At 73.5% G+C, this 57,198-nt stretch carries 46 protein-coding genes and 2 pseudogenes (2 of these 48 running past the window's edge); 24 read left to right on the top strand and 24 right to left on the bottom strand.

Going from position 1 to position 57,198, the window contains the following annotated elements; genetic code table 11:
- From ACFPZJ_RS25355 to rfaE2, 4 genes are all read left to right on the top strand, one after another.
- Positions 1-669, top strand: the 3' portion of a protein-coding gene (locus ACFPZJ_RS25355) for a glycosyltransferase (RefSeq protein WP_381025922.1). The gene continues 297 nt to the left of window position 1, outside the view; only the last 669 of its 966 coding nucleotides appear in the window; its start codon lies off the left edge, out of view; it ends in the stop codon at positions 667-669.
- Entirely contained in the window at positions 666-1,943 is a 1,278-nt protein-coding gene (locus tag ACFPZJ_RS25360) for a glycosyltransferase (RefSeq protein ID WP_381025924.1), read from the top strand. The genes ACFPZJ_RS25355 and ACFPZJ_RS25360 overlap by 4 nt, the downstream gene beginning before the upstream one ends.
- Positions 1,944-2,073: 130 nt before the next feature.
- Positions 2,074-2,709 (top strand): D-sedoheptulose-7-phosphate isomerase, encoded by a 636-nt coding sequence (locus ACFPZJ_RS25365; protein WP_381025927.1) that lies wholly within the window; start codon positions 2,074-2,076, stop codon positions 2,707-2,709.
- On the top strand, positions 2,706-4,112 hold the full coding sequence (gene rfaE2 / locus ACFPZJ_RS25370; protein WP_381025930.1) for a D-glycero-beta-D-manno-heptose 1-phosphate adenylyltransferase: 1,407 nt from the start codon (positions 2,706-2,708) through the stop codon (positions 4,110-4,112). The genes ACFPZJ_RS25365 and rfaE2 overlap by 4 nt, the downstream gene beginning before the upstream one ends.
- A gap of 112 nt (positions 4,113-4,224) precedes the next feature.
- Here rfaE2 and ACFPZJ_RS25375 read toward each other — a convergent pair whose 3' ends face one another.
- Positions 4,225-5,583 carry an MFS transporter gene (locus ACFPZJ_RS25375; RefSeq protein WP_381025932.1) on the bottom strand — a complete coding sequence of 453 codons (1,359 nt, stop codon included), beginning with the start codon at positions 5,581-5,583 and terminating at the stop codon, positions 4,225-4,227.
- Positions 5,584-6,003: 420 nt separating this feature from the next.
- Between ACFPZJ_RS25375 and ACFPZJ_RS25380 the strand changes: the two genes are divergently transcribed.
- Positions 6,004-7,083 (top strand): NAD-dependent epimerase/dehydratase family protein, encoded by a 1,080-nt coding sequence (locus ACFPZJ_RS25380; RefSeq protein ID WP_381025935.1) that lies wholly within the window; start codon positions 6,004-6,006, stop codon positions 7,081-7,083.
- Positions 7,080-8,091: pseudogene (locus ACFPZJ_RS25385) on the top strand (glycosyltransferase family 9 protein). The gene ACFPZJ_RS25380 and the pseudogene ACFPZJ_RS25385 overlap by 4 nt, the downstream one beginning before the upstream one ends.
- Positions 8,092-8,198: 107 nt before the next feature.
- Here ACFPZJ_RS25385 and ACFPZJ_RS25390 read toward each other — a convergent pair.
- The 4 genes from ACFPZJ_RS25390 to ACFPZJ_RS25405 form a co-directional block, all read right to left on the bottom strand.
- Positions 8,199-8,762, bottom strand: a complete 564-nt coding sequence (locus ACFPZJ_RS25390) for a hemerythrin domain-containing protein (protein WP_381025938.1) — start codon at positions 8,760-8,762, stop codon at positions 8,199-8,201.
- A gap of 101 nt (positions 8,763-8,863) precedes the next feature.
- Entirely contained in the window at positions 8,864-9,397 is a 534-nt protein-coding gene (locus tag ACFPZJ_RS25395) for a DoxX family protein (RefSeq protein WP_381025941.1), read from the bottom strand.
- A gap of 95 nt (positions 9,398-9,492) precedes the next feature.
- The gene (locus tag ACFPZJ_RS25400; protein ID WP_381025944.1) at positions 9,493-9,969 is read right to left on the bottom strand and encodes an AAA family ATPase; all 477 of its coding nucleotides are present in this window, start codon (positions 9,967-9,969) and stop codon (positions 9,493-9,495) included.
- 5 nt (positions 9,970-9,974) lie between these two features.
- Complete coding sequence (locus ACFPZJ_RS25405) at positions 9,975-10,475, bottom strand: DUF1360 domain-containing protein (protein WP_381025947.1); 501 nt, start codon at positions 10,473-10,475, stop codon at positions 9,975-9,977.
- Positions 10,476-10,520: 45 nt separating this feature from the next.
- Here ACFPZJ_RS25405 and ACFPZJ_RS25410 point away from each other — a divergent pair, with 45 nt between their 5' ends.
- On the top strand, positions 10,521-11,885 hold the full coding sequence (locus ACFPZJ_RS25410) for an aminotransferase class I/II-fold pyridoxal phosphate-dependent enzyme (protein WP_461096655.1): 1,365 nt from the start codon (positions 10,521-10,523) through the stop codon (positions 11,883-11,885).
- 15 nt (positions 11,886-11,900) lie between these two features.
- Here the strand turns inward: ACFPZJ_RS25410 and ACFPZJ_RS25420 are convergent, their stop codons facing one another.
- From ACFPZJ_RS25420 to ACFPZJ_RS25445, 6 genes are all read right to left on the bottom strand, one after another.
- The gene (locus tag ACFPZJ_RS25420; RefSeq protein ID WP_381025949.1) at positions 11,901-12,065 is read right to left on the bottom strand and encodes a DUF2267 domain-containing protein; all 165 of its coding nucleotides are present in this window, start codon (positions 12,063-12,065) and stop codon (positions 11,901-11,903) included.
- 55 nt (positions 12,066-12,120) lie between these two features.
- Positions 12,121-12,423 carry a DUF2267 domain-containing protein gene (locus tag ACFPZJ_RS25425; protein WP_381025951.1) on the bottom strand — a complete coding sequence of 101 codons (303 nt, stop codon included), beginning with the start codon at positions 12,421-12,423 and terminating at the stop codon, positions 12,121-12,123.
- Positions 12,408-13,787: an alpha-lytic protease prodomain-containing protein gene (locus ACFPZJ_RS25430; RefSeq protein ID WP_381025954.1), complete on the bottom strand. Its 1,380-nt coding sequence runs from the start codon at positions 13,785-13,787 to the stop codon at positions 12,408-12,410. Before ACFPZJ_RS25430 ends, ACFPZJ_RS25425 begins: the two co-directional genes overlap by 16 nt.
- A gap of 257 nt (positions 13,788-14,044) precedes the next feature.
- Positions 14,045-14,812 (bottom strand): metallophosphoesterase family protein, encoded by a 768-nt coding sequence (locus ACFPZJ_RS25435; protein ID WP_381025957.1) that lies wholly within the window; start codon positions 14,810-14,812, stop codon positions 14,045-14,047.
- Positions 14,809-15,096 (bottom strand): BON domain-containing protein, encoded by a 288-nt coding sequence (locus tag ACFPZJ_RS25440; protein WP_381025959.1) that lies wholly within the window; start codon positions 15,094-15,096, stop codon positions 14,809-14,811. The genes ACFPZJ_RS25435 and ACFPZJ_RS25440 overlap by 4 nt, the downstream gene beginning before the upstream one ends.
- Positions 15,093-15,791, bottom strand: a complete 699-nt coding sequence (locus ACFPZJ_RS25445; RefSeq protein ID WP_381025961.1) for a nucleotidyltransferase family protein — start codon at positions 15,789-15,791, stop codon at positions 15,093-15,095. The genes ACFPZJ_RS25440 and ACFPZJ_RS25445 overlap by 4 nt, the downstream gene beginning before the upstream one ends.
- A gap of 246 nt (positions 15,792-16,037) precedes the next feature.
- Here ACFPZJ_RS25445 and ACFPZJ_RS25450 point away from each other — a divergent pair, with 246 nt between their 5' ends.
- The 3 genes from ACFPZJ_RS25450 to ACFPZJ_RS25460 all read left to right on the top strand — a co-directional run bounded on the left by ACFPZJ_RS25450 (position 16,038) and on the right by ACFPZJ_RS25460 (position 22,520).
- A complete protein-coding gene (locus ACFPZJ_RS25450; protein WP_381025964.1) occupies positions 16,038-17,006 on the top strand; it encodes an alpha/beta hydrolase in 969 nt (322 codons plus the stop codon).
- A 536-nt stretch (positions 17,007-17,542) separates the two neighbouring features.
- Positions 17,543-18,151, top strand: a complete 609-nt coding sequence (locus ACFPZJ_RS25455) for a hypothetical protein (protein ID WP_381025967.1) — start codon at positions 17,543-17,545, stop codon at positions 18,149-18,151.
- 25 nt (positions 18,152-18,176) lie between these two features.
- Positions 18,177-22,520 carry a cation-translocating P-type ATPase gene (locus tag ACFPZJ_RS25460; RefSeq protein ID WP_381025970.1) on the top strand — a complete coding sequence of 1,448 codons (4,344 nt, stop codon included), beginning with the start codon at positions 18,177-18,179 and terminating at the stop codon, positions 22,518-22,520.
- A gap of 90 nt (positions 22,521-22,610) precedes the next feature.
- Here ACFPZJ_RS25460 and ACFPZJ_RS25465 read toward each other — a convergent pair whose 3' ends face one another.
- A complete protein-coding gene (locus ACFPZJ_RS25465; protein ID WP_381025973.1) occupies positions 22,611-23,279 on the bottom strand; it encodes a class I SAM-dependent methyltransferase in 669 nt (222 codons plus the stop codon).
- Between the two features lie 114 nt (positions 23,280-23,393).
- Here ACFPZJ_RS25465 and ACFPZJ_RS25470 point away from each other — a divergent pair, with 114 nt between their 5' ends.
- On the top strand, positions 23,394-23,846 hold the full coding sequence (locus ACFPZJ_RS25470) for a flavodoxin family protein (RefSeq protein ID WP_381025976.1): 453 nt from the start codon (positions 23,394-23,396) through the stop codon (positions 23,844-23,846).
- 47 nt (positions 23,847-23,893) lie between these two features.
- Here ACFPZJ_RS25470 and ACFPZJ_RS25475 read toward each other — a convergent pair whose 3' ends face one another.
- A complete protein-coding gene (locus ACFPZJ_RS25475; protein ID WP_381025979.1) occupies positions 23,894-24,940 on the bottom strand; it encodes a YihY/virulence factor BrkB family protein in 1,047 nt (348 codons plus the stop codon).
- A gap of 349 nt (positions 24,941-25,289) precedes the next feature.
- On the opposite strand from ACFPZJ_RS25475, the gene ACFPZJ_RS25480 reads away from it, so the two are divergent.
- From ACFPZJ_RS25480 to ACFPZJ_RS25490, 3 genes are all read left to right on the top strand, one after another.
- Positions 25,290-25,982 (top strand): lytic polysaccharide monooxygenase auxiliary activity family 9 protein, encoded by a 693-nt coding sequence (locus tag ACFPZJ_RS25480; RefSeq protein ID WP_381025981.1) that lies wholly within the window; start codon positions 25,290-25,292, stop codon positions 25,980-25,982.
- Positions 25,983-26,159: 177 nt separating this feature from the next.
- Positions 26,160-28,244 (top strand): DUF1996 domain-containing protein, encoded by a 2,085-nt coding sequence (locus ACFPZJ_RS25485; protein ID WP_381025984.1) that lies wholly within the window; start codon positions 26,160-26,162, stop codon positions 28,242-28,244.
- A 175-nt stretch (positions 28,245-28,419) separates the two neighbouring features.
- On the top strand, positions 28,420-29,187 hold the full coding sequence (locus ACFPZJ_RS25490; protein WP_381026657.1) for a sulfite exporter TauE/SafE family protein: 768 nt from the start codon (positions 28,420-28,422) through the stop codon (positions 29,185-29,187).
- Here ACFPZJ_RS25490 and ACFPZJ_RS25495 read toward each other — a convergent pair.
- The 3 genes from ACFPZJ_RS25495 to ACFPZJ_RS25505 form a co-directional block, all read right to left on the bottom strand.
- On the bottom strand, positions 29,128-31,467 hold the full coding sequence (locus tag ACFPZJ_RS25495; protein WP_381025986.1) for an MMPL family transporter: 2,340 nt from the start codon (positions 31,465-31,467) through the stop codon (positions 29,128-29,130). The genes ACFPZJ_RS25490 and ACFPZJ_RS25495 overlap by 60 nt on opposite strands.
- A gap of 202 nt (positions 31,468-31,669) precedes the next feature.
- Positions 31,670-32,686: a DMT family transporter gene (locus ACFPZJ_RS25500; RefSeq protein ID WP_381025989.1), complete on the bottom strand. Its 1,017-nt coding sequence runs from the start codon at positions 32,684-32,686 to the stop codon at positions 31,670-31,672.
- A gap of 111 nt (positions 32,687-32,797) precedes the next feature.
- Positions 32,798-33,640, bottom strand: coding sequence for a chitosanase (locus tag ACFPZJ_RS25505; RefSeq protein WP_381025992.1), 843 nt, complete (start codon positions 33,638-33,640; stop codon positions 32,798-32,800).
- Positions 33,641-33,803: 163 nt separating this feature from the next.
- Between ACFPZJ_RS25505 and ACFPZJ_RS25510 the strand changes: the two genes are divergently transcribed.
- A complete protein-coding gene (locus ACFPZJ_RS25510; protein ID WP_381025995.1) occupies positions 33,804-33,980 on the top strand; it encodes a hypothetical protein in 177 nt (58 codons plus the stop codon).
- A 55-nt stretch (positions 33,981-34,035) separates the two neighbouring features.
- On the opposite strand, the gene ACFPZJ_RS25515 is transcribed toward ACFPZJ_RS25510, so the two are convergent.
- The 3 genes from ACFPZJ_RS25515 to ACFPZJ_RS25525 all read right to left on the bottom strand — a co-directional run bounded on the left by ACFPZJ_RS25515 (position 34,036) and on the right by ACFPZJ_RS25525 (position 39,365).
- Positions 34,036-35,064, bottom strand: coding sequence for a cytochrome d ubiquinol oxidase subunit II (locus tag ACFPZJ_RS25515; protein WP_381025998.1), 1,029 nt, complete (start codon positions 35,062-35,064; stop codon positions 34,036-34,038).
- Between the two features lie 27 nt (positions 35,065-35,091).
- Positions 35,092-36,489, bottom strand: a complete 1,398-nt coding sequence (locus tag ACFPZJ_RS25520) for a cytochrome ubiquinol oxidase subunit I (RefSeq protein WP_381026001.1) — start codon at positions 36,487-36,489, stop codon at positions 35,092-35,094.
- 290 nt (positions 36,490-36,779) lie between these two features.
- Positions 36,780-39,365, bottom strand: coding sequence for a SpoIIE family protein phosphatase (locus tag ACFPZJ_RS25525; RefSeq protein WP_381026004.1), 2,586 nt, complete (start codon positions 39,363-39,365; stop codon positions 36,780-36,782).
- 319 nt (positions 39,366-39,684) lie between these two features.
- Here ACFPZJ_RS25525 and ACFPZJ_RS25530 point away from each other — a divergent pair, with 319 nt between their 5' ends.
- Entirely contained in the window at positions 39,685-40,278 is a 594-nt protein-coding gene (locus ACFPZJ_RS25530) for an AMIN-like domain-containing (lipo)protein (RefSeq protein WP_381026007.1), read from the top strand.
- A gap of 202 nt (positions 40,279-40,480) precedes the next feature.
- On the opposite strand, the gene ACFPZJ_RS25535 is transcribed toward ACFPZJ_RS25530, so the two are convergent.
- The gene (locus tag ACFPZJ_RS25535; RefSeq protein WP_381026010.1) at positions 40,481-41,224 is read right to left on the bottom strand and encodes a class I SAM-dependent DNA methyltransferase; all 744 of its coding nucleotides are present in this window, start codon (positions 41,222-41,224) and stop codon (positions 40,481-40,483) included.
- A 205-nt stretch (positions 41,225-41,429) separates the two neighbouring features.
- Here ACFPZJ_RS25535 and ACFPZJ_RS25540 point away from each other — a divergent pair, with 205 nt between their 5' ends.
- Complete coding sequence (locus tag ACFPZJ_RS25540) at positions 41,430-41,906, top strand: SRPBCC family protein (protein WP_381026012.1); 477 nt, start codon at positions 41,430-41,432, stop codon at positions 41,904-41,906.
- A 353-nt stretch (positions 41,907-42,259) separates the two neighbouring features.
- Here ACFPZJ_RS25540 and ACFPZJ_RS25545 read toward each other — a convergent pair.
- A pseudogene (locus ACFPZJ_RS25545) lies at positions 42,260-43,183 on the bottom strand (hypothetical protein); the annotation flags it as partial.
- Between the two features lie 56 nt (positions 43,184-43,239).
- Here ACFPZJ_RS25545 and ACFPZJ_RS25550 point away from each other — a divergent pair.
- Complete coding sequence (locus ACFPZJ_RS25550) at positions 43,240-46,041, top strand: hypothetical protein (protein ID WP_381026015.1); 2,802 nt, start codon at positions 43,240-43,242, stop codon at positions 46,039-46,041.
- A gap of 245 nt (positions 46,042-46,286) precedes the next feature.
- Complete coding sequence (locus ACFPZJ_RS25555; protein WP_381026018.1) at positions 46,287-48,344, top strand: galactose-binding domain-containing protein; 2,058 nt, start codon at positions 46,287-46,289, stop codon at positions 48,342-48,344.
- A gap of 17 nt (positions 48,345-48,361) precedes the next feature.
- Here the strand turns inward: ACFPZJ_RS25555 and ACFPZJ_RS25560 are convergent, their stop codons facing one another.
- Positions 48,362-48,757 carry a hypothetical protein gene (locus ACFPZJ_RS25560; RefSeq protein WP_381026020.1) on the bottom strand — a complete coding sequence of 132 codons (396 nt, stop codon included), beginning with the start codon at positions 48,755-48,757 and terminating at the stop codon, positions 48,362-48,364.
- A gap of 146 nt (positions 48,758-48,903) precedes the next feature.
- On the opposite strand from ACFPZJ_RS25560, the gene ACFPZJ_RS25565 reads away from it, so the two are divergent.
- Complete coding sequence (locus tag ACFPZJ_RS25565; protein ID WP_381026023.1) at positions 48,904-49,485, top strand: Rv1733c family protein; 582 nt, start codon at positions 48,904-48,906, stop codon at positions 49,483-49,485.
- A 19-nt stretch (positions 49,486-49,504) separates the two neighbouring features.
- On the opposite strand, the gene ACFPZJ_RS25570 is transcribed toward ACFPZJ_RS25565, so the two are convergent.
- On the bottom strand, positions 49,505-50,038 hold the full coding sequence (locus ACFPZJ_RS25570; protein ID WP_381026025.1) for an aspartyl protease family protein: 534 nt from the start codon (positions 50,036-50,038) through the stop codon (positions 49,505-49,507).
- 230 nt (positions 50,039-50,268) lie between these two features.
- Between ACFPZJ_RS25570 and ACFPZJ_RS25575 the strand changes: the two genes are divergently transcribed.
- Positions 50,269-51,390: an amidinotransferase gene (locus ACFPZJ_RS25575; RefSeq protein ID WP_381026027.1), complete on the top strand. Its 1,122-nt coding sequence runs from the start codon at positions 50,269-50,271 to the stop codon at positions 51,388-51,390.
- 39 nt (positions 51,391-51,429) lie between these two features.
- On the opposite strand, the gene ACFPZJ_RS25580 is transcribed toward ACFPZJ_RS25575, so the two are convergent.
- Positions 51,430-51,840 carry a MerR family transcriptional regulator gene (locus ACFPZJ_RS25580; protein ID WP_381026030.1) on the bottom strand — a complete coding sequence of 137 codons (411 nt, stop codon included), beginning with the start codon at positions 51,838-51,840 and terminating at the stop codon, positions 51,430-51,432.
- Positions 51,841-52,232: 392 nt separating this feature from the next.
- On the opposite strand from ACFPZJ_RS25580, the gene ACFPZJ_RS25585 reads away from it, so the two are divergent.
- The 3 genes from ACFPZJ_RS25585 to ACFPZJ_RS25595 form a co-directional block, all read left to right on the top strand.
- Entirely contained in the window at positions 52,233-53,750 is a 1,518-nt protein-coding gene (locus ACFPZJ_RS25585) for a SulP family inorganic anion transporter (protein WP_381026032.1), read from the top strand.
- A 200-nt stretch (positions 53,751-53,950) separates the two neighbouring features.
- Positions 53,951-55,222 (top strand): MFS transporter, encoded by a 1,272-nt coding sequence (locus ACFPZJ_RS25590; RefSeq protein ID WP_381026034.1) that lies wholly within the window; start codon positions 53,951-53,953, stop codon positions 55,220-55,222.
- Between the two features lie 144 nt (positions 55,223-55,366).
- Positions 55,367-57,198 carry the 5' portion of a SpoIIE family protein phosphatase gene (locus ACFPZJ_RS25595; protein ID WP_381026035.1) on the top strand. The gene runs 631 nt beyond the window's last position, so the window shows 1,832 of its 2,463 coding nt (coding positions 1-1,832); its start codon is at positions 55,367-55,369; its stop codon lies off the right edge, out of view.

Here is a 57,198-nt window from a genome sequence, read left to right on the forward strand (position 1 = left end):
GGCGACGTGCCCCGCACCCGGCATCCGATGGCCGACCGCGACGACCTGACGATCGTCCACGTCACCCACTTCAACCGGCTGTTCTGGGACTGCGGCACCACCCGCACCGAGGTGATCGAGCACGGCGTCGTCGACCCCGGGCACCGCTACACGGGCCGGCTGGCCCGCGCCGCCGTCGTCGTCAACGAACCCGTCCGCCGCGGCCGGTACACCGGCACGGACCTGCTGCCCGCGCTGGCCGAGGCGGTACCGCTGGACGTGTTCGGCATGTGTACCGAGGGCCTGGCCGGGCACCTCGGGCTGCCCGAGGACCGGTGCCGCACCGCCGACCTGCCGCAGACCGACCTGCACGCCGCCCTCGCCGAGCGCCGGATGTACCTGCATCCGGTGCGCTGGACCTCCCTCGGCCTGTCCCTGCTGGAGGCCATGCACCTGGGCCTGCCCGTGCTGGCGCTCGCCACCACCGAGGCGGTGGAGGCGGTGCCGCCCGGCGCCGGCGTGCTCTCCACCCGCCCCGACGTCCTGGCCCGCGCCGCCCGCCGCTACCTCCACGAACCCGAGGCGGCGGCCGAGGCCGGGGCGCGCGCCCGGCAGGCGGCCCTCGAACGGTACGGGCTCAAGCGCTTCCTGACCGACTGGGAGCGTCTGATCACGGAGGTGTGCTCATGACCCCCACCCTCAGCCCCCTCCCCACCGGCCCGCTCGGCGGCGACCCCCTCGACCCGGGCGTGCTCTCGATCGCGCTGGTCTCGGAGCACGCCAGCCCGCTCGCCGTGCTCGGCGGGGTGGACGCCGGCGGGCAGAACGTGCACGTCGCCTGCCTCGCGGGCGCCCTCGCCGACCGGGGCCACCGCGTCACCGTCTACACCCGCCGGGACTCGCCCGACCCGCCCGGCCGGGTGCCGCTGCGCGACGGCGTCGAGGTGCACCTGGTGCCCGCCGGCCCACCCGAGCCGCTGCCCAAGGACGAACTGCTGCCGTACATGGACGAGTTCGGGCACTACCTCGCCGGCGTCTGGCGCAGACGAGCCCCCGACCTGGTGCACTCCCACTTCTGGATGTCGGGCCTGGCCGCACTGCGCGCCGCCCGCGAGCGGGGCCTGCCCCTGCTGCACACCTACCACGCGCTCGGCACGGTCAAGCGGCGGCACCAGCGGCTCGCCGACACCAGCCCGCCGGAGCGGATCCCCTGCGAGATCGAGGTGGGCCTCGGCTGCGACCGGATCGTCGCCACCTGCCGGGACGAGGTCGTCGAACTGGCCCGCATGGGCATCCCCGCCCACAAGGCCGCCATCGTGCCCTGCGGTGTCGACACCGACCTGTTCACCCCGAAGGGGCAGGCCGCGCCGCCGGGACCGTACCGGCACCGCATCCTCCAGCTCGGCCGGCTCGTGCCCCGCAAGGGCGCCGCCGTGGCCGTCGCCGCGCTCGCCCGGCTGCCCGACACCGAACTGCTCGTGGTCGGCGGCCCGCCCAAGGACCGGCTCGACGACGACCCGGAGGTGCGCCGGCTGCGCGGCATCGCCCGCGACGCGGGGGTCGCCGACCGGGTCCGCTTCACCGGCGGCGTGCCCAGCGACCAGGTGCCGCCGTTGCTGCGCTCCGCCGACGTGGTGGTCTGCCCCGCGGACTACGAACCGTTCGGCATCGTGCCGCTGGAGGCCATGGCCTGCGGTGTGCCCGTGGTGGCCAGCGCCGTCGGCGGACAGCTCGACACCGTCGCCGACCCGGGCACCGGGCGGCTGGTGCCGCCCCGCGACCCCGAGGCGCTGGCCCGGGCCGTCGCCGGGCTGCTCGCCGACCCGGCCGCCCGCGAGGCGTGCGGCGTCGCCGGCCGCCGCCGGGTCCTCAGCCGCTACGGCTGGGGCCAGGTCGCCGCGGCCACCGAGACGGCGTACTGCGAGGTGCTCGACGCCGAACCCGCCGCGACGGGAGCCGGCTGACCACCGGCCCCGGCGCCCGCCCGCCACCGATCCGCCGACGCCCCGCGTCCGAAGGGGCGGCCGACGACCGAAGTCCGAAGGGAGGTGCGGGTCCCGCCGCCGTCCCCGCGAGGCGGTACGCCCGATCAGCATGACCGAACACCCCGCTCACCTCGCGCTCGAAGCCGCGCGCCTGCACTGCCGGTCGCTGGAAGAGGCACTCGGCCGGTTCCGCCGGCATGGGCTGGACCGGATCGCGGACTGGGGCGGACGGCTCGCCGCCGTCCTCACCGACGGCGGCCGGCTGCTCGCCGCGGGCAACGGCGGCAGCGCCGCCCAGGCCCAGCACCTGACCGCCGAACTCGTCGGCCGCTACCGCCAGGAGCGGCGCGCCTACTCGGCGATCTCCCTGCACGCCGAGACGTCCAGCGTGACCGCCATCGGCAACGACTACGGCTTCGACCACGTCTACGCCCGCCAGGTCACCGCCCACGGCCGGCCCGGCGACGTCCTGATGCTGCTGTCCACCTCCGGCCGCAGCGCCAACCTCATCGCCGCCGCCGTCACCGCCCGGCAGGCGGGCCTGAGCGTGTGGGCCCTCACCGGACGCGGACCCAACCCCCTCGCCGAGGCCGCCCACGAGGCCCTGTGCATCGACGCCGACAGCACCGCGACCGTCCAGGAGACCCACCTCGTCGCCGTCCACCTGCTGTGCGAGGCCTTCGACACGGTCGTCTCCACGCCCCTGGCGCGGCGCACGATCACCACCCACGGGAAGGTGTCATGACCGGACCGAAACCGCTCGCCGTCGTCGGGGACGTCCTGCTCGACGAGGACATCGAAGGCGTCGCCACCCGCCTGACCCCCGACGCACCCGCCCCCGTCGTCGACGTCACCGGCGACCGGTGCCATCCCGGCGGCGCCGGACTGGCCGCCGCCCTCGCGGCCCGCGGCGGCCGGGAGGTGGTCCTGGTGACCGCCCTCGGCGACGACGACGCCAGTGAGGCCGTACGTCACGACCTGCACGGCGTGGTCCGGCTGCTGGAGATCCCGCTGAAGGGCACCCTGCCGGTGAAGACGCGCATCCTGGCGGGCGGCCGGCCCGTGATGCGCATCGACCGGGGCGGCGGCGAACCCGGGGAGCCCGACGACGCGGTGCGCGAGGCACTGGCCGGTGCCCACGCCGTGCTGGTCGCCGACTACGGCCGCCACACGGCCGGGGCACTGCGACCGCACCTGGAGGCGGTGGCCCGCCGCACCCCCCTCGTCTGGGACCCCCACCCCAAGGGCGACGCCCCGGTGCCCGGCGCCCGGCTCGTCACCCCCAACGCGGCCGAGGCGCTCGCCCTGTGGCCGGGGGACGGCGGTACGTCGCTGGGCGCCTACGCCGAGCGCGGGGCGAGGCTGGCGGAGCTGTGGCGGGCGGCGGGCGTCGCCGTGACGCTCGGCGACCGCGGGGTGCTGCTGACCAGACCCGGATCCGGCACGCCGATGCTCGTCCCGGCGCCCTACCGGGCCGGCGGGGACCCGTGCGGCGCGGGCGACTGCTTCGCCGCCACCACCGCCGCGGCACTGGCCGACGGGCTGCTTCCGGAGGAGGCGCTGCAACGGGCCGTCGCCGAGGCCGCCGCGTTCGTCGCGGCGGGCGGCGCGGGCAACCCGGAGCTGTGGCGCAACGAGTCCGCCGACGCTCCGGCGGACGAGCCCACGATCGACGCGTTCGCGCTGGCGGAGCGGGTCCGGGCCCGTGGCGGCACCGTGGTCGCCACCGGCGGCTGCTTCGACCTCGTGCACGCCGGGCACGTCGGCCTGCTGGAGAGCGCCCGCCGCATCGGCGACTGCCTCATCGTGTGCCTGAACTCCGACGCGTCCGTCACCCGCCGGAAAGGGCCGGGCCGCCCGCTCAACCCGGCGGCGGACCGTGCCCGCGTGCTGGCCGCGCTCGGCAGTGTCGACGCCGTCGTGGTCTTCGAGGAGGACACCCCGGAGGCGATCCTCACCCGGTTGCGGCCCGACGTCTGGGTCAAGGGCGGCGACTATTCCGTGCAGGACCTGCCGGAGGCGGAGGTGCTGCGCGGCTGGGGCGGGCAGGCGGTGGTCCTGCCCTACCTCGACGGGCGCTCCACGACGCTGCTGGCGCGACGGGCGGCGAAGGCGGCGGCGGTGGCGCTGCGGGCGTCCGGCGGGTGACGGGGCGGTGGGGCCGAGGCTGGGCCGGTCCCCATCTGACTGCGGGCAGTCGGCCTCCCCCCACGACTGCCCGACTGCCCGCAGCTGAGCAGCTGAGCAAGCGTCCGGCTGGTCAGGCAGCCGTGCCCAACGCCGCCTTGTCCGTCAGATCGCCCTCCTCCGTGCGCAGGACCACCGGCGCGGGGGTGCGGCGTTCGCGCAGCAGGTAGCCCGCGCCGATGGAGCCGGCGATGATCAGCCCCCCGGTGACGAGCGCGCCGCGCGCACCGGCCAGTTCCATCAGCAGGCCCAGCGCGGGCGGGCCGCCCAGGCCCCACACCGTGCCGACGCTGCCCCACACCCCGAGCACCCGGCCCCGCAGATGCGCGGGCGGGTCGGTCTGCAGGACGGCCGTCCCGGCGGTGTCGGAGACGGACTCCACCACCGCCATCGGCAGCACCAGCACCAGCAGCACGGCCAGCGACGGCGACAGCCCGGCCACCACCTGGAGCAACGCCCCGATGGCCGCCAGCGCGCCCACCAGTCTCACGGACGGCCGGCGCAGCCGGGCGCCGAGCACCGCGCCGAGGATGCCGCCGACCGCGAGCACGGTGGACACCGTGCCGAACGCCCCGGCACCGCCCGCGAGCGGCCCGGTGACGAGCACGGCGAGCGTGAGCCCGTAGTTGCGGCCGAAGACCGCGCTGACCCCGGTGACACCGGCGAGCGCGAGCAGACGGGGCCGGCGCACGAAGAAGGCCAGGCCCTGGCGGACCGTCATGGCGGGGGCGTCACGCCGCTGCGCGCTCCTGGTGCCCGTCGCCTGCCGGACCGCTCCGAACGCCGGGCGCAGGAAGGGGATCACCGAGGCCACGAAGAGGAACGACAGACCGTTGGCGAAGTACGCGGCGGACGTGCCGAGGAACCCGACGGTCACACCGGCCAGGGCGGCTCCCACGAGCCGCCCCGCCTGGTGCACCAGCGCCCCCACGCCGATCGCCGACGGGACGTCCTCGGCGGGCACGAGGTCGTTGCCGAGCAGAGCGCACGCAGGCCCGTCGACCGTGGCGACGACGCCCGTGACGGCGGCCAGCACCATCAGGGACGTCATGTCCAGCCGGTCCAGGGCCACCAGGACGGCGGTCGTGAACGCGACCGCGCCGAGGAGGGCCTGGCTGACGGCGGCCGTGAGCTTGCGCGGCCACCGGTCGACGGCCGCGCCGCCCAGCACGCTGATCAGCAGGGCCGGAGCGGCCTGCACGGACATGGACAGCCCCGTCGCGGCGGCGGACCCGGTGATCTGCAGAACCAGCAGGTTCTGCACCGTGAGCTGCATCCACGTACCGGCGTTGGACACGAAGTTCGCCACGGACCACCAGCGCATGCTGCGGTACCTCAGCGACCGCCAGGGCGAACGCGAGACGGTCCGGGCGGGCGGGGAGGCGGGCTCCGGGGCAGGGGAGGGCAGGGCAGGGGCAGGCGAGGCAGACACAGTGCGGTACTCGAAGACGAGTCGGACGACTCAGCAGGGGGAGCGACGAGTGCGAGAACACCGGCTGCGCTGCGCGGTGGCCCCCGTCGCCGGGACAGGCGCCGACCATCGTGGCAGAACAGATCGCCGAGTCGATGACGCCGCGGTCCGCGCAGGCGCCCCCGCCCCCAGCAAATCCCGTCCGTTCCTGGGGACTTGCTGCCCCGAGTGTGGTTGATCACAGGCGCCCGACGTCGCTCGGGACGGCCCGCCGGAGTGACGGTGACCACAGCTCGCCTGCTTCACGGAGCCCGCGAGTCACTCGGGTGGAAGGGGGGCGCCAGGTGTCAGAGCATGAAAGCGACTCGGGTGGGGCACTCGTGAGGCCGCCGTCACACAGCGCCGACGGGCGAAGTACGACGGGGGAGGAAGGACGTCCTCATGAGGCCGACGACGACGTTCACCGGCGTTCCGGCGGTGCCCGCCCCCTGGAGGCGGGCCCTGGTGACCGGCGGAGCGGGCTTCCTCGGCTCGCACCTGTGCGAGCGTCTGCTGGATTCAGAAGTCGAAGTCGACTGTCTCGACAACCTCTGCACCGGCCACGCCGACAACGTCGGGCACCTCACCGGCCGCGCCGGCTTCCGGTTCCTGGAGTGCGACATCGCCGACCCGCGCTGTCCGGACACGCTGCCCGGACCGTACGACCTCGTCCTGCACCTGGCGGGTCCCGCCTCACCGCAGGACGGGATACGACGGCCCCTGGAGACCCTCGACACCGCCGGCCTCGGCACCCGCAACGCCCTGGCCGTCGCCGACCGTGACGACGCCCGGTTCCTGCTCGCCTCCGCGCCCCGGCACGACGACGAGCCCCGCCCCGCTGCCACGAGTCCCGGCCACTCAGGCCGCGACACGGACTCCACGGACTGCGCCGGTGACATCGACGACACCGACCCTCTGGCGCCGCGCTGCCCGTACGCCGAGTGGCGGCGCTTCTCGGAGGCCCTGGTGGCCGCCCACGCCGGCGTCCACGCCAGCAACGCGGGGATCGTGCGCCTGTTCGCCCCGTACGGCCCGCGCATGCGCACCGACGACGGCCGGATGATCCCCACCTTCGTCCGGCAGGCCCTGGCCGGAGAGCCCGTCACCGTCGCCGGGGACGGCACAGCGCCGTGCTCCCTGTGCTACGTCGACGACGCGGTCGACGGCGTGCTGCTGGTCGCCGCGGGCCGGTCCGTGCGGCCGGTCGACATCGGGGCGGACGAGGAGGTCACCGTCGCCCAGGTCGCCCGCCGGGTGATCGACCTGACCGGCTCCGACGCCCCGCTCCGCTGCGTCGAGGCGTCGGCCGGCGACCCTCGGCCGCACCGGCCCGAGACAGGGTTCGCCCGGGAACTCTTCGGCTGGGTGCCGAAGGTGTCCTGGCAGGAAGGTCTCGAACGCACCGTGGTGGCGCTCACGGGCGGCTCCGACCACGTCCCGGCGGCCGTCGCCGGGCCGGGACGGGGGGAGTGGCTTTTGTGAAGGCACTGGTCGTTCCCCTGGAGGGGTTCGGCGGCACCCTCCTCGCGGGCCCCGCCGTCCGGGCCGTGGCCACGCGGGCCACAAGGGTGACGTTGCTGTGCGACCCCCACGGCGCGCCCGCCCGCGAGCCTCCTGCCCCATGTCGACGACGTCGTGGTCCGGGACGACGTCGACACACTCGGCACCGAGGCGCTCACCCCGGCCGGAATCTGCACAGACGAAGACGGTGCGGACGGAACCGGCCCCACGGGCGACCTGGTGGGGCGCCTGCGGGAAGGGGCGCACGACGTGGCCCTCATCCTCACGCCGTACGAACAGAGCCCGCTGCCGACCGCCCGGCTGCTGCGCAGGGCCGGGGTGCGCCGCATCGCCGCGACCGGCGCCGACCACCTCGGCGGGCTTCCCGACGGACTGCTCGACGCGCACCACAGGCGGTCGCCGGACCGGCACGAGGCCCAAGCCGCCCTCGACGCGGCCGCCGCCCTGGGGTGCTGCCCGAGGACCGGGGACGACGGTCGGCTGCGCGTGCTGCCCTCGCCCGACACCGCCACCCTCACCGGCAACGGCCCGTACGTCGTCGTGCACCCGGGAGCGGGCACGCCCTCCCGCACCTGGGACGCAGCACGGTGCGCGCAGACCGTCGCCCTGCTCGCCGACGCCGGTCATCGTGTCGTCGTCACCGGCGGGCCGCACGAGCGGGACCTGACCCGGCGCGTCAGCGGGGACACCGCCGTCGACCTCGGCGGCCGTACGAGCGCGCGGACCCTGGCCGGGGTGCTGCGCTGCGCCGACGTGCTCGTCGCCGGCGCCACCGGTCCGGCCCACCTGGCGGCGGCCGTCGGCACGCCGGTTGTCTCGCTCGCCCCGGTGGCCCCGGCCGAGCGCCGGGCCCCGTACGGGGTGCCCACCGTCCTCCTCGGCGACCAGGGCGCCGGCCTGGACGAGGCCGACGCGGCGGTGACGGCCACGGCGCAGGACGTGGTGCGTGCTGTGCACAAGCTGACGTAGGGCACGAAACAGGGGGCGAGAGGGCGGGCACGGAGAGGGCACGAGAAGGGGCCCGTCGCCTCGGCGACGGGCCCCTTCCGCGTTCTCGTGTGCCGCTCCAGGCGGCGTCAGCCGGACTTGCCGCGGCCGGTCAGCGCGTCCCGCATCCGGTCGACCATCCCGGCCCCGGGCGCCAGCAGCTTGTTCATCGGCGGCTTGTCCGGGGCGGACGGGTGCGGGCGGGTCGGGGCCGTCTTCTTCGCCTGCCGGACCTTGTCGCCCAGCTCGTTGAGAGTGTCCATGGAGCAGGCCTGGCGCAGGCTGGGGAAGAGGTTCTCCTCCTCGTCGGCCACATGCGAGCGGATCTCGTTCATCAGCATGCCGATGAGCCGGTCGAACTCGGCGTCACCCGCATCGCAGCCCTCCAGATCCTTCATGATCTGCTCGGCCTTGGCGTGGTCCTCGAGCTCCCGGTCGGCGATGCTGTCCCCGTTCGGCACATGCTCCCGCACCGCCGGGTAGAGGTACTCCTCCTCGGCCACCGAGTGCCGGACGAGCTCGATCGTGGCCTGGTCGGCGTACAGCTTGCGGTCCTGGTGACCGGGCGGCAGCCCCTCGATCTTGGCGAAGAGTTCCTCGACCTCCCGGTGATCCGTCACCAGTTCGTCGATGACGTTTCCTCCGTGTCCCATGTTCTTTACCTCCAGCCAGGTCGTGGCGGTTCCGGGCCGGACCCACCACGCCCCCCGGGTCCCCCGGTCCCCAAGGGGCTAACGCGGCTCCGGCGGCACCGTCAGACGGGGAGCTTCGCCCGGATCCGGCCGGCGGTCGCCGCCGGGCCTGTCGTGGCGCGGACCGAGTGGCGCAGCAGACGGGCCTCGCGGCGCAGATCCTGCGTGGTGTGCCGGCCGCGCCACAGCAGGGAGGGAGCGGCACCCGTGTCGTCGGCGGCGATCAGCAGGCCACCGAGCATCGAGAGGTTCTTGAAGAAGTGGATGCGCTGCTCAGTGCGCTCGGCGGAATCCTCCGCCTCCCAGAAGCGGTGGCCCGCCAAAGTGGTGGGGACGAGCGTGCCCGCGATGGCGAGCGCCGCCAGCCGGGGCATGCGGCCGGTGGCCAGCATCAGCCCCGCCGCGACCTGGACGGCGCCGCTGAGCCGGACGACCTGTTCGGTCCGGTCCGGCAGGACCGGGACGCGTTCCGTGACCGGTTCCACGACGGGCTCGGCGACCGGGGCGACCGCCTTGGGGTTGCGGACCGATTCCATGCCGCCCGCGATGAACATCGAGGCCAGCATGGGACGGCCGAGCACGCGCAACAGACTCATGGCCCTCTCCAGGATGTCGGTGGCAACAGCGGTCGCCGGGTTCCCCACCCGCGCCGGGGACAATCGGCACCGGTCCGGCAAGGCGCCCCTCACCGTCACCGCGGCCGGGCGTCCTCCTCCACGGGCCGTACGTCGAAACCGCCCCGCCCGTCGAAGCGGACGCTGAACACGGCGTCGAAGCCGTCGGCGGGGGAGGGCCGGCGCAGGCGGCTGTACGTGGCGTGGAGACCGACGTCGGGCACCCGGGCGCGGCCCGTGCGCGCGGCGTTGCGCAGCAGCGAGCCCGACAGGTCCGGGGGGAACCAGTACGCGGTGACGGTGGCGCCGTGGGCGTGCCCGGCGGCCACCAGCGGGCGCCACTCCTCCGGGGAGGGGTTGGAGTTGTCGACCGCCACCGGCTCCCCGGCGGCCAGGGCCTGGTCGATCAGCCGCATCTGCCGCTCCTGCCTGCGTCGGGCACCGCGCGGGAAGGCGTCCTTGCTGACCAGCGCGTAGCGGTCGCTCAGACGCTGGGCGTAGAACGCGGACTTGCCCGACGCCTGGAGCCCGACGAGGACGGCCAGGTCGAGCACGGTGCTCAGTCCTCGGCGGACTGCTGTGTGCGGGTCCAGGCGTACTGCAGCCAGTCGGCCATCGTGATCGCGCTCAGCCCGGCACACAGCAGCCGGGCGGCCCGCGGCGCGCAGGCGTAGGTGACGGTCAGGGCACCCGCCACCCAGGCGGACGTGCAGAAGGGGCAGGTCACCAGGTCGCCGACGGCGTGTCGCACCTCGCCGCCGCGCGGTGCGTCACTGACCTCGCTGCCCTCGCCCTGTTCCGTACGGCGCGTGAACGGCGCCCGCAGGAAGCTGGTCACCTTGTCCCTGGCCAGCAGCCGGGAGCCTTTGAAGGTGGCCGTCCCCAGCAGCGCGAGGTCCCACGGCGGCACCTGGTCGGGCAGCCGCAGCCCGCGCCGCCGCGCCGTCACGGCGAACAGCGCGATGCCCGCCGCGAACGTGCCCGAGAGCGCGGCATAGCCCTTCAGCGGCACCTCGCCCTGCTCGTCGTAACCGGAGTCTCCGGAAGCCGGCTCCGTCATGGCACCTCCCTTGGGGATCACCCTTGTCACCTGGGCGGACCCCGAGTGCCCCGGGACACCGCCACCACACACGTCAGCGGCCCGGGCCTGCCGCCGCGCGGTGCCGGGTCCAGGCCCCCTCGCACAGGCCCGGGCCGAGCAGCACGTCCGCCGCGGTGCACGCCAGGGCCTCGGTCGCCGCGAGCAGGACCTCGCGGGCCCGGTCGGAGGCGGCGGCCGGCCGCCGCCGGGCCCGGCGAGAAGCTGCTGCTGTCGGGCAACGCCCACAAGTCCGTCATCGCGGCCGTCGTCGTCAACGGCGTCGAACCGATCTGGGTGCACCCCAAGTTCGACGCCGAACGCCACCTGGCCCACCCGCCCGAGCCCGACGACGTACGACGCCGGCTGAAGGAGCACCCCGACGCCAAGGGCATGCTGCTCATCACGCCCACTGACTGGGGATCATGCGCGGACATCCGGGGAGTGGCCCGGGTGTGCCACGAGTTCGACGTCCCCGTCATCGTCGACGAGGCGTGGGGAACTCATCTGCCGTTCCACCCCGCCCTGCCGGCGTGGGACACCGACGCCGACCTGGTGGTCACCAGCGTCCACAAGATGGGCGGCGCCATCGAGCAGAGCTCGGTCTTCCACCTTCAGCACGACCGGGTGTCGCCCGAGGCCCTCAAACAGCGGGAGGATCTGCTCGGCACCACCAGCGCGTCCTCCTTGGTGTTCGCCACGCTCGACGGCTGGCGCCGCCAGATGGTCGAGCATGGGCACGAACTCCTGGAGGAGGCGCTGCGCCGCGCCGAACGGATCCGGGCCGCTGCGGCGGAGCTGCCCGGCCTGTGGCCGATGGGCCGGGAGATCGTCGACGAGGGCCTCGCCGCCGACCTCGACCCCCTCAAGCTGGTGATCGACGTACGGGAGCTCGGCATCAGCGGCATGCAGGCGGCCGAGTGGCTGCGCACCCACCGACACGTGGATGTCGGCGGCTCGGACACCTGCCGCATCAGCGCCTCGATCACCCACGCCGACGACGACACCACCGAACGGGTCCTGCTGGACGCGCTGCGCGCCCTGGTGGAGCACGCCGACTCCATCGAACGGCGCCCGCCGGTCCGCCTGCCGGAGCCCTCGGCGCTCGAACTGGAACAGGCCACTGCCCAGCGAGGCGTTCTTCGCACCGGTCGAGCACGCACCGGTCGAGCACGTGCCCGCCGAGCGCGCGGCGGGACGCATCTGCGCGGAGATGATCAGCCCGTATCCGCCGGGCGTGCCCGTCGTGGCGCCGGCGAGGTGATCACCGACGAGGTGCTCGACTACCTGCGCAGCGGCGTCGACCACGGAGTGCTGATCCCGGACGCGGCCGACTCCCCGGTGCGCACGCTGCGGGTCGTGGCACGGCACCGAGGAGCCGGGGCGGGATGAAGGGGGGCCCGCGCCTCAGTCGGCGAGGTCGGTCCTGCCGAACAGCACCGCGTAACCCGTGGGCAGCTGACTGATGAGCTGGTTCAGCTCACCGGGGGAGACCATGTCGGCCAGCGTCGTCAGCACCGCGCCGGCGTCCCCCTGCGCCGTGCTCTCGCTGGCCCCCGTCCGCTCGGCCACGCGCCGACAGAACTCCTCCACCCGTAGGACTCCGGCTGTTCGCTCGCCGCGGCCGTCACTTCGCGTCCAGCGGGGCGGGGAGCTGGGCGGCCAGATCCTTGGTCTCCGCGGAGGTGATGCGTCCGGCGAGGGCCTCCAGCACCGCTTCGGTGACCTTCGCGGCCTCGTCCTGGTCCGCGTACTCACCTCGGTCCCTGACCTGCGCGAGGAACTCGTCGTATCGCGTGAGACGGGTCCGTCCTGTCGAACCGGCCATGTCCTGCCGCCCGGGTGCCCGTGCCGCACGCCCCGACACCACGTCAGCCCGCTCGTACGGCGCCGCGCCGGGGCGGTGGCGGGCTGTCAGACGCGCTGCCACAGTGCCGGGGTGCCGGCCGGCCTCCACGCGTCCTGTGCCTGGTGGGTCTGCAGGCACTGGTACCGCACGCCGTCGTGGGTGACCGTGGCGCCCGCCTCGAAGACCCGGCCCGCTGCCCATGCGTCCGTGGCCCCGTCGTCCTGCGGGGCGGGCGTACCGGCCGGGGAGGACGCGGTCCTCAGGGTGAGGCCGAAGTGGTCGAGCAGCGCGTTGACCGGCTGGTAGAACGTCGTGCCCCCGCTCGTGCAGTCCCCGGTGCCACCCGAGGTCACGCCCTGCGCCTGCGCGCCCGCCAGGAAGGGACCGCCGGAGTCGCCCGGTTCGGCGCACACCGTCGTCTGGGTCAGTCCGTCGACCGTGCCCTCGGCGTAGCTGACGCTGGCGTCGTGCTGCTGGATCGTGCCGCAGTGCCACCCGGTGGTCGAGCCGGATCGGCACACGGACGCCCCGACGAGCGCCTGGACCGAACCGGCCACCCGCACCTTCTCCCCGCCCTGCCCCTTGACGTCGGCCGTGGCCGTCCACTGCTCGTTGACGCCCACCCACGCCATGTCCTTCCCGGGGAAGGCGGAGGCTTTGAACTCGCCCTGCTCGGTCTCGTCGAAGCCCGTCGTCCGGGCGCCCGGTGTGCCGCAGTGCCCCGCCGTCGCGAAGCCCTGCTCCTGGCCCTTGGTGACGGAGAAGCCGACGGAACAGCGGGCGGTGCCGTCGATGTAGTAGGCGTCGCCGCCGGTGATGTCGGAGAAGAGACGCGGCCGTTGCGCCATCACCCGGACACGTACGCCCTGCGTTTCCACGCCGGCTGCCTTGAGGAACGCGGCCGCGGCGGGGCCGCTGGTGGCCTGCACCGTGACCCGGTTCGCCGGTACGTCGACGTACCACAGCGGCGTCTCGCCGGTGTCGCGGCGCGCGGCGGCCGCGTCCAGCTTCTCCTTGACGGCCTCGAGGCCGGCCAGGGACCTCTTGACGACCGCGGCCTTCGCGCCCTGCGCCTCGATGGCGGCCACGTCGGCGGAGTCGGTGGTCGCGACCGTGAGCTCCTCGGCGGTGGTGCCGCGCACCCAGGCCCCGGCGAAACGGTCGCCCAGGGCGATACGCAGGCGGCCCGCACGGGTCCCGGCCTCCGCCTCGTTGACCAGCCGTTCCGTCACCTGCGCCGGTGTCAGCCGCAGATCGCGCTCCAGCGCGTGCAGCACCTGCGCCGACGGCTTGCCCGTGCCCGGTGTCCGGGCGGCGGCCGGGGCGGGCCCCGAGGCGGGCACCGGTTCGGCCGCCGCGACGGCGGAGGGGGGCTGGGTGAGCAGGAGCGTGCCGAGCGCGGCCAGCGCGGCGCCGCGACCGGCCACGGCATGTCTGTGGACCATGCGTTGTCTCCTTCGAGGGCGGAAGTAGCTGACGCAAGGCCTTAGGTCTTGCCCGGACCGACCGTGGCGATGTCCGAGGCGTCCGTCGTTCGCGCTTTTGGTGCCGGGAAGGGGCGCCATGTGCAGTACGGGGGCGTGGCGGGCGGCGCCCGGGGGAGGGCGTCGGTGAGGGGAGGGAGTGGGTGAGGCGGCGGGCCCAGAACAGGAAAAGCCGCCGGCGAGTGCCGGCGGCGGACGGGTGGGAGCGGTACGGGGGTTCAGCCGGTGACCGCCCCGGGGGGCGCGCCGGTCGTCACGCGTGCGCGTACCGGCAGGTGGTAGACGTGGAAGGCCCGGCCGATGACCGGCTGGGCGACGTTGCGGACCTTCACGCCGCCGCTTGTCATGCCGTGTTCGGAGCCCGCGTGGGCGTGCCCGTGCACGGCGAGGTCGGCGCCGGCCGTGTCGATCGCCTCCGCCAACAGGTAACTGCCCAGGAACGGATAGATCTCCAGCGGCTCCCCGGCCAGCGTCTCGGGGACGGGGGAGTAGTGGGTGAGGGCGATGCGCGCGTCGCAGCCCTGCGCGTCCAGGTCCTCCAGGGCCGCCCGCAGACGGTCGGCGCTGTGCCGCGAGTGCCGGACGAACTCCTTCATCACCGGCTCGCCGAACTCCCCGGCGCAGCGGCCGACGAACCCGCCGCCGAAGCCCTTGGTGCCGGCCACGCCGATACGTGCGTCCCCGCTCTCCACCACCGTGCCCCGTCCCTCCAGGACCCGGGCTCCGGCGTCCTGGAGGATGGCCGTGACCTCGTCGGGCCGGTCGTCGTGGTGGTCGTGGTTGCCGAGCACCGCGACCACCGGGACCGCGAGGCCCTCGATCTCCCGGGCCACCACCCGGGCCTCCTCCGGCGTGCCGTGCCGGGTCAGGTCCCCGGCCAGCAGCAGGACGTCGGCGCACTCGGGCAGGGTCTCGAACGCGGGGCGGAGCACGCCCTGGTTGTCGGGGCCCATGTGGATGTCTCCGACGGCGGCGATCCGGATCATGCGAGTTCCTCCGCGTGGTCGGGTGAGGACGTGTCGGTGACCACGATGTCGCAGTGCACCGGGTGTCCGGCCAGCTCGTCCCGGGCGAGGCGCAGCACCTCGTCACGGCACTGGGCCGAGGGGACGGTGCCGGTCAGCAGCACCGCCTCGCCCCGCACCTCGACGCGTACGCCCAGCTCACCGAGGTCCCCGCCCGCGAGATGGTCCTGGAGGTGGGCGACGCGGTAGTCCAGGTTCGGGGCCGCGGGTGCGTCACCCGCCCGCTGTGAGCCGTGGTTGCTCATGAGTGCTCCTTCTGCGGGGGGATGACGTTCAGCCGTTCCAGGAGGAAGAAGAAGGCGGCCGGCATGGGCGCGTCCCCGCAGTCGCGCCGCACCAGCTCCCAGTCGACCTTCTCGCGCAGGGCCCGCGCGATGGGCAGCACCGCGCCGAAGTCGCAGTGGTGCTCGGAGAAGGCGGCGACCAGGCTCCACAGCAGGTCGGTCGGGGCCAGCACCGGCATGCGCACCGACTCCACCGACAGCTCCTCCGCGCGCCCCAGCATGTCCGTGCTGACGGGCCGGTGCGCCAGCTCGAAGATGATGTCGACGGACTGCCCGAAGCAGGTGGCCTTGATCAGCCAGTCCTCCGGCGGCCGGTACACCGTGAGGCCCGCCTCCCGCAGGGTGGCCGCCACCGCCTCCGCGTCCTCGGGCCTGATGCAGAAGTCGACGTCGTGCTGCAGGTTCTTCTCGCCGCCGTGGGCATAGGCCGCCACGCTCCCGGCCAGCGCGAAGGGATGCCCGTTGTGCTTCAGCAGGGCGCCGACCTGCTTGGCCGCCTCCAGGATCGCCTTGTTGCGGTCACGGGGCAGGAAGTCTTCGGGTTCCTCGTGCGGCGGGCTCTCGGCCGGCGCTCGACCGGGTGTCTCGGGGGCGAGGTGGAGGTCGGGGATTACGGGGCGCCTGGCGAGCGTCGCGTCCTCACCGTTCTGCGTCATGACCACTCCATTCGCCGACGGAACTGTCTGTGTTCTGCCTGGTGTGCCGGGCCCGGGACGGCCTGCGTGCGAGCTCTGAGTACCCGGCGCTTCCGCTCCGACACGGAGCATCCGCGCCGATCGGGACACCCGGGCAAAATCAATTGCACACAACTGAATGGCGCGCTATCATTCACGCTGTGCCGCCACTCCCGGTTGAACCGCCGACGGAGTCCGCCCCGGCACCACCGATCTGAGGAGATCGCCATGACCGAGCGCACCGCCCCCCGCCCCGTCCTGGAACCCGCCGCCCAGGCCTTCACCGAGGCCACAGCGAATCCGCCCTACCTCTTCGACCTCGGTCCCGTGGAGGGCCGCAAGGCCGTGGACGAGGTGCAGGCCGGCGACATCGACAAGCCCGCCGTCGACGAGGAGTGGGTCACCGTGCCGGGCGGGCCCACCGGGCCGGTCCGCACCCGCCTCGTCCGCCCGGCCGGGGCCACCGGCGTCCTCCCGGTGATCCTCTACCTGCACGGCGCGGGCTGGGTCTTCGGCAACGCCCACACCCACGACCGGCTGGTGCGCGAACTCGCCGTCGGCGCCGGCGCGGCCGTCGTCTTCCCCGAGTACGACCTGTCGCCCGAGGCCCGCTATCCCGTGGCCATCGAGCAGAACTACACGGTGGCCCGGTGGATCGTCACCGACGGCGCCGGCCACAGCCTCGACGCGGACCGGATCGCGGTGGCCGGCGACTCCGTCGGCGGCAACATGGCCGCGGCCCTGACCCTGATGGCCAAGGAACGCGGCGACGTGCCCCTGGTCCAGCAGGTGCTGTTCTACCCGGTGACCGACGCGGCCTTCGACACCGGCTCCTACCACCAGTTCGCCGAGGGCTACTTCCTGCGCCGGGACGCCATGCAGTGGTTCTGGGACCAGTACACGACCGACGAGAAGCAGCGCGCCGAGATCACCGCCTCGCCGCTGCGCGCCAGCACCGAACAGCTGGAGGGCCTGCCCCCGGCGCTGGTCATCACCGCCGAGGCCGACGTCCTGCGCGACGAGGGCGAGGCCTACGCGAACAAGCTCCGCCAGGCCGGCGTCCCCGTCACCGCAGTCCGCTACCAGGGCGCCATCCACGACTTCGTCATGCTCAACGCCCTGCGCGAAACGCACGCCGCCGAGGCCGCCATCACCCAGGCGGTCGGGGTGCTGCGCGACGCCCTGGGCGTGGCCTGACCGGGGTGTCGGGCCACCCCACCCGTTCCGGGGCCGCCCGGCAACGGGTGGGGTGGGCCGACGCGGCCCTGGCAGCGGAGCCGGCCCTGTCCGGGCCTGACCGCCCGGACGCCGCTCGTCGTCCCGGGGGCGCCGACGATGCCGCGCCCTCCCCGGGCACGGCCCGACGGAGCGCCTGCCCAGTCCCTTGCGGGCATCGGCTCGACCGAGGGTCTGCCTGACTTTCCTTCCGGCCTCGGTTGCCCGGAAGGTGATGGACGCCCACGCAACCTGCGGACGCGCTCGCGGGTGCCGCCCGTGTGGGTGCCAGTGGTGGCGGCCCGTGCCCGCACCGGCGACGCTGATACGGCAACGCCGGCCCCCGGGCGACATGTCCCGGGCCCCCACGGGGGTGAGGTGCCGTAAGGGGGGTACTCCACAGCGGCCGCTCGGACGCCGGAGACCGCAGAGTGTTCCCGCCCGGCAAAGGCCGAATAGGGGGCAAAAAGCGGGGAAACTGGTTAAAGGCCCTAGGTGACGCGCTCGTGGAGGTCGACATGAACCAGGTCAAGGAACAGTCGTCGGATCTTCCCCAGCCGTTGCGAGCCGTCGCCGCCGGCCTGCGGCACCTGCCCGGAGCTGAGCAGGTGGGCAAGGTGGCCGAGACCACCCTCGACCACATCGGAGCGGTCTCGCCACGCGGCCGCCGCATGGCCGTCTACGCCGGCGCCGGAGTGCTCGGCGTGGCCGGAGTGGTCGAGTGGCCCGTGGCACTGACCGGCGCGGCCGTCGCATGGCTGACCCAGCCCCGGCCGGGCCAACGGCCGGACGAGGGCACGGCGGACGACGGCCCCGGTTCCGCCGCGGCCGAGCAGCACCGGGCCTCGGCCGGCGTGGCCGGCGGTACGGAAGCGGGCCCCGGCGCCGAACGGTCGGCGCGCTACGGCGCCGGCGACAAGCTGGAATCCGCCCGACACCGCCCCGACCAGCCCGAACACCACGTGCACGAACAGCCCGCCAAGGTCGGCGACACCGCGACGGCGTCCGCGCTGAAACAGGTCGCCGAGGCCACGGCACACCACGGCACACATCCCGAACACCCCGGCCGGGACACGGCCCATCGGCACGGGCACAACAACGGCCGGCCCACCGGCGACAACCGGTAGACCTGCGGAGTCTGGACAACAGGAGATGCTCACACGCTTCGACGTGGCCCCGCTCGTCGGGGCCGTGGCAGGGGCGGCGGCAGGCGCCGCCCGCACCACAGCCCAGGGAGTGACGTCCGCGTACGACACCACGCGGCGCGTCCGGAACGTCGCCCGCAACGCCCTGGCCGGCGACACCCACTGGCGGGCCGGGCACCGCGTCCACGTGGCGCTGCGCCACCCCGGCGGCGACGCCGCCGCCCTGGCCCGCAAGGTGGCCGCCGAACTGCTCGACCACCCGGACGTACTGGCGGCCTACTGGGACGAGGGGCTGTCCCGTCTCGTCGTGACCGCCGTGGAGGAAGCGGCCACCGACCGCGTGACCGAGCGCGCCGGCGAGCTCGCCGCCCGCCTCGGGCTCGCCGAGGGCGCCGAACCGGAGGACGAGGACGAGGCCGTCCACCCGGGCGACCCCCGTGAGGTACGGGTCGCCGTGGCGGGACTGCTGCTGGACGCCGCCGGCACGGCCGGCGCCCTGGCCGGCCGGTCCCTGCGGCTGCCGCCCTCCCCGCGCATGGTCACCGCGACGGTCACGCTGCTGCGCGAGAACCCCCGCTTCCGCGCGCTGCTCAGGCGGCGGTTCGGCCGCACCGGCCGGGAGCTGATCCTGGCCGCCACCAACGCCGCCGTGCACGGGGCGGGGCAGTCACCGGTGTCCCTGGTCCTCGACGGGCTGCTGCGCACCGGGCAACTGACCGAGGCGGTGGCCAGGGCCGCCGCCTTCGAGGCGCTGCACGACGACGTCTGCCTCCCGGAACGCACCAGCCTGCCCTGCCCGCCGTGCACCCGGCCGCCGCTGCGGGTCACCCCCGCCAAGGAGTACGCCGCCAACGCCAGCGCCGGCAGCCTCGCGGGCGCCCTCGCCACGCTGCTCGTCATGCACGACCCGAACGAGGCCGCCGAGGCCGTCCTGGCCGGCTCCCCGAAGGCCGCCCGCTACGGACCGGCCGCCTTCAGCGCCGCCCTCGGCGCCTTCCTGGCCCGCTCCGGCATCCTCGTCCGCAGCGCGGAGCGACTGCGCCAGCTGGAGATCGCCGACTCCCTCGTCCTGCACGCCGACGCCCTGCGCAACCGGCGCCGGCCCGACTCGGCGGACGACTGCGCCCCCGACGATCCGGCCGACGACCCCATCGACCCCTTCGCCGAGGCCGTCCTCGACGCCGCCCGCCGGGCCGGGCTGCACGTCGTCATCGCCGGCGGCTCCGACCTGAAGGACATCACCCGGCTGGCCGACGAGGTCGCCCCGCCCCGTCGTCCGTTCGGCGACGTCGTACGCACCCTGCAGGGCGACGGACGCTGCGTGGTGACCGTCGCCCGCCTGGACGAGACCGGTGACGACGACGTGGCGCACGGGCTGCCCGCCGGTGACGTGGCCATCGCGCTCACCGACGCACGGGCGGCGATCGCCTGGGGTGCCGACGCGCTGGCCCCGGGCGGACTGGCCGACGTGTGGCGGATGCTGACCGCGATCCCGGCGGCCCGGCGGGTCGGCCGCCGCTCGCAGACGCTGGCCCGCGCGGGCGCGGCCCTGTCGGGGCTCATGGTGGCCCGCGGCAGCAGCCCCCGCACCCCCGGATGGCTGCCGTTCAGCCGGCACGCGCCGGTGAACCTGGCCGCCTGCAACGCCCTGCTCACGGGGTGGATCGAAGCAACCCGAGTGGCCCGGGCCACGCCGCCCCCGCCCCGGCTGCACATCCCCTGGCACGCCCTGGAGCCCGACGAGGCACGCGCCAGGCTGCGGCCCGCCGAGCCGGACCCCGAGCTCAGCGGCCTCGCCCTGCTCGCCGACCGCACGCGGCAGCGGGCCGCACGTCTGGCCCGCAACCCCGCCGCGGCCCCCGCCCGCTGGACCTGGCAGGCGGCCGGTGCCGTGCGCCGGGAACTCGACGATCCCCTCACCCCCGTCCTCGCCACCGGCGCGGTCGCCTCCGCGCTGCTCGGCTCCCTCGTCGACGCGCTGCTGGTCGTCGGCGCCATGGACATCAACGCCGTCGCGGGCGGACTGCAGCGGCTGCGCGCGGAGCAGGCCCTGGCCCGGCTCGCCGCCCGGCAGCAGCCGAAGGCGCGCAAGCAGAACGGCGACCGCCGCACGGTCACCGTCGACGCGGCCCGGCTCCGCCCCGGCGACGAGATCAGCCTCGGCGCGGGCGACGTCGTGCCCGCCGACGCGCGGCTGCTCGACGCGGACGGACTGGAGGTCGACGAGTCCGCCCTCACCGGCGAGTCCCTGCCGGTGACCAAGTCCGTCGAGGCGACGCCCGGAGCGCCGGTGGCGCAACGCGCCTGCATGGTCTTCGAGGGCACGACCGTCGTCGCCGGCCGGGCCACTGCCCTCGTCGTGGATACCGGCGAGCAGACCGAGGCGGGCCGGGCCGTCACGCTCGCCGCCCGCACCCCGCCGCCCGCCGGTGTGCAGGCCCGCCTCCAGGAACTGACCCGCAAGGCCCTGCCGGTCACCTTCACCGGCGGCGCGGCCGTGACCGGGTTGTCCCTGCTGCGCGGCAGCCCCATCCGACGCGCCGTCAGCGGCGGTGTCGCGGTGGCCGTCGCCGCCGTCCCGGAAGGGCTGCCGCTCGTCGCGACCGTCGCCCAGATGGCGGCGGCCCGCCGGCTCTCCCGGCGCGGCGTCCTGGTGCGCACCCCGCGCACCCTGGAGGCGCTCGGCCGGGTCGACACCGTCTGCTTCGACAAGACCGGCACCCTCACCGAGAACAAACTGCGCCTGGTCCGGGTCGCCACCGCCGACGGCGCCGTCCTCGAACCGGACGCGGAGCACGCCGTGCCGATCCTGCGCCTGGCCGCACGGGCCTGCCCGCAGGAAGAGACGGGGGAGGGGCGCCGCGTCGCGCACGCCACCGACGAGGCGGTCCTGGACGCCGCCCCGCCCGACGAGACCTGGGTCCCGGTCGGTGAACTGCCCTTCGAGGCCAGCCGGGGCTACGCTGGGGCCGTCGGCCGCGACGGTGTTGCGGGCGCGGACGGGCTGCTGGTCGTCAAGGGCGCACCCGAGACCGTGCTGCCCGCCTGCCGGGACCTGCCCGACGACGCGATGGACCGGGCCCACGAGCTGGCCGGGCGCGGACTGCGCGTGCTGGCCGTGGCGCAGCGGCCGTGCCGGGCACAGGACGCCGAAGCCGAACTCGACGCGGACCTCGCGGAGCTGGAGTTCCGCGGCTTCGTCGCCCTGGCGGACGTCCCGCGCGACACCTCGCACGCCCTGCTCGCGGAGCTGCGCCGCTCCGGCATCCTGCCCGTCATGCTCACCGGCGACCACCCGGAGACCGCCCGCGCGATCGCCCTCCAACTGGGCTGGCCGGAGGAGACCGAGGTCGTCACGGGTGACGAACTGGTCGCCATGGAACGCGGCGAGCGCGTCCGGGTGCTGCGCGGCGCCGGCGTCGTCGCCCGGGTCGCGCCCGAACAGAAGCTGCACGTCGTCGAGGCGCTGCAGCAGGCCGGCCGGGTCGTGGCGATGACGGGCGACGGCGCCAACGACGCCGCCGCCATCCGCGCCGCCGACGTCGGCGTCGGCATCGAGGCCCGCGGCTCGGCCGCCGCCCGCAACGCCGCCGACCTCGTGCTCACCACGGGCGACCTGTCCGTGCTGGTGGACGCGGTCGTCGAGGGCCGGGCGCTGTGGCGCAGCGTCGCCGACGCGGTGAGCATCCTCATCGGCGGCAACGCCGGCGAGGTCGGGTTCAGCGTGCTCGGCACCCTGCTGGCCGGTGCCTCACCGCTGTCGACCCGTCAGCTGCTGCTGGTCAACCTGCTCACCGACATGTTCCCGGCCATGGCGGTCGCGGTGACCCCGAGCGACGACCCGGCGACGGCCCAACACGCCGCGACCGGCCCGATGGGCCTGGACGTCCTCGGCGTCCCCCTGCTGCGCACCATCCGGCGCCGGGGCGTGACCACCTGCCTCGGCGCGGTCACGGCGTACCTGTTCGGCCGCCTCACCCCCGGCACCGAGCGCCGCTCGACCACCATGGCGCTGTGCGGCGTGGTCGGCGCCCAGCTCGTGCAGACCCTCTCCGGCCGCCGCCACAGCCCCCTGGTGTGGGCGACGGCCCTGGGCTCCGCGGCCGTCCTGGCCGCCCTCGTCCAGACCCCCGGCGTCAGCCACTTCTTCGGCTGCACACCGCTCGGCCCGGTCGCCTGGGCGGGAGTGGCCCTGGCCATCGCCCTGTCGGCCCTGGCGCCCCGCCTGGAACGCATGGAGCCGGTACGGAACATGTACGCCAACGCGGCCCAGCTCGCCCTGCACCTGAACGGCCTGGTCCAGCGGGCCCGCGAGATGCTGCACAGCGGCATCGCGCGCCCGGTCGCCTGAGGGAGGAGCCGCCGCCCCGGATCGTCGAGCCGACGGCCCGGGAGCGGCGGCTTACCTCTGTGCGCGCGGCCGTCCGCACCGCTCAGACGGTCAGCGTCGGCACCGCACGAAGAGGTGGGGCTCCGGGGCGGCCTCCGCATGGGCCGGGGTGAACATCACGGTCTCCTCCGACAGCACCGTGAGACCCGCCGCCCGCACCACCGCCACGACGTCCTCGGCGGCGAAGCTGGTGACCCGTACGGGCTGCCCCATGAAGACCGCGTCGACGCCCTGCACGTCGAGGGGCACGGTCGCGAGGATCAGATGGCCCCCCGGCCGCAGCGCCCGCGCCAGCCGCCGCACGACGTCCGACTGCTCCGCGCGGGACATCTGCAGCAGCGAGAAGAACACGCACACCGCGTCGTAGGCCTCGTCCTCGAGCGGTACGTCGCGGATGTCGGCGCAGCGGAACGTGGCGTCCGGCACCCGCTGTCCGGCGAGCCCGACCATGACGGGGGAGAAGTCGATCCCCAGCACGTCATGGCCGGCGGCGGCGAGCGCGGCGGCCGTGGGCCGTCCCGTCCCGCTGCCCACGTCGAGCACCCGGCTGCCCGGCCCGAGCCGCGCCAGCAGCCAGTCCAGTTCCGCCCGGTGCGCCTCGGAGCCGGCGAACGCCTGCTCGTACCGGGCCCCGAGCGCGTCGAACACCGCGGCTTCCCGCAGTCGGCCGTCCTCGTCGGTCACCAGGCCTCCCCTCGTCCGCGTACCGATGCCGGGCATCCTTCCACCGCCGGTTGGCCGGCCACAACGGTGCCGATCTCGTGTCGCGCTCCCCGGGGCCGGGACCGCCCGGCCGCTTGCGGTCACCGGGTCCGGGACGGCAGGGTCAAGGCCGTGTCCACTCTGCTGATCGTGCATCACACGCCGTCGCCGAACTGCCAGGCCATGTTCGAGGCCGTGGTCTCCGGAGCCACGGCTCCGGAGATCGAGGGCGTCCAGGTGGTACGGCGCCCGGCGCTGTCCGCCACCGCCTCCGACGTGCTCGCCGCCGACGGCTGCCTCCTCGGCACCCCGGCGAACCTGGGCTACATGTCCGGCGCCCTCAAGCACTTCTTCGACCAGGTGTACTACCCCTGCCTGGACGCGACACGGGGCCGCCCCTTCGGCTACTACGTGCACGGCGGCAACGACGTCACGGGCGCGGTGCGCGGCATCGAGTCCATCACCACGGGCCTCGGCTGGCGCCGCGCGGCGGACGCCGTGACCGTGACCGGCGAGCCGGACAAGGCCGACGTCGAGCGCTGCTGGGAACTGGGCGCAACGCTCGCCGCCGGCCTGATGAACTGAACCGCCCCAGGGCCTGTCTTGTCAGCCCTGTCCTTCAAGGGACAGGATCAGGGCCCTTCCAGTCGCCGCCGGTCCTCCTCGTCCCACGTCCGCGTGTCGCGCGGCTGCGTGTACGGCTCGTCCTCGGGCGGATGACCGCCGGCGATGGCCCGCTGCCGTGTCGTCTCCGCGTCGAACTCCAGGCCCAGCAGGATGGCCAGGTTGGTGATCCACAGCCAGACCAGGAAGACGATGACACCGGCCATGGTGCCGTACGTCTTGTTGTACGACGCGAAGTTGGCGACGTAGAACGCGAACCCGGCGGAGGCGATCATCCAGATCAGCAGGGCGAGGAAACTCCCCGGCGTGATCCACCGGAACCCCTTCACCTTGGCGTTCGGGGTGGCCCAGTACAGGATCGCGATCATGACGGTGACCAGCACGACGAGGACGGGCCACTTGGCGATCGACCACACCGTCAGCGCGGTGTCCCCGAGACCCAGCGCGTTTCCGGCCTGCTGGGCCAGTCCGCCCGTGAACACCACGATCAGCGCGCTGACCACGGCCAGCACCATCAGCACCACGGTCACGCCCAGCCGCACCGGCAGGACCTTCCACACGGGGCGCCCCTCGGGCATGTCGTAGACGGCGTTGGCCGAGCGGATGAACGCCGCCACATAGCCGGACGCCGACCAGACCGCCAGCACCAGGCCGACGAGCGCCATGACCGAGCCGATGCCGGCGTTGCCCTGCAACTGCTCCACGGCCCCCCGGATGATGTCACGGGCCGCACCGGGGGTCAGCCGCTGGAGGTTGTCCAGCACCGTCTCCGTGGTCGACCTGCCGGTGACGCCCAGCAGCGACACCAGCACCAGCAGTGCCGGGAACAGGGACAGCACGCCGTAGTACGTCAGCGCCGCCGCCCGGTCGGTCAGCTCGTCGTCCTTGAACTCCCGCAGACTGCCCTTCAGTACCGCCTTCCACGACCCCTTGGGCAGCCGTGTCGGGGAGTCCGGCGCGGCACGCTCCACCTCGGGCCCCGGCCCGGGCTCCTCCGGGGCCTGCGCATCAGCGCTGTGCTGTTCTTTTCGTCCAGGAATGTGCAGCTTCACCATGGGCACCGGGTAACCCCGGACCACACGCCTAAGCCCCGGACGCGCCTGCTCGCGATACGGGCCGCCCTCCGGTCGGGTCCGCGCACCCCCGGACGCTCGCGGGAGCGCTTCCCGCGCTGCGGGACGACCGCGGTGCCCCCCGACCTTCGGCGCCGGTGCGACGAACGCGCGAAACGCGCCACGCGGTGGGGAAGTGGCGCAAACAAGTGCTTGCCGGGTTGCCTCCCCGGGCGCAGCCTAGGCAGTGTGGGAGCGCTCCCATAGGCTTCCGCGCCCCCCACGTCCGGCGAAGCCGGAGGCTCGTGCGTCCGGCGGAACCGGAGACCCCCACATCCGAAAGAAGGAGATCATGGCTTGTCATGGTCATGTTCTTAATCACGTTCTTCCTGTCCTCAGAGTCCGGTCCCGTCTGCCGCTCGTCCTGAGCCTGCTCGCCGCCGCGCTGCTCTGCATGGTCCCGGGGAGCGGCACCGCCAGCGCCCACGGCTCGGTCGTCGACCCGGCATCCCGCAACTACGGCTGCTGGCTGCGCTGGGGGAGCGACTTCCAGAACCCGGCCATGGCGCAGCAGGACCCGATGTGCTGGCAGGCGTGGCAGGACAACCCCAACGCCATGTGGAACTGGAACGGTCTGTACCGCAACGGCTCGGGCGGCGACTTCCAGGCCGTCGTCCCCGACGGGCAGCTGTGCAGCGGCGGCCGCACCGAGGGCGGCCGCTACAACTCCCTGGACGCCGTGGGCCCCTGGAAGACCACGGACATCGGAGCCGACTTCACCGTGCGGCTGTACGACCAGGCCAGCCACGGCGCGGACTACTTCCTCGTCTACGTCACCCGACAGGGCTTCGACCCCACCACCCAGCCGCTGACCTGGAAGGACCTCCAACTGGTCGCCCGCACCGGCACGTACGCGCCCAGTCAGAACTACTCGATCCCGGTGAGAACGTCGGGTCTGAGCGGCCGCCACGTCGTCTACACGATCTGGCAGGCCTCGCACATGGACCAGACGTACTTCCTGTGCAGTGACGTCACCTTCCGCTGACCTCTGCACCCCCGCCGGACGCCCGGTGTCCGGCGGGGGACCGGTGGCGGAGTGGCGGGGGCTTCCTGAGAGTTCCGAAAGAATCCGAGAGGCGCTTGAACACGCGGGCGTCCGCCTACGTATGGGGCGGGGGACTTCCATGCCGGGTCCGCCGTCACGAAGCGTAGGAGTACTTCCTTGAGACGCAACACGCGCAGACGCCCACGAGGTGCACAGCGCGCGACGTTCGCCGCGGTCGCGCTGATCCTGGGCGGAGGGGGGTTGGTCGCGGCGAACGTCTACGCCTCGGCGACCGAGAGCGGCTCGGGCGGGGAACCGGGCCGGCCGAACAGCGCGGCGCCGGGCGGCGCCACGATCGACTGCCCGGACGTCGGCAGCAGTCTGACGTCGGTGCCCGAACAGGCGAGGGCGGAGGTCGACAAGGAACTCGCCCTCCTGGACGAGCAGATCGCCAAGGCCTACCAGCAACTGCGGGACTCGGCGCAGGCCCAGCGGCAGGATTCTTCCTTCGCCAAGAACGCGATCATCGGCCCGCTGAAGGACAAGCGGACCGCGGCCCTCGGCCGCATCGCGGTCGCCGTCGACCGTGTGGGGGACCGCCCCGAGGGCCTGGAGGCGCTCGCGGCCTGCACGGTGCGGCCCACCGCGACCGAGGCCCCGGACCAGCAAGGCGGCCAGAACGGGACCGCCGGCCAGGAGCAGGACGGCGGTCAGGACCAGGCGGGCGGCAACGGCGGCCAGGCGGGCAACGGGCCCGTCGCTGCCGACTACGCGGACATCACCACCGTGCAGCCGAACGTGCCCAGACCCAGTTTCACGGGAGACGCCTCGCGCGGCACCTTCACCACGAGCTGCGGCGTCAACGAGAACGGCCTGTTCAACTCCGACAACGTGATCGTCGCCCCGGGCGTCGGCAACGGCGCCCACCACTTCCACGACTATGTCGGCAACCAGGCCAACGACGCCTTCGCCAGCGACGAGGACCTGGCGAACGCCGACACGAGCTGTGAGAACCAGGGCGACAAGTCCTCCTACTTCTGGCCCGTGCTGCGGCTGCAGAACGGCACCCAGGAGCAGGACGCCGAATCCCCCGGCGGCGGCATCGAGGGCAACGCCGGTGAGATCGTCACGCCGAAGCAGGTCACGCTGACGTTCGTGGGCAACCCGCGCGGCAAGGTCACGGCCATGCCGCGGCTGCTGCGCATCATCACCGGCGACGCCAAGGCCTTCGTCAACGGCCCCGCGAACGCCAACGCCTCCTGGAGCTGCACCGGCTTCGAGGACCGGCAGCTGAAGGACAAGTACCCGCTGTGCCCCCAGGGCAGCGACGTGGTGCGTACCTTCCGGTTCCAGAGCTGCTGGGACGGCCGCAACATCGACAGCGCCAACCACCGCACCCACGTGGCGTTCGCCGCCGCCGACGGCACCTGCCCGGCCGGCTTCCGGCCCATTCCGCAGCTGGTGCAGCGCCTCGTCTACGACGTCGACGCGCCGAGCCTGAAGGACGGCGGCCGGACGACGCCGCTGTTCGCGGTGGACTCCTTCCCGGAGCAGCTGCACAAGCCGGTCACCGACCACGGTGACTTCATCAACGTCTTCGACGGGGACCTGATGCGGGAGATGGTCGACTGCGTCAACGAGGGCCGCACGTGCGACGCCGGTGCCGGGGACGGTGCCGGGGAGGGCGAGGAGCCGCAGGAGCAGCCGACCCGCACTCCGGAGGCCCCGCAGGAGGAGCCGACGCGAACACCGGAAGCCCCGCAGGAGGAGCCGACCCGTACGCCCGAGGCGCCGCAGGAGAAGCCGACGCGTGCCCCGCAGGTCCCGCAGGACGGGAACCCGGGCGAGGAGCCGGGCGGGGAGCGCGGCGACGACGGGGGAGCCAAGACCCCGGGCTCCCCGGCCGGTACCCCGGGTACCGCACCGGCGGCGGGCGAGGGCAAGCCGACGCCCCCGCGCACGGCGGAACCCAAGGCCCGTACGACGGCCCCGACCGCCGGCAGCACGGCGGCCGCGCCGGGTGAGGGCGGATCGGACGGCGGTGACGCGGACGCGGCGGCCGGTGCCGGGCGGACGCCGACCGCCGTCGGGACACCGACCGCCCGTGACGAGGCCCCGGTGGCCTCGGGGCAGACCGAGCCGCAGGCCGTGGGGGGCGGACTGGCGGAGACCGGCGCGCAGTTGTGGCCGGCCGCGGTGGGCGGTGTCCTGCTGATCGCGGGCTGTGTCCTGCTCCGCCGCGTCAGGCGGGGTTCGGCATGAGCTGACCCGGGTGCCGGACGACGGCAGGCGAGGGCGGCAGAACCCGTTCCCACGGGTTCTGCCGCCCTCCGCCGTTCGTTCCGGGCGCTCTTTTCTGGAGGGTCGGGTGCTTGAGCCGCACCGCGCCCGCCGGGCGGACGGCCCTGGTCGCCGGCCCCGCCGGGGCGGTCGCCGGGTGACGCCGTGGGAGATGGCCGTGGTCCTCGTGGCCGGTGCAGGCGCCGGGGCCGTCAACGCCGTGGTGGGCTCCGGGACGTTGATCACCTTCCCCGTGCTGCTCGCCACCGGCCTGCCGCCGGTCACCGCCACGGTCTCCAACGCACTGGGTCTGGTGGCCGGGTCCGTCAGCGGAGCCGTCGGATACCGAAGGGAACTGCGCGGACAGGGCCGACGTGTCCTGGTGCTGAGCGTCGGCGCGGTGCTGGGCGGCCTGGTCGGCGCGGTGCTGCTGCTGACCCTGCCCGCGGCGGCCTTCGAGGCGATCGTGCCGCTACTGGTGGGGCTCGCGGTCGTCCTCGTGGCGGTCCAGCCCCTGATCGGCAGGTGGGTGGGCCGCCGCAGGGCGGGGACGGGTGGGTCCGGCCGTCGCGACGGCGGCCCGCTGCTCTTCACGGGCCTGGCGCTCGCCGGCGTCTACGGCGGCTACTTCTCCGCCGCGCAGGGCATCTTCTACGTGTCGCCGATGGGGGTGTTCCTCGACGAGTCGCTGCAGCGGCTGACCGCCGTGAAGAACGTGCTCGTCGCCGTCGTCAACGCCGTCGCCGCACTGCTGTTCCTCTTCGTCGCGGACTTCGACTGGACGGCCGTCGCGCTCATCGCCGCCGGCTCGGCGCTCGGCGGCCGGATCGGAGCCGGCGTCGGCCGTCGCCTCGCTCCCACGGTCCTACGGACCGTCGTGGTGGCGGTCGGTGCCGTCTCGATCGTGCTGCTGCTGCGCATGTGACGCCGTGGCCCGCTCCGCCATCACGCGCGAGGGCGCCTTGGGGGCCGGAGCCTCCCCTTCGCCCTCGGCGTCGATGTGCGGCAGGGCCCTGTCCAGCCACCGCGGTGTCCACCAGGCGTGCCGGCCCAGCAGGGTCATCACCGCGGGCACCATGAGCAGGCGGACGACGGTGGCGTCGATGAGGACACTGACGGCCAGACCCAGTCCGAGCATCTTCACCACGACGTTGTCGCTGACGATGAAGGCCGCGAACACGCTCACCATGATCAGCGCGGCGCACGTGATGACCCGGGCGGTGATCTCCAGGGCGTGGGCCACCGACGCCTTGGCGTCCCCGGTGCGCAGCCAGGCCTCGTGCACCCGCGAGAGCAGGAAGATCTCGTAGTCCATGCTGAGGCCGAAGATGATGGCGAACATCATCATCGGGACGTAACTCTCGATGGGCACCTCGCCGTTGACGCCGAGGGCGGGACCGCCCCAGCCCCACTGGAACACGGCCACGACGACGCCGTACGAGGCGGTGATCGACAGGACGTTGAGCACGGCTGCCTTGACCGCGACGAGCAGGCCCCGGAACACGGCCAGGATGATCAGGAACGCCAGGCCCACCACCACACCGATGATCAGCGGAAGCCGGCTGGCCACGATGTCCCGGAAGTCGACCTGCGCGGCCGTCGTCCCGGTGACGTAACCCCGGGCGTCCGTCCCCCGGACCGCGTCGGGCAGCGTGCGGTCCACCAGACGGTTCACCAGGTCGGTGGTCGTGGCGCTCTGCGGGGACTCCCGCGAATAGACGGTGCCGACCAGGACGTCCCCGTCCTCGGTGGGGGTCAGGGGCGTGACAGTGGACGCGCCGTCCACCGCGTCGAGGGTCTTCTGGGCCTGCGAGGCGAGCGCCGAGCGCTGCGGCTGCGGTACGGAGCTCTGGTCGATGACGACGGTGAGGGGACCGTTGGAGCCGGGGCCGAACGCGTCGGTCATCAGGTCGTAGGCCCGCCGGTCGGTGAAGGACGCGGGGTCGGCGCCGTCGCCGATGTGGCCGAGTTGGAGGGAGAAGACCGGGATCGCCAGGACGGCCACCGCGGCGACGCCCGCGCCCAGGTACCGCCACGGCCTGCGTTCCACCCGCAGCGCGTAACGGTGCCAGGTGCCCTGGGGTACGGCGCCCGCCACCGTGCCGGCCTCGGCGACGGGGCGGCGCACGCGGTAGCGGTCGATGCGGCGGCCCAGCAGCCCCAGCAGCGCCGGGACCAGGGTGAGGGCGCCGGCGACGGCCGAGACGACGGTGACCGCGGCGGCGAGCCCGAGTTTGCCGATGAAGCCGACGCCGGACGCGAAGAGGCCCGCCAGGGCGACGATCACGGTGCAGCCGGAGACGAGCACGGCACGCCCGCTGGTGGCCGTGGCGTCCCCGGCGGCCCGCACCGGGTCCGCGCCGTCCATGAGGCGCTGCCGGTGACGGGTGATCAGGAAGAGGGCGTAGTCGATACCGACGCCGAGCCCGATCATCGTGGCCAGGGTCGGTGAGACGGTGGCGAAGGTGAACGCCGCCGCCAGCAGCCCCAGGACGGCGAGACCGGTGACGACGCCGACCAGTGCGGTCAGCAGCGGCAGGGCGGCGGCGAGCACACTGCCGAAACCGGCCAGCAGCACGAGCACGGCCACGGCGAAGCCGATCAGCTCGCTGATCCGGTCGTCGGGGGCCGGGCGGGCCAGTTCGCCCAGCGGCCCGCCGTACTCCACCTGGGCCCCGGCCCTCCGCAGCGGCTGCACGGCGTCGTCGACCCCGTCGAGGTAGGCGTCGCCGAGCGTCGATGGCTGTACGTCGAAGCGGACGGTGATGTAAGCCGTCCTGCCGTCGTCGGACAGCGGGCCCACGTTCTGCTTCGACTGGCCCTGGGAGGAGCCGGACAGCGGGTTCTGCACGGACAGGACATGCGGCAGTTTCTGCAGGTCACCGACCGTGGTGGACATCTGCGAGCTCAGCGAGGCGAGGGGGCGGTGTTCGTCGCGCAGCACGATCTGACTGCTGTAGCCACCCGCCTGCGGGTCGTGCCGCTTCAGCACGTCCAGGCCCTGCTGGGACTGTGTGTCGGACAGGGAGAAGTTGTCGGAGTAGGTTCCTCCGGCGGAGCGGTCCAGGACCTGGAGGGCGACCAGGGCGACGAGCCAGGCGACGATGACGACCACGAAGTGGCGCGCGCACCACTGTCCGAGCCGCCGCAGCGTGCCCGCCCGCCCGGTCCCCTCTGTGGTGTCACGCGCACGGCTGGGCGGCATGGACGTGTCTCCCTCTGTGGCTGAGGCGTTCGGCGCCTCCATTAGAGGGCGACGGGACCGGCCCGGCATCCGCTGGGCGGGGCGACGGCAGGGCCCCGGCGGCCGTCCGGCCCCGGCGACGCACGAGGGGCGCCGCCTGCCCCCTGCCGCAGAGCCGTACCTCCGAACGGTGGAAGCCGGACGCGGAGCGATCCGGTGGCCGTCACCTCCCTGTCGGGCCGGCCGGCAGGTCCTCTCGCGGTGCGGGGCCGCCCGGGCCCACAACCCCGGCGGCCGGCCGTTCGCGCCCGGTCGGCGCGTTCGCGCCGAGGCGGCCGTCGGCCCGGCCCGGCCCGCGTGGCCGCCCGACCGCCCGGAGCGCGCCCGATCCCAGGGCGACCCCCGCGGCCACCAGGGCACTGCCCGCCGCCTGGGCGGGACCGTAGGAGCCGGTGCCGGCCAGCGGCGCGGTGCAGGCCGCCGCGACCGGGATGAGGCCGGAGAACAGGGTCGCCCGCTCCGCGCCGATCCGCTGCATGCCCATGTACCAGCACACGAACCCGACCACGGTGACCACCACGGCCTGCCAGAGCAGCGCGGCGCTCTCCACGGAGTTCGGCCGCCGCAGCCACGCGGCACCGTCGAGCAGCGCTCCGGCCGCCGCCGACTGGAGCGCGGCGAGGCCGCACACCGTGGCCGACAGCAGCCGGGGCCCCAGGGGCCGCAGCACGGGTACCGCGAGCACGGCGAACCCGACCTCGCCGACGAGGGCGCACCCGGAGAAGGCGATGCCGGCGCCGTCCGTGCGTCCCCAGCCCTGCACGACGCAGGCACCGGCGGCCACGAGCAAGGCCCCGTACAGGACGGCTCGTTGGGGCCGGCGCCCCTCCAGCAGGGGCACGACGACGGCGACGACCACGGGCGCGCAGCCCACGAAGACGCCGGGCACCGCCGGTTCCGCGGAACGCTCCGCGGCGAGAACGGCCAGGTTGAAGCCGACCATGCCGACGGCCGCGAGCAGCGCGAGGCGGGCCCACCGGCGGGGCCCGAGCGCCCGCAGCCGCGCCGCCGTGCCCCTGCCCGCCAGGGGGAACAGCAGCAGGCAGGCCAGGCCGTACCGCAGGAACTGGCCGCCCGCGTACGGGTAGTCGCCGAGCACGCTGTTGGCCGTGAAGGACGCGCCGACGAGGACGCAGGCGAGCGCGGTGAGCAGTACCCCGCGCGTGGTGGTGGCGTTCATGGCACCGACGCTAGGAAGCACGGCGGTCCTGTACGAGGTCCACTCTCCCGCCGTCATGGCGGACCAATTCCGGCGGCACGCCGCCGCGGGCCGCCCGGGTGATCGCGGGGCTCAGCCGATGTGGTAGCTGTCCCCGTAGACCTTCCAGTCCAGCGGCGGATCGAGGTCGAGGTTGCCCTTGCGCAGGAACACCCGCTGCGCCGTGTCGACCCGGCTGGTGTCGCTGTGCGCCGGCTCCTGCCTCATGGCCCACACGCGCGCGTCGAGGAAGGCGTGCAGGTACGTCACCTCGTCACCGCCCGCCGCCGGCGGACGTGCCGTGCGCAGGGCGCGCCTGCGGATGTTGCGGAAGCTGGTCGGGTCCTCGCCGTCGCCGTGCATGACGATGGCGTCGTAGTAGGCGAACTGCCCGAGCACGCGCAGGCCGTCCGCCTTGCCCTGCCGGACCGCAGGGTTGAAGTACACCCGGTCGCGTTCGTCGTTCTGCGCCTGCTGGAAGGCCTGGTCGCGGGCGGCGCGGCGCCAGTCACGGGGGAAGTGCGGGTCGAGTCCCTCGTGCGAGTCGGTGCCGTCGACCCTGCGCAGCGCCGGCAGGTACGTCGCGAGGACGTTGCCGGGCCGCCGGTCGGTGTAGAGCTCGACGAGGTCGAGCATGTCGCCGGTGCCGGAGCAGAATCCGACGATGCCGGCGGTGTACCCGCGGCCGTCGCCGATGTCCTCGATGTACTGGTACTGCGCCTTCCAGTCGAGCGAGGAGTTCTCCGCACTCGACACCAGCTGCATGGCGATCTCCTTCTTCGCCGGGTCGTCGAGCCCGACCGCACGGACGGACGCCGAGGCGTGCGGGGGCTTCATGAGAGGGGCGGCGCTGAGCGTCGCGCCGAGCAGGACGGCCAGGGCCGTACGGCGCGACGTGCTCGGGACGTGGGCGTCCAGGCGGGACGGATGCTTCACGGGGCCTCCAAGGGTGGGGGGTGGACCTTGCCGTGACCTGAGACCAACTGACAGGAAGGTTTACTATCACTGCGCGAATCGGCGGGGAAGCCGTCGCGCGCAAAGTTCGTGCAGTCGAACGAGACGCCACGGCGGCGCGCAATGCGGCGACGGCAGCCCGGCGTTGGTACCGGAAGCCCCCGAGCCGTCCCTGCCCACGACCGCCACCCCGGACGGCCGCCGCTCACTGACGTCCACCGCCACCACGCAGATCAGCGAGTCACTCAGGCCGGAACTGCTGCGGCGGGCCCGGGCCGTCCAGGAGAACCACGTCCGCGCCCTGCTGCGCGACAGGGGCTGATCCCGCCCGGCGCGGCGCCGGTGCGGCGGCGTCGGGGCATCCGGACCGGCCCGACTCACGTCCCCGGACCCGTCGGCTCGCCGTCCCGCACGCGCTCCCGCTGGAACGTGGCGTACAGCCACCACAGGGACGGCAGCAGCAGGACCGCGCCGACGGCCAGGGCCCCGAGGCTGGCCGCGAGGACGCTGTCCGTGGCGGCGGCCTCGTCGAGGGTGACGCCGGGCAGCAGCTCGGGGTACTGGCCGACGCCCCATCCCCACAGCAGCCCGGCGACCGCCAGCGCGGCCGTCAGACGCACGGCGAGGTACGACCGGCGCCACGCCAGCAGGGCCAGCGAGACCACCCCGGCGGCCACCGACAGCACGACCAGCGGAAGGGCACTGCCCGACGTCAACGCGTCGAACAGCGCCGGCTCGTCGGCGCGCAGCACGAGCAGCCCGGCGGCCGACAGGATCCCGACGACCACCCCGGCCGCCAGCGCCCGCCGCCGGAACGCCTCGGTGAGCTCCGTGTCACCGGTGCGCTCGGCGTCCCGGGTGAGGTAGACGGCCGCGAGATACGCGGCGGTGCCCACCGCCAGGGCCCCGGTGACGACGGAGGTGGGGTTGAGCCAGCTGGTGATCAGATCGCCCTCGGCGATGCCCGGCGGAACGCGCCCGGAGGCGAGGGCACCGGCCACTGTCCCGAGGAAGAACGGGGTGACCAGGGAGGAGAACGCGAACGTCGCGCCGAACATCCGTCGCAGCCCCAGCCTCCTGCTGACCTTGCGGAAGGCGAAGGCCGAACCGCGCGCGATGATGCCGAGCGCCACCGCGGTCAGCGGGATGTACAGGGTCGAGGCGACGGCGGCGAAGACGGAGGGCACACCGGTCCAGGTCAGCACGATCACGAAGATCAGCCAGACGTGGTTGGCCTCCCACACCGGGCCGATGGAGTGCTCGACCAGGTCCCGCTGGGCGCGGCCCCGTTCGGCGCCCCCGGCGAGCAGGTCCCACACCCCGCCGCCGAAGTCGGCGCCGGCGAACAGCACGTACGCCGTCAGCCCGGTCCACAGCACGACCAGCATGATCTCCGGCAGCGGCATGACGCTCCTCAGCCCTTCTGGGCGAGCTCAGACGACCTTGTACTCGGTGACATCGCGTTCCTGCGGCGCTACGGGCACCGGCACGTCGCGGGCCAGACGCCGCAGGACGTACACGGTGGCCACCGTCAGCGCCGCGTAGACCACGCTCACCAGGACGAACCCCCACACCAGCCCGGGTGCCGGGTTGACCGCCTGGGACGTGCGCAGCACACCGAAGACGATCCAGGGCTGGCGCCCCACCTCGGTGACGACCCACCCCGCCTCCAGCGCCAGCACCGCGGCCACCCCGGACAGCGCCGCCCCTCTCAGGAACCAGCGGGAGCGCGGCAGATCCCGGCGGCGCCACCAGGCCAGCGCCCACCACAGGGCGAGCAGCAGCAGGGCGAACCCCATGGCCACCATGATCTGGAAGGCCCAGTGGGTGATGTTGACCGGGGGCCGGTCCGCCTCGGGCACGCTCTCCAGCCCGGCGATCTCCGCGTCCGGGGACCAGTGCGCCAGCAGGGACAGGCCGTGGGGGATCTCCAGGGCGTAGCGCAGCTCCCCGTCGACCGCCACGCCGCCGATGTGCAGCGGGGCGCCGCGCTCGGTCTCGAAGACGCCCTCCATGGCCGCGAGCTTGACGGGCTGGTTCTCCGCGACGAAGTGCGCCGCCCAGTCGCCCACGCCGATCTGGACCGGGGTGACGAGTGCCGCGACCGTGAAGGGCACGAGAAAACCGAGCCGGTGGTAGCGGTCCCGCCTGCCGCGCAGCATGGCGACGGCGTACACGCTCGCCATCAGGAAGCCCGCCACCATGAAGGCGGCGAGGATCATGTGCACCGTCTGCGGCGGGGTCGCCGGGTTGAACATGGCCGCCCACGGATCGACCGCGACGATCCGCCCCTCCTCCGTGTCGAAGCCGGTGGGCTGCTGCATCCAGGCGTTCGCGGTGACGACGAAGAAGGCGCTCGCCACGCCCGCCACGACGACGGGAACGCCGGACAGCAGGTGCGGTACCGGCGGCAGCCGGTCCCATGCGTACAGGTAGATGCCGAGGAAGATCGCCTCGATGAAGAACGCGATGCCCTCCAGCGAGAACGGCAGGCCGATGACCTCTCCGTACGTCCCCATCAGGCCCGGCCACAACAGGCCCATCTCGAACGACAGGATCGTGCCGGAGACCGCGCCCACCGCGAAGAGCACGCCCATGGCCCGTGCCCAGCGCCGGGCGAGCAGCCGGTAGTGGGTGTCGCCGGTACGGTGCCCGCGCCACTCGGCCAGCAGCGTGATGGCGGGCATGCCCACCCCCAGACACGCCACGATGATGTGCCAGCCCAGCGACAGCGCCATCTGCATGCGCGCCGCGCCCAGGTCGGCGTCCGAGACGGCCGTGAACACCGCCGCCACCGGGCTCCCCCCGGGCAGGGACGCCTCGACCACCATCCGTACTCCCACCGCGGCTTCGTCGCGGATCCGCACACGGGCCGCGCCGAAGCCGAAGACGCGGCGGAGCCACTGTGGCCCCCCGACGCGTGCCCGGGGAAAGCCATCCGACCATGGCGCCGCCACATCACCCGACTGCGCGCGACGGGCACCGGACCCACCCTCTCCGGCGCGTCAGCGAACGCGCCGTCCCGCTCGTCCCGCCGCGGTGCCCTCAGCGGGACGGGCGTGTCCCCTGCGTGTTCCCCGCGCTTCCCCGCGTGGTCCCTGAACGGGAACGACCGGCCCGCTCACCCGTCCAGGCGGCCGCCGGCCTGGTCCGGCCCGTACGCCGTCAGGAGCAGGGCCACGTCGTCCGGCCGGTCCGGGGCGCGGCGGGCCGTCTTGATCAACTGGTCGGCGAGGCGCTCCACCGAGTCCGAGGGCGTACGTGTCAGACAGTCGCGGACCTCCTGGATCCCCGTCTCGATGTCGCTGCCGGGCTGCTCGACCAGCCCGTCCGTGTACAGCACGAGGACGCTGCCGGGCGTCAGGGTGAGCGCGGTGACGGGATAGACCGCGTCGGGCTGGACGCCGAGCATGACACCGCCCACCAGGTCCAGCGGCTCGGCGCGCCCGTCGGGGTGGCGCAGCAGCGGCGGAGGGTGGCCGGCCCGCACGGCCAGGGCACGGCCGGTGCGCGGATCCAGCTCGACGTAGCAGCAGGTGGCGAAGGCGTCCGCCTCCAGCTCGGTCAGCAGCCGGTTGGTGTGGCTGATGACCTCCTGCGGCGGGCGCTCACTCGCGGCGAAGGCGTGCACGGCGCTGCGCAACTGCCCCATGACGGCCGCGGCGCCCACACTGTGCCCCTCCACGTCGCCAATGACCAGCGCCACCCCGCGGCCGGTGCGGATCACGTCGTACCAGTCGCCGCCGATCGCCATGCCCTGCGTCCCGGGCAGATAGCGGCCGGTGGTGCGCAGGCCCTCGATGACGGGCAGCCGGTGCGGCAACAGTCCCTCCTGCAGGCCGCGGGCGACGGCGGACTCCTCGTCGTACAGCCGGGCCCGCTCGAGCGCCTGGGCGACCAGGCCGCTCAGCGCGGTCAGCGCGGAACGCTCGTCGGGGGTGAACCGGTGCGGCGCGTCCCAGCCGAGGATGCAGGAGCCGACCGCGTGGCCGGAGGCGATCAGCGGCAGGAACGACCAGGCGCTCATACGGTCCAGGGCGATGCCCGGGTAGGCGTCGCTGAGCTCCTCGGGCGACTCGAAGAACAGCGGGAGCCGGGTCGTCAGGGCGTGGACGCCCGGCAGCCGGGTGTCGAGCCCGATGCCCTCGAAAGGGCGGAGGAAACCCTCCGGGTAGCCGGACTCCCACAGCAGGTACATCCGGCCCTCGCGGACGGTGTACAAGGCGAGTTCGGCCACGCCGAACGCGGGCAGCAGCCGCTCGGACACCGCCCGGCACACGTCCCGCACGGTGACCGCCTCGGTGAGCACGCTCGCCATCTGCACGACGTGGTACAGCGCTCCCGCACGCGGCCCGGCCACCGGTTCGGGCGGCGGTGTCCCGGCCGCCGCCCCGGCGACGACTCCGGCGGCGCCCCGGGCCGTGGGCACCGGGTCGGAGCCGGTGGGCGGCAGGGTCGGGAAGACCCGGCCGGTCAGCCCGTGCACACCGGGGTACAGCACGAAACCCAGCCAGCCGTCGGCGGGGTGCCGCACCAGGAACGACACCGGCTCCTGCGAGAGCATCGCCGCCCGGTAGCGGTCCTCGTACGCCGGGTCGCGCAGCCAGGTGATCACCTCCCACGGATAGCGCCCGAGGAGTTCCTCCCGCCGGCAGCCCAGCAGTTGCTCGCAGCGGCGGTTGGCGTAGATGCCCCGGCCGTCCTGGTCGAGGGAGAAGATCCCGTCGGGCAGCCGCTCGGCGGCCTCGGCCGCGGTGACCCCGCCCGCCGCGTCGACGAGCGCGCCCACCAGCAGCCGCTCGGCTCCCGCGCCGCCCCGCACCAGGTGGCCCCACAACTCGACCGGCCGGTAGCGGATCTCGTCCGGGCCCGCCGACTCGTCCAGCACCCTGAAGTGCCGGGATCCGACCCGGCCGGACGTCAGGGCGTCCTGTCGGCTCGCCCGCAGCTCGTGCCGGTCGTCCGGGCTCACCCGGGCCACGATGTCGGAGAACGTCCCGCCGAAGTCCGCCCGGCGGATACCGAGGACGGCGAGCGCCTCGTCGTCCGCGGAGCACCGGTCACTGTCCAGGTCCCAGTCGAACAGCCCGACGCGGACCGTGTGCGCGGTCGGCGTGGGCAGCCGCACGCTGACCGGCTCGCTGTCGTAGCAGACCCCTGACCCGCCGGGGCCCGTGCCCGCCCGGCGGGTGAGACGTTCCTCCATCTCCTCACGGGCGGGGCGCAGGGCGCCGCCGGGGGTCGGTGCGTCGGCCGGTGCGCGGCCGGCCGCGCACAGCACGACCAGGACGCCCACGGTCTCCTCACCGGTCCGCAGGGGCTGGTAGGCAGAGGCGAAGGAGTACGGCAGCCCGGCCGTGAACTGCGGGAAGCGCATCATCGTCGCCCGCTCGTCCGGCAGCCACAGCTCCTCGCCCCTGCGATAGGCCTCCGCCATGGGCAGGACCCCGCCCACCGGCACCCGCCACCAGGGCCTGAGCAGCGACCGGGGCACCCCCGTCACCACGGTGAGCACCAGGGAACGCCGGTCCCTGGAGCGCAGGTAGACCAGCCCACCGTATCCCCGGGCGGCCTGCACGGCAGCGATCAGCGGACCCGCCAGGGCGTCCTCGATCCGGGCCACGTCCCCGGCCCGGTCGTCGCCGCCGTCCCGGCGGCGCTCCGCGGGGGGCCGCGCCCCGGCCGGTCCGGCGGCTGCCTCATCCATGTCGCGTCCTCCCGGTACGGACGCACCGGACACCATTCGCTCCGGCGGCTGCCTCATCCATGTCGCGTCCTTCCGGTACGGACGCACCGGACACCATTCGCTCCCCACCAGGATGTGCCATGGGCGGCTCTCCGGCGCGGTGGGAGCGTCGCCGTCCGGACCGGTCGGCGGCTGTTCCCGGCCGCCGCGTCGCGCACCCGGTGCGGGTGGGGTACGGCGCCCAGGGAAGGCGCTGGGAAATCCGGAAGAGGAGCGCAACCTTTCGAGCAACCCGGTCGTCTCACCCGATATCAGCACTATGCAGATCTCGGGGGCGAGAATGCTACGAACCAGAACAACCAGCGCGATATGCGCGACGGTCGCGCTCTTGGGCGCCACCCTGACAGCGGCGGCCGTCCCGGCCGGCGCGGCCCCGGCCGCCACCGCGCGCACCACCACGGCATGCCCCACCGGCTGGGGCAGCCTCGAGAAGACCAGCCGCACCTCCACCGCGACACCGGTGAGGAACATCAGGACCGGCCGGCACGCCTGCTTCGACCGGATGGTCGTCGACCTCCCCGGAGCCGGGCGCAGCGGCCTCGGCTACTGGGTCCGGTACGTCGACCGCCTGTACCAGGACGGCTCGGGGCGGCACGTGCCCGTCGCCGGCGGAGCCGTCCTGGAGGTGCGGGTGGCCGCGCCCGCCTACGACCCCGACACCGGCGCACCCACCTATCCGGCCCGGGCGGGACGCCCCCTGCCGGGCGTCGACCTGACGGGGTACCGCACCTTCCGGGACGCCCGGTTCGCCGGGAGCTTCGAGGGGGAGACGCAGGTGGGCCTCGGAGTCCGGGCCCGGCTGCCGTTCCGCGTGCTGCAGATGACCGACCGCATCGTGGTGGACGTCGCGCACACCTGGACCGGCAGGAGCTGAGACCGCCCTGCCGCGCGCCACCGCCTCCTTCCCCGGGGCGGTGGCGCCGCGCGGGGAGCCACGGAGAAAGGACAACGCCCGGAAACCGGATCAGGCGGGTACCGACGGGTCCTGAAGCAGTGCGACGGCGTCGAAGCGCCCAGGGTGGAGTCACCGTAAATCCAGCCGCATTCCAGGGTGGAGTGCCGTGGACCAGCCGCACTCAGCCGGTCGGCGGTTTCTCCCAGATCGAGACGTGGGCGCGGCTCTCGCGGGTGAACGGCTCCCGCTTCCACCCTCCCCACCGGTCGCGCAGCCGCAGTCCCGCGAGCCGCGCCATCAGGTCGAGCTCGGCCGGCCACACGTACCGGAACGGGATGGACCAGTGCTCGGCACGTCCGTCGACGATCGTGACGTAGTGGGAGCTCATGGCCTGTGTCGCGGTGTCGTAGACGTCGAAGGCCCATCGCTCTTCGCTGATGTGGAACGCGACGGCGTTCTGTCCCGGGGGCAGTCGGCGCAGGTCGGGCACTGTCACCTCGACGACGAAGCAGCCCCCCGGTTCCAGATGCGCGGCGGCGTTGCGGAAGCAGGCCACCTGGGCGTCCTGGGTCGTCAGGTTGCCGATTGTGTTGAAGACCAGGCAGACGGCCGCGAACGAGCCTTCCACTCTCGTCGTCGCGAAGTCGCCGATCGTCACGCCGACCGCGTCGCCGCCGGGTTTGGCCCGCAGCCGGGCCACCATCGCACGGGACATGTCGATGCCGTGCACCGGGATGCCGCGCCGGGCCAGGGGCAGCGCGATCCGGCCGGTGCCGATGCCCAGTTCCAGGATCCGGCCGCCGCCCGCCAGCCCGGCCAGCGTGTCCACTGCCGGGTCCACCACGTCCGGCCGGAACATCTCGGCCGCGGAGTCGTCGTAATCGGCCGCGATGGCCTCTGTGAAGTAGCCGTCTTCATCGAGCACCCCTGGACCGTAACGGCCACGGCACGGCGGGCGCGCCTGAATTCTTCACGGGCGCCCGGACCAGGGGATCGAGACGCTCACGGCCGGTGATCGGAACTCGCGGGTGGTAACCCGGGCTCCCCGGGTACTCGTCGCGGCGAGCCCTGAGCTGCGTACGGGCCGACGGGCCTCCCGCAGTCGATCAACGAGATACGGAGGCACACAGATGAGCACGGTGAAGGAAACGGTGGAAGTCGGCGTCCCCGTCCACACCGCCTACAACCAGTGGACCCAGTTCGAGGAGTTCCCGAACTTCATGGAGGGGGTCGAGGAGGTCAGGCAGCTGGACGACCGCCACAACCACTGGACGACCAAGATCGGCGGGGTACGCCGGGAGTTCGAGACCGAGATCGTCGACCAGCTTCCCGACGAGCGGATCACCTGGCGCACCACCACCGGGGACACGCATCAGAAGGGCACAGTCCGCTTCGAGCGTGTGGACGACACGCACACCCGGGTGGAGCTCGTGATGGATGTCGAGCCCTCCGGGGTCGTGGAGAAGGCCGCCGACATGATCGGGACGATCGACCGGCGGGTGAAGGGCGACATGAAGCGCTTCAAGCAGTTCATCGAGGAGCGCGGTGGTGAGTCCGGATCCTGGCGCGGTCGCATCCGCCCGGGTGAGTCCGGTCCGTCCCTCTGACGGCCGCGGGACTGACGGCCTGAGGGCCGGAGACAGGCGGGCTGGTCGCACAGGCGACCAGCCCGCCGGTCACTGGCAGCAGCCCGCATACCTGCTCGCCGGCGCATGAAAGCCAGCCGAGCGGGCCCAGCGCATGGCGGGCCGGCGCGTCCGCTGTCGGGTGCTCCCGCTCGGCGGCTGACACGAGCCCGTGATAGGTGGCCGGTACGCCAGCCAGCAGCGTGAACGGCCGCCCCGCACCGTCCTGCCGGGGAGCCCGAGCTCGCGCAGAAGTGCGCGGGGGAACGGAGTTCACCGGTGACATGGGTGCTCGCCCCGACGGCGGTGACGCCCAGCACGGCTGGCGAGTGCCCGAAGCTGCGGAACAGCGGCAGCGGCAACGGCAGCCGGTCCTCGGGCGTCGTGCCGAAGACAGGGGCCCACCAGGACGCCATCGACCACAGGGCGACACGCTGGGGGGAGACCACGTCCCTGGGGCGGCGCGTGGTGCCGGAGGCGTAGAGCATCAAGGCCGGTTCGTCGAGCCCGAGACCGTCCCAGGTCGTCGCCGGACGAGCGTCCCGGACCGGCTCCGGCCGCGGACTCGAACAGGACCGTGCCCATGGGAGCGTCGGGCGGGGACAGGGCCCGGACCGGTCAGCAGCAGGCGGGGCCGGACGTGCCCGGTGAGCGACCGGGGGAGACGGGGGAGACGGGGGGTGACGGCCACCAAGGCCCCGCTGTCCCGTAGGAAGTGGGCGAGAGCGGCGTCGGAGCAGCGGGAGTCGCCACCGAGGCCCCGCTGTCTCCCGCAAGAGGTGGGCGAGTTCGGCGACGAGGGAGCGGGGGTCGAGCAGGGACGCCCCTGCCGCTCGCTCGGGTGACGGCCGGACAGCTCTCGACCAGCTACACGCTGTTGCCGAGGAGGACGGCCACCCGGTTCCCCCGGCGGCCGAGGCCCGACCGGCCCAGGTGTGCGGCCAACGTACCTGCGCGCCACTCCGGTTGGCGCGCCGCCCCGGTTGGGCGTAGGTGACGGCCCGCGAGAAGTCCGAGAACACCACCCGGTCAGCCGCGCGCTCGGCGTGCGTCCGCAACAGGTCCGGTAACGGTCGGATCAGCTCGTACCGGATCAGCTCATCGTGCCTCATGCCGCACCGCTTCTGGCAGAAGTCGCCTACCGCGCAACGGCGTTGAACCTGATGGCACCACGGCGAGGTATCGAACATCCCGCGCCTTGACCCGCCGATCTCACACGGCGCACAGGCAACCCACAGGATCCTCTTCCCCTCCTCCATCGGGGGGCGTCCGCACCGGACGGAGCGCCCGTCACGAGGAGTTGAGGAGTGGATCGTTGATACGTGCCCGACGCATATGGGCCACCGCGGCGGCGGTGCTGACCGTGCTGGGGGTGTCACCCGCCGTCGCCCAGGCCCGGCCGCAGCCACCCGGAGCGCCTGCCGCCCCCGCACCGGCGCACGGAGCCGGTGAGCTGCCGCCCGGCTGGCGGATCACCGCCACCGAGGACGGGAACGCACTGGAGTGGCGCTCGCCGCGGCCCGTCCCACCGGGCGACGCGCGCGTGGAGTTCCACACCGACGGCAAACTGATCGGCGTGCCGGAGCCGGACGCGGACGGCCGGACCTTCCGCCTCCCACTGGACGACGCCGATCTGGCCGGGCCGGGCTGGCTGAAGAGCCTTCAGGTACTGTCCGCCGGGCGGCGCCTGGACGAGCGACCCGGCGCCGCCGAGCGGCGCGAGCGGCACTCCGCCGCACCACCGGCCGTGAAGCTCCCGCCCCGGCTCCCCGCCGGCGCCGTCGACCCGGGCAAGCCGGGCCGCTACCGCACGACCACCGGGGAGTACGCGCTCGCCCCGATCCGGCTGCCCAACCTCCCGGCCAAGGTCGAGATGCGCGCCGTGGTCGTCGCCCCCGAGGGAGCGACCGGAAAGCGCCCGCTCGCGCTCTTCCTGCACGGCCGCCACGCGACCTGCTACGTCCCCGGCAAGGGCGAGGAAGAGGTCACGATCGACTGGCCCTGCGCCCCCGGCGCGCAGCCGATCCCCAGTCACCGCGGTTACCTCCAGGACCAGAAGCTGCTCGCCTCGCAGGGCTACGTGACGGTCTCGGTCTCCGCCAACGGCGTCAACGGCCAGGACGCGCAACTCGAGGACGCCGGCGCCCAGGCCCGCTCGTCGCTGGTGCGGTCGCACCTGGCGCGCTGGGCGAACTGGGCCGCTCACCCCGCCACCGCACCGGCCGCCGTCCGCAAGGCCCCGAGGACCGACCTGTCCCGCGTCCTGCTCGTCGGCCACTCGCGCGGCGGCGAAGGCGTCAACAGGGCCGCCATGGACAGCCTCTACGCCCCTCCGGCCGCCCAGGACGGCCGGCCCGGGCGGGCCCGCTGGACCGTCCGCGGCACCGTGCTCATCGGCCCCACCGTCTTCGGCCAGAACCCGGTGCCGGACGTGCCGTCGCTGACGATCCTGCCGGGCTGCGACGGCGACGTCTCCGACCTCCAGGGCCAGGTGTACGTGGACGGCACCCGCGGTGTCAGCCGAGGCAGGGCCCTGCACAGCGCGGTCCACATCACCGGCGCCAACCACAACTTCTTCAACAGCGAATGGACGCCCGGCCAGGCCGCGGCACCCGCCAACGACGACTTCTGGCACGACCCCGAGGACAAGGACCCGGTGTGTTCCCCGGGCAGCGCGACCCGTCTGACGGCCCGGCAGCAGCACCGCGCCGGCGCCACCTACATCGCGGCCGCCGCCCGCCTGTTCGTCGCCGGTGACGACCGGGTGCGCGAACTGATCGACGGCACCGGCCGCCGGGCCCCCTCCGCCGACCCCGCCCGCGTGCTCACCCACGCGGTGGGCGCGGGCCGCGGCGCCGGCTTCCTGCCGGACGGCCCGGTCGCGGTCACCGGCGGACGGCTGTGCTCCGCGGTCGACCCCGACCCGCGCGCCGCCTGCCTGGGCGAGGACGCGCTCGGCGCCTCCCCGCACTTCGCGCAGTGGTGGCTGCGGCGCGAGACCGGCCGCCGCGCGGTCGCGATGAACTGGTCCGCGCCGGGCACCGCGACCCGCGTACGCCCCGACCGGCCGCTCTCCCTCAAGGACGCCAGGAGCCTGGCGCTGCGCGTCATCGTCCCGCCCAACAGCACCGGCACACAGCTGGACGTCTCCGTCACCGACAGCCAAGGCAAGCGCGCCACCCTCGGCCGCGTCCGGGCCGACGGACTGCCGGGCAGCGCGCGCACCGCCTCCTACTGGGCGCGGGAACTGCGCGTACCGCTCACCGCCGCCGCCCGCGCCGGAGTCGACCTGCGGCGCGTCGCCTCGCTGGAGCTGACCCCGCGTTCGCGCACGGGCCAGGCCTGGCTGATGGACGCCTACGCCTGGCGGGCCGGCACCCCGGCCGTGCAGGCGGCCCCGCTGGCCCGGATCGACGTCGGCCGTCTGAAGGTCAAGGAGGGCGACTCGGGCGCGCGCACCTACCAGGTGCCCGTGCGCGCCTCCGGCAACACCGGCGGCACCGTACGGGTGTACGTCGTGGACCCGGTCACGGGAGCGGCCGAGGACCGCTTGGTGACGGTCCGTCCCGGCGGCCCCGGCATCGACGTGACCGTCAAGGTGGAGGGCAACAGGCGATTCGCCTGGGACACCTCCCAGGACGTCCTCGTCAAGGCGGTCCGTGGCGCGGTCGTCGGCTCCTACAGCGGCGGCGTCACCGTGGAGAACGACGACCCCATGCCCCGGATCAGCGTGACGCCGGCAGCCGACCGGGTCACCGAAGGGCAGCCGCTGCGCTGGAAGGTCTCGCTGTCCGAGCCCGCCGACGTGGACCTCGCGGCGTCCCTGGCGGTCGTAGCGGCCGGCGGCCGTCCCGAGCTGTCCACCAAGGACGTCGACCCCGACTGGCTTCGCGAGGTGGTCGGGGACGTCCCCGACGGGGACGTGCCGCTGTCCGGCCTGGAGTACTTCTCCCTGTGGGCGCCGGTACCGGCCGGCGAGGTGAGCGCGGAGGTGACCGTGCCCACGGTCCGTGACCAGGTCGCCGAGCCCACGGAGTACCTCCGGCTCCAGCCCACCGACGAGGAGGGCGAGCCCCAGGGCCCGGCCCTGACGGGCACGGTCCTGGACGCACCGTAGGCGCGCCTCTAGCCCGGCCCCGTCCGCGCGGCCCGGCCAGGACACCGTCCGGTCGGGCCGCGCTGCCGGGCGCCCTTCAGGACGCCGACGGGCCCCGGCTCTTGACGTCGAGTACAGCAGTCGCGATCCTCGTCCCGTAACTTGCGCTGGTCATGACAAGCCTGCCGTCGGGCGGGCGACCCGGACCCGGACGGCCCGGCCCGTCGACCGCGCGAGCCCGCCGACCGAGGGACGCAGTGGTGACCATGGCTCGACGCCCGTACCGACGACGCAAAGACGTCACCGTCCTGTCGCTGCTGCTCCTCGTCCTGGCCGTGGCCCTCGGTCCCACGCCGAGTTCCGCCGCCGGAACCGACTGGTGGAACCCGACGGCACGGCCCGCCCCGGACTCCCGAATCGGCGTCACGGGCGAGCCGTTCACCGGCACCGACTCCCGGGGCGAGGTGCGCGGCTTCGTCGACGCCCACAACCACCTGTTCTCCAACGAGGCGTTCGGCGGGCGGCTCATCTGCGGCAAGCCGTTCTCCGAGGCAGGGATCGCCGACGCGCTCAAGGACTGCCCCGAGCACTACCCCGACGGCTCGCTGGCGGTCTTCGACTTCATCACCAAAGGCGGCGACGGCAGGCACGACCCGGTGGGCTGGCCCACCTTCAAGGACTGGCCCGCGCACGACTCGCTGACCCACCAGCAGAACTACTACGCCTGGGTGGAACGGGCATGGCGCGGCGGCCAGCGCGTCCTCGTCAACGACCTCGTCACCAACGGCGTGATCTGCTCGGTGTACTTCTTCAAGGACCGCGGCTGCGACGAGATGACGTCGATCCGCCTCCAGGCGAAGCTCACGTACGACCTGCAGGCCTACATCGACAGGATGTACGGCGGCCCCGGCAGGGGCTGGTTCCGCATCGTCACCGACAGCGCGCAGGCCCGCGAGGTGATCGAGCAGGGCAAGCTCGCGGTCGTCCTCGGCGTCGAGACCTCCGAGCCGTTCGGCTGCAAGCAGATCCTCGATGTCCCGCAGTGCGACAGGAGGGACATCGACGCGGGGCTGGACGAGCTGTACGCGCTGGGCGTGCGCAGCATGTTCCTCTGCCACAAGTTCGACAACGCGCTGTGCGGCGTCCGCTTCGACGAGGGCGCGCTGGGAACGGCCATCAACGTCGGCCAGTTCCTGTCGACGGGCACCTTCTGGAGGACGGAGCGGTGCACCGGACCGCAGCACGACAACCCCATCGGCCTGGCCTCGGCACCGGCGGCCGAGAAGAAACTCCCGGCGGGCGTGGAGGTCCCGTCCTACGACAGCGACGCCCGGTGCAACGTCCGCGGCCTCACCGAACTCGGTGAGTACGCCGTGCGCGGCATGATGAAACGCAAGATGATGCTCGAGATCGACCACATGAGCGTCAAGGCCACCGGCCGGGTGCTCGACCTCTTCGAAGCCGAGTCGTATTCCGGCGTGCTCTCCTCGCACAGCTGGATGGACCTCAACTGGACCGAGCGGGTCTACGGGCTCGGCGGCTTCATCGCCCAGTACATGCACGGCTCCGAAGCGTTCGGCGCGGAGGCCCGGCGCACGGACGCGCTGCGCGAGAAGTACGACGTGGGCTACGGCTACGGCACCGACATGAACGGCGTCGGCGGCTGGCCGGGCCCGCGCGGCGCGGACGCCCCCGACCCCGTGAAGTACCCCTTCCGCAGCGTCGACGGCGGCTCCGTCATCGACCGGCAGACCACCGGCGAGCGCACCTGGGACCTGAACACCGACGGAGCCGCGCACTACGGCCTGGTGCCCGACTGGATCGAGGACATCCGGCTGGTCGGCGGCCAGGGCGTGGTCGACGACCTGTTCCGGGGCGCCGAGTCCTACCTGGACACCTGGGGCGCGGCCGAGAGGCACCGCTCCGGCGTCGACCTCGCCGAGGGCGCGGCGGCGACGGCCGCCTCGACGCAGTGGAGCCTCTTCACCAGCTACGCGCCGGGCCGGGCGGTGGACGGCGCGCGGAAGACCCGCTGGGCCAGCGACTGGAGCGACGACCAGTGGCTGCGGATCGACCTGGGCGCCACGCACCGGGTCGGACGCGTCACGCTCGACTGGGAACGCGCGTACGGCAAGGCGTACCGGGTCGAGCTGTCCACCGACGGCGCGACCTGGCGGACCGCCTGGTCCACCACCTCCGGCGACGGCGGCCTGGACACCGCGCTCTTCACCCCGGCGCCGGCCCGCTACGTCCGCATCCACGGCGTGGAGCGCGGCACCGACTGGGGGTACTCCCTGCACGAGGTGGGCGTGCACAGCGGCTGACCCGGCGGCCGGGGGCGTCAACGCCCGGAGGCACCGCCGCCCGGACCGCCCACCACCCGGGCGAAGCAGGGCCAGCCGTCCACCTCCACGTGCCGCTTCGACGGCCACCGCTCCAGCGTGGGCGCGGCGGCGTCCAGCAGGCGGCGGGCCGTCCCGGGCTCGTGGAGGTTGAGGTGGCTGCGGTCCGGCAGGCGTGTCACGGTGCCCGACTCGACGTACGTGTTCGAGACGACCCCGTCCGCGGACGGCGCGAAGACGAGGGTCAACCGGCGCCCGGGGCTGCCGGTGCCCTCGGCGACGAAGGAGATCTTCAGGCGGCAGTCGGCGTAGACGGGCCGCACCCGCTGCCGGACCGTCCAGTACCAGACGGCCTCCCCGACGACGAGACGCCGGAACCGGCGAGCGCTTCTCACCAGGCCACCGTAGTGCGTCGAACCGGGGCGGGCTTGGGAATTCGCGCCCCGGTCACGGCACCCTGACGCCTCCCTCGTGCGCGGCACCCGCCACCGGGAGCACACTGGTAAGTGTGCTGTCGGTGCTCACTAGGGGGTGTCGGCCGATGGCTGCGTCACGATACGGGCGGGTATGGCTGTGGCGGTGGCGGCGCAATCCGCTCAGACGGCGCAGCGACATCGTCGAGGCATGGGTCGTGCTCGCCGCGTGGGTCGTCGCGCTGGTCGGCGGCCTGCTCGCGGGGCTGGCGGCGGCGGACTCCGTCGAACGGTCCGCCGAGCGGCAGCGGCTGGAGCGGCGCCAGGTCACGGCCCGGCTCGTCGAGGACGTGAAGGACCGGTCAACGGCCCGGGAGGCTGCCGACCACCGGGTGTGGGCGACCGTGCGCTGGACGGCGCCCGACGGCTCGACGCACACGGACGAGGCCAGGGTGGCGCCGACGGCCACGGCCGGCAGCGCGGTGACCGTCTGGACGGACCCGAAAGGCGAGATCACGGCCGAACCGCTGACCGACGTCGAAACCAGGCTGCACGCGGTCTCGGGCGGCATCCTGGCCGCCGCTTGCGCGGGCGGGCTCGCCCTCGGCGCCGCCAGGACCGTACGTCTCGGCCTGGACCGGCACCGCATGGCGCAGTGGACCGCGGAGTGGGCCCGCATCGACACCCGCAGGGGGTGGAAGACGGGCTGACCCCTCGGCGGGGGTCAGGTCAGCGGGGCGTGAGCAGGAGCACCTCCTCCTCGTAGTCGACGGTGATCCGCCCGAAGTCGCCGAGCACGTCCGAGCCGAGCAGGCCCTGGAGGGGCCGGCCGCCCCTGAGGGCGTCAAGGTCGACGACCGTCGCGTCGGCCGGGTCCAGACGGACGTCTCCCAGCTCCCAGCCGCCTATCGCGACGACCGGGACCGTGTCCTGGCCGACCACACCGCTGATGGGCTGCCGTTCCCCGGTCCGGGGCAGGTCCAGCTGCCGGGCGAGGTCGTCGTCGACGGCGCTGACCGAGGCACCGGTGTCCAGCACGAACATGAAGGGGCCCGCGCCGCCGATGCTGACCGGAGCCAGGACCATGGTCTGGCCGTCTCGTTCGATCACGGTGAGGGGCACCTCGCGGGCGGCCGTGGCCGGCCCGGGCTCGCCGTCGGCGCAGGCGGTGGCCAGCGCGGCGGTGAGCAGCGCGGCGACCCCCAACGCCGTCCGGCGGGTGTACCGGTTCGAGGGCCGGACGACACAGGCGGAGCGGAACATGACCGCGGCTCCTTGTCTCGGCGCACCTGGCGCCGCTGGTCGCGCCTTTGATGTATCCGCGGGCGCACGGCGCAAACGCCGCGCCCCCGAATGCGCCGCCGCTTCCATCCGTGCTACCGGAGGCACGGGAGACGGTCCGGCTCATTGACGCGGACGGCTCCGTCGCGCACCGTGAGGAACGGATCGGGTACATCTGACTACTGGTTTCTGCGATCGGAGAGCGTTGCCTGATGTCGGCGCCATCGGCCACGACGGACACTGCCGCGGAACCTCTCGTTTCGCCGGTCAATTCACACAATGAGTGGGACCCGCTGGAGGAGATCATCGTCGGGCGGCTCGACGGCGCGACGATCCCCTCCCGGCACCCGGTGGTTGCCTGCAACGTGCCACCGTGGGCGGCGCGGTTGCAGGGACTCGCCGCCGGTTTCAAGTACCCGCGTGTGCTGATCGAGCGGGCACAGGAGGAACTCGACCGGTTCGTCGCTCTGCTGGAGTCCCTGGGCATCACGGTCACCCGCCCGGACGCCGTCGACCACACACGGCGCTTCGGCACCCCCGACTGGTCGTCACGCGGGTTCTGCAACACCTGCCCGCGCGACAGCATGCTGGTGATCGGGGACGAGATCATCGAGACCCCGATGGCCTGGCCGTGCCGGTACTTCGAGACCCACTCCTACCGCCCGCTCCTGAAGGACTACTTCCGGCGCGGCGCGCGCTGGACGGCGGCTCCGAAACCGCAGCTCACGGACGCCCTGTTCGATCCGGACTTCCGTGTCCCCGAGCCCGGTGAGCCGATGCGCTACATCCTCACCGAGTTCGAGCCGGTGTTCGACGCGGCCGACTTCGTCCGTGCGGGGCGCGACCTGTTCGTCACCCGGAGCAACGTCACCAACCGCATGGGCATCGACTGGCTGCGCCGCCATCTGGGGCCCGGCTACCGCATCCACGAGATCGAGAGCCGCTGCCGCACGCCCATGCACATCGACACGACGTTCGTGCTGCTGGCGCCCGGCAAGGTGCTGGTGAATCCCGAATACGTCGACGTCGACCGACTCCCCGACGTCCTGAGGTCCTGGGACGTCCTCGTCGCCCCCGAGCCCGACCCGATCGACGGGTCCCTGCTCAAGGTCACCTCGATGTGCGGCAAGTGGCTCAGCATGAACGTACTCATGATCGACGAGAAACGGGTGATCGCGGAGCGCCACCACACGGGCATGCTGCGGGCCCTGGAGCGCTGGGGATTCGAGCCGATCCCGTGCGACCTGCTGCACTACGCGCCGTTCGGCGGCTCGTTCCACTGCGCGACCCTCGACATCCGGCGCCGCGGCACGCTGGAGTCGTACGTCGACTGACCGGCCACCGTACCGAGGCGGCAGGTGGTCGACGGCCGGTCAGGTCTGCGGGGGCCCGGCCTTCTCCAGGAGGGCACGCAGCGTGCCGGCGAACTCCTCCGCCCTGGCCAGTTGCACCCTCAGCTCGTCCACACGCCGCGCCGCGGCCTGCTCGTAGCCGCGTACGCGCTCCAGCAGGGCCGCCCGCTCGGCGTCGGACGGCTGCTCGCCGGCAGCGAGGCGATCGGTGGCATCCAGCAGGTCGCGCATCTGCTGCAGGGTGAAGCCGAGCGGCTTCATGCGGCGAACGACCATCAGCCGCTCGACGTCCCGTTCGGTGTAGAGGCGGAAGCCGCCCTGCGAGCGGGCGGAGGGGACGACCAGGCCGGTCTCCTCGTAGTGCCGGATCGTACGCAGGGACAGCTCCGTGCGCGTGGCGACCTCGCCGATCTGCATGTGCTTGCCGTCCACGCCCGTCGTCCCGGCCCTTCGTCGTCCTCGTGCCGCGGCGCCCCCGCCGCCGATCTCTACCCTAACGTTAGGGTAGAGTTGCCGTGTGCGGGCGGCCTGTCGCCAGTCCGCCGTTGCGTGTCGGGGCCGATGCCGCCCCCGGCAAAGATCCGATCCTTGCAGGAGACCAGCCGTGCGCGAGCCCAGGACGCCCGGCGCCGCCGCCTGCCCGCCGTGATGCCTCGGCCCCGGATGTGAGCCCGGCCGGACAGGCCCACGCACCGTCCTTCGCTTCGTCTTCCGGTCCCGTGTCACGGGGCCGCCCGAGGGGGCCGCTCCGGCCCCTCCGCGTCCTCCCGCGTGCCCCGGCCTGCCGGACGGGGTGTGCCCGAGCATGACAGGTACCCGTTTCCTTGTCCTCTTCGTCCGCTGCCGTTTCCGCCGCACGCGCCGCGTTCCTGCGCGGTCCGAAGCCCGACTGGCTGCGTGATCCGAAGGTCTGGCGCACCGAGGTGCTGGCCGGCCTGGTGGTCGCGCTCGCGTTGATCCCCGAGGCGATCTCCTTCTCGATCATCGCCGGTGTCGATCCGGCGATCGGCCTGTTCGCGTCGTTCACCATGGCCGTCACCATCGCGGTCGTCGGCGGTCGGCGGGCGATGATCTCCGCCGCGACCGGCGCCGTCGCGCTCGTGATCGCGCCGCTGAACCGCGAGCACGGCCTGAGCTACCTGATCGCCGCGGTCATCCTCGCAGGCGTGTTCCAGGTGATCCTGGGGGCGCTGGGAGTGGCGAAACTGATGCGGTTCGTGCCCCGCTCGGTGATGGTCGGCTTCGTCAACGCCCTCGCCGTCCTCATCTTCATGGCCCAGGTCCCCGAGATGCGGGGTGTGCCCTGGGCCGTGTACCCGATGGTCGTCGCCGGGCTGGGCCTGATGGTGCTCTTCCCGAAGATCACCACCGTCGTCCCGGCGCCGCTCGTGTCCATCGTCATCCTGACCCTCGTCACCGTCGCCGCCGGTATCGCGGTCCCGACCGTCGGCGACAAGGGCGAACTCCCCTCCTCCCTGCCGGTGCCCGGTCTGCCCGACGTGCCGTTCACCCTGGACACCCTCACCACGATCGCCCCCTACGCCTTCGCGATGGCGCTCGTCGGCCTGATGGAGTCGCTGATGACCGCCAAGCTCGTCGACGACCTCACCGACAGCCCCTCCTCCAAGACCCGTGAGTCCGTCGGGCAGGGCATCGCCAACATCGTCACAGGCTTCTTCGGTGGCATGGGCGGCTGCGCCATGATCGGCCAGACGATGATCAACGTGAAGGTCTCCGGCGCCCGCACCCGGCTGTCCACCTTCCTCGCCGGGGCGTTCCTGATGGTGCTGTGCATCGTGTTCGGCCCGGTCGTCTCCGACATCCCCATGGCCGCGCTGGTCGCCGTGATGGTGATGGTGTCGTTCGCGACGTTCGACTGGCACTCCGTCGCCCCGAAGACCCTCAGGCGGATGCCGGCCGGGGAGATCACCGTCATGGCGATCACCGTGGTCTGCGTCGTCGCCACCCACAACCTCGCCGTCGGCGTCGTCGCCGGCTCGATCACGGCCATGGTCGTCTTCGCCAAGCGGGTCGCGCACCTCGCGGAGGTCACCGCCGTCGTCGACCCCGACGGCAGCACCGCCGTCTACCGGGTCACCGGCGAGCTGTTCTTCGCCTCCTCCAACGACCTTGTCGGCCAGTTCCGTTACGCCACCGACCCGGACAAGGTCGTCATCGACCTGTCCGCCGCCCACATCTGGGACGCCTCCTCCGTCGCCGCACTCGACGCGATCGAGACCAAGTACGCCCAGCGCGGCAAGACCGTGGAGATCACCGGGCTCAACGAGTCCAGCGCCCACCTCCACAGCCGCCTCAGCGGCGAACTTGCAGCCGGCCACTGACGGTTCACGCAGGCTCGCCCAGGACCCCGGCCCCGCCGGGGTCCTGGCGTTCCGCAGGTATGCGGGCCCCGCCGTTCACGCGATACCGAGGAACCGGGGCGGTCGCTCTTTGGGCAACCGTGGCCCGTGCTTTGCCGATCTCCCGTTGTTCGCCCCTCCGCCCGAACCTAGCCTCGGCTGCGAACTCCGGGAGGGCCGTCATGCTGAAAACCGTCGGAGAACAGGCGGCTGGGCTGACCAAGGACCAGCGGAACGCCTTCGTCGCCGCCTACTTGGGCTGGGCGATGGACGCCTTTGACTATTTCCTGGTCGTCCTCGTCTACAGCGAGATAGCCGACGACTTCCACGTTTCCCTGACCGACATGGCCTTCCTCACCACCGCCACGCTGGTGATGCGCCCGGTCGGCGCCCTGCTCTTCGGCATGTGGGCGGACCGCCGCGGCCGCCGCGTTCCGCTCATGGTCGACGTCGTCTTCTACTCGATCGTCGGTTTCGCCTGCGCCTTCGCGCCGAACTACACCGTGCTGCTGGTGCTGCGCCTGCTGTACGGCATCGGAATGGGCGGCGAATGGGGCCTGGGCGCGGCGCTCGCCATGGAGAAGATCCCGGCCTCCCGGCGCGGCTTCTGGTCCGGCCTCCTGCAAAGCGGCTACTCGCTGGGCTACTTGCTGGCCGCGGTGGCCTTCTACGTCATCGAGCCCGCCTTCGGCTGGCGCGGACTGTTCGCCTTCAGTCTGCTGCCCGCCCTGGTCGCGCTGTGGGTGCGTAGCAGGGTGGCGGAGAGCGAGGTGTGGCAGAAGAGCGTCCGGCTCAACCGCACGCCCGCGTACCAGGTGTTCAAGAACCCGGCGGTGCTGCGGCGGTTCGTGTACCTGGTCGCGCTGATGACCGCGTTCAACTGGATGTCGCACGGCACCCAGGACATCTACCCGACCTTCGTGAAGAAGGGCCTGGGGCTTTCCGCGGACACCTCGATCGCGATCGCCGTGGTCTACAACATCGGCGCCATCGTGGGCGGCGTGCTGCTCGGCGCGTACTCCGAGCGGCTGGGGCGCCGCCGTACGATCATGATCGCCGCGGCCGGGGGACTGGTCGTGGTGCCGTTCTTCGTGCTGTCCACCACCGTCGGCTGGCTGATGCTCTCCTCCTTCCTGATGCAGGTGTGCGTGCAGGGAGCCTGGGGCGTCATCCCCGCGCACCTCACCGAGATGAGCCCGGACGCCATCCGGGGCTTCTACCCCGGTGTCACCTACCAGCTCGGCAATCTGATCGCCGCTCTCAACCTGCCCCTCCAGGAGGCCCTCGCCGAGCGGCACGGCTATCCGGCGGCGATGGCGTGGACGGTCCTGCCCACCCTGGCCGTCGTCATGCTGCTGAGCGCGATCGGCAAGGAGGCCAAGGGCATCCGGTTCGGTGGCGCCGGTACGCAGGTGCCGGGCACGGCGGCACCGGCCGGCACCGGGCAGCCGTGACCGGAGCCGGCTGACCCCGGCGCGCGTCGCCGCGCGAGAGCCCCGCCGTACTCCCGACGGATCCTCGCCGACCGCGCTCCGCCCCCGAGGGCATGCGTACCGGGCGCCCGAGCGGGACCATATGGGGGTGTAGGGATGGCCACGATGGTGTCTGTGCGAGAAGGATCCGACGTGCCTCCGTCCGTAGGACCGCGCGCTCTCTTCGACGCGTCCCATGACGCGGCGGTGGTGGTCTCCGCGGCCGGCACGGTGGTCGGCTGGACCAGGGGCGCCGAAGCGCTCCTCGGCTACTCTGCGGCGGAGGTGGTCGGACGCCCCGCCGCGGAGCTGCTGGCGATGCCCGGGGACCCGGCACGCGCGGCCGGGATCGCCGAGCGGTGCCGGGCGGGCATGGGGTGGAGCGGCCTGATCCCCGTACGGCACCGCGACGGCGGCCGGATCGAGGTCGACCTGCGGGTCTCCGCGTCCTTCCGGATCGGCGGGGACGAGTGCTTCCTGATGTCGGCACGGGAGCAGCGGCAGCAGTGGTCCATGGGCCAGTCCGTCCTCGACGGCTTCCTGACCCGCTCCCCGGTCGGCATGGCCGTGATGGATCTCGATCTGCGGTACGTGTGGCTGAACGACACCCTGGAGCGCTTCGGCGGAGTGCCCCGCGAGCAGCGGCTGGGGCGCCGTCTGAGCGAGCTGCTGCCGGGTCTTCAGGCGGAGACCCTCGAGGACGTGATGCGCAAGGTGCTCACGACCGGCGTCCCGGTCACCGACTACGAGTACGTGGGATGGAGCTGGGCCGACCCGCACCGCCAGCACGCCTACTCCACCTCGTTCTTCCCCCTGGTGGACGCCGACAACTCCGTCACCGGCGTCTGCTACATGGTCATGGACGTCACCGAGAGGTGGAACGCCCGTCGGCTGCTGGCGCTGGTCAACGAGGCCGGGACCAGCATCGGCAGGACGCTGGACGTGATGCGCACCGCTCAGGAACTCGCCGACTTCGCCGTGCCCCGCTTCGCCGACTTCGTCATCGTCGACCTCCTCGAAGCCGTGCTGAGCACCGAGGGGCACGGGGCGTGGCTGTCCGACGCCGGGCCGGCGCCCGCCAGGCCGGTGATGCGCCGAGCGGGGATGAGCTCCGTACGGGAGGGCTGCCCCGAGGCCGTCGCCCGGGTGGGGGACAGGGTCGACTTCGTTCCCCCGCCGCACGACGCCGAGCTGCTCGTCCGCGGAGAACCGATCGTCATACCGGTCCTCGACCCGGACGATCCGCTGTGGGCCGCCGAACAGCCGGCCCGGGCCGCGAACATCCGCGAGTACGGGCTGCACTCCCTCATTTCCGTGCCGATGCGGGCCCGCGACACCACCCTCGGCCTCGCCACCTTCGTACGGTCGCTGAACCCCGCCCCCTTCCAGCAGGACGACGTCATGCTGGCCCGGGAACTGGTGGCCCGCGCGGCGCTGTGCGTCGACAACGCCCGCCGCTTCACCCGGGAACACACCTCGGCCGTCACCTTGCAGCGCAGTCTGCTTCCGCAGGCCCTGACCGGCGGAACGGCGGTGGAGGTGGCCTCCTGCTACCGGCCGGCGGAGGCGACGGGCGGCGTCGGCGGTGACTGGTTCGACGTCATCCCGCTGTCCGGCGCCCGGGTGGGCCTCGTCGTCGGTGACGTGGTGGGCCACGGCATCACCGCGGCGGCGACGATGGGCCAGCTGCGCACCGCCGTCCAGACCCTCGCCGACATGGACCTGCCCCCCGACGAACTGCTGGCGCACCTCGACGACCTCGTGCTCCGGTTGGGTGAGCAGGAGGCCGCGGGGGAGCCGGCCCAGCACACCGGCACGGCGTTCCTCGGGGCGACCTGCCTGTACGCCGTCTACGATCCGGTGACCCGGCGATGCACCCTGGCCCGGGCCGGCCACCCGCCGCCGGTCGTCGTCACGCCGGACGGGCAGGTCTCCTTCCCGGAGCTGCCCGCCGGGCC

Origin of the sequence: Streptomyces bullii, from assembly GCF_042657145.1 — a bacterium.
GTDB lineage: Bacteria > Actinomycetota > Actinomycetes > Streptomycetales > Streptomycetaceae > Streptomyces > Streptomyces bullii.

Excerpts from the sequence above, each read along its gene's own strand:
- ACFPZJ_RS25495 (WP_381025986.1), bottom strand. The coding sequence starts at position 31,467 with ATGCCGCCCAGCCGTGCGCGTGACACCACAGAGGGGACCGGGCGGGCG.
- ACFPZJ_RS25455 (WP_381025967.1), top strand. The coding sequence starts at position 17,543 with ATGAACCAGGTCAAGGAACAGTCGTCGGATCTTCCCCAGCCGTTGCGA.
- ACFPZJ_RS25590 (WP_381026034.1), top strand. The coding sequence starts at position 53,951 with ATGCTGAAAACCGTCGGAGAACAGGCGGCTGGGCTGACCAAGGACCAG.
- ACFPZJ_RS25555 (WP_381026018.1), top strand. The coding sequence starts at position 46,287 with ATGGCTCGACGCCCGTACCGACGACGCAAAGACGTCACCGTCCTGTCG.
- ACFPZJ_RS25500 (WP_381025989.1), bottom strand. The coding sequence starts at position 32,686 with ATGAACGCCACCACCACGCGCGGGGTACTGCTCACCGCGCTCGCCTGC.
- ACFPZJ_RS25380 (WP_381025935.1), top strand. The coding sequence starts at position 6,004 with ATGAGGCCGACGACGACGTTCACCGGCGTTCCGGCGGTGCCCGCCCCC.
- ACFPZJ_RS25540 (WP_381026012.1), top strand. The coding sequence starts at position 41,430 with ATGAGCACGGTGAAGGAAACGGTGGAAGTCGGCGTCCCCGTCCACACC.
- ACFPZJ_RS25445 (WP_381025961.1), bottom strand. The coding sequence starts at position 15,791 with ATGACGCAGAACGGTGAGGACGCGACGCTCGCCAGGCGCCCCGTAATC.
- ACFPZJ_RS25360 (WP_381025924.1), top strand. The coding sequence starts at position 666 with ATGACCCCCACCCTCAGCCCCCTCCCCACCGGCCCGCTCGGCGGCGAC.
- ACFPZJ_RS25365 (WP_381025927.1), top strand. The coding sequence starts at position 2,074 with ATGACCGAACACCCCGCTCACCTCGCGCTCGAAGCCGCGCGCCTGCAC.
- ACFPZJ_RS25575 (WP_381026027.1), top strand. The coding sequence starts at position 50,269 with ATGTCGGCGCCATCGGCCACGACGGACACTGCCGCGGAACCTCTCGTT.
- ACFPZJ_RS25515 (WP_381025998.1), bottom strand. The coding sequence starts at position 35,064 with ATGCCGCTGCCGGAGATCATGCTGGTCGTGCTGTGGACCGGGCTGACG.
- ACFPZJ_RS25405 (WP_381025947.1), bottom strand. The coding sequence starts at position 10,475 with ATGACGGAGCCGGCTTCCGGAGACTCCGGTTACGACGAGCAGGGCGAG.
- ACFPZJ_RS25465 (WP_381025973.1), bottom strand. The coding sequence starts at position 23,279 with ATGCCCGGCATCGGTACGCGGACGAGGGGAGGCCTGGTGACCGACGAG.
- rfaE2 (WP_381025930.1), top strand. The coding sequence starts at position 2,706 with ATGACCGGACCGAAACCGCTCGCCGTCGTCGGGGACGTCCTGCTCGAC.
- ACFPZJ_RS25450 (WP_381025964.1), top strand. The coding sequence starts at position 16,038 with ATGACCGAGCGCACCGCCCCCCGCCCCGTCCTGGAACCCGCCGCCCAG.
- ACFPZJ_RS25520 (WP_381026001.1), bottom strand. The coding sequence starts at position 36,489 with ATGGTGGTCGAGGCGTCCCTGCCCGGGGGGAGCCCGGTGGCGGCGGTG.
- ACFPZJ_RS25475 (WP_381025979.1), bottom strand. The coding sequence starts at position 24,940 with ATGGTGAAGCTGCACATTCCTGGACGAAAAGAACAGCACAGCGCTGAT.
- ACFPZJ_RS25440 (WP_381025959.1), bottom strand. The coding sequence starts at position 15,096 with ATGAGCAACCACGGCTCACAGCGGGCGGGTGACGCACCCGCGGCCCCG.
- ACFPZJ_RS25570 (WP_381026025.1), bottom strand. The coding sequence starts at position 50,038 with ATGTTCCGCTCCGCCTGTGTCGTCCGGCCCTCGAACCGGTACACCCGC.
- ACFPZJ_RS25525 (WP_381026004.1), bottom strand. The coding sequence starts at position 39,365 with ATGGATGAGGCAGCCGCCGGACCGGCCGGGGCGCGGCCCCCCGCGGAG.
- ACFPZJ_RS25480 (WP_381025981.1), top strand. The coding sequence starts at position 25,290 with ATGGCTTGTCATGGTCATGTTCTTAATCACGTTCTTCCTGTCCTCAGA.
- ACFPZJ_RS25460 (WP_381025970.1), top strand. The coding sequence starts at position 18,177 with ATGCTCACACGCTTCGACGTGGCCCCGCTCGTCGGGGCCGTGGCAGGG.
- ACFPZJ_RS25395 (WP_381025941.1), bottom strand. The coding sequence starts at position 9,397 with ATGAGTCTGTTGCGCGTGCTCGGCCGTCCCATGCTGGCCTCGATGTTC.
- ACFPZJ_RS25430 (WP_381025954.1), bottom strand. The coding sequence starts at position 13,787 with ATGGTCCACAGACATGCCGTGGCCGGTCGCGGCGCCGCGCTGGCCGCG.
- ACFPZJ_RS25565 (WP_381026023.1), top strand. The coding sequence starts at position 48,904 with ATGGCTGCGTCACGATACGGGCGGGTATGGCTGTGGCGGTGGCGGCGC.
- ACFPZJ_RS25530 (WP_381026007.1), top strand. The coding sequence starts at position 39,685 with ATGCTACGAACCAGAACAACCAGCGCGATATGCGCGACGGTCGCGCTC.
- ACFPZJ_RS25435 (WP_381025957.1), bottom strand. The coding sequence starts at position 14,812 with ATGATCCGGATCGCCGCCGTCGGAGACATCCACATGGGCCCCGACAAC.
- ACFPZJ_RS25390 (WP_381025938.1), bottom strand. The coding sequence starts at position 8,762 with ATGGGACACGGAGGAAACGTCATCGACGAACTGGTGACGGATCACCGG.